This window comes from uncultured Maribacter sp. (genome assembly GCF_963977385.1).
GTDB lineage: Bacteria > Bacteroidota > Bacteroidia > Flavobacteriales > Flavobacteriaceae > Maribacter.
On sequence record NZ_CAXBOU010000027.1, the window covers coordinates 1 to 51,106 of the forward strand.

The following is a 51,106-nucleotide window of genomic DNA, read 5'->3' on the forward strand; positions in this document are numbered from 1 at the left end:
GTAAGTCATGCTCCGAATCGAAAGCAAATACTATCTATAGCTGAAAAACAATTAGCTATTAGAAATGCTCTGCGCTATTTTCCTACCGAATGGCATGAGAAACTAGCACCTGAATTCGCTGAAGAACTACAGGTTTTTGGGCGTATTTATATGTATCGTTTTCAACCCACGTACGAATTGTATGCTAGGCCAATATCTGATTATCCGGCTCATACTTCTCAAGCTGCTGCAATCATGCTTATGATTCAGAATAACTTAGATCCTGCAGTTGCACAACATCCTCAAGAACTAATTACATACGGTGGTAATGGAGCAGTTTTTCAAAATTGGGCTCAGTATCTGCTTACCATGCAATATCTATCGGAAATGACCGAAGAACAGACCTTGCATATGTATTCTGGTCACCCAATGGGCCTTTTTCCTTCATCAAAAGAAGCTCCTCGCGTGGTAGTTACAAACGGCATGATGATTCCGAACTATTCTAAACCAGATGATTGGGAGAAATACAATGCACTTGGTGTAACACAATATGGCCAAATGACAGCTGGTTCATTTATGTACATTGGGCCGCAAGGCATTGTTCACGGTACAGCCATAACAGTGATGAATGCATTTAGAAAAGTATTGAATAAAGATGAATATCCGGCTGGGAAGATTTTCCTAACCGCAGGTTTAGGCGGCATGAGCGGTGCACAACCAAAAGCAGGTAATATTGCAGGTTGTATTACCATTTGTGCAGAGGTTAATCCGCATGCAGCCAAAAAAAGGTTTGAGCAAGGTTGGGTAGATGAATTAATTCAAGATTTAGATTCACTGGTGATTCGTACAAAAGAAGCGAAAGGGAACAATGAAGTAATCTCTTTGGCATTTATTGGTAATGTTGTTGATGTGTGGGAGCGCTTTTATAAAGAAGATATTTATATTCATTTAGGTTCTGACCAGACATCTTTACATAATCCATGGGCAGGCGGATATTACCCTGTCGCACTTTCATTCGAGGATGCTAATGTAATGATGAATCAAGACCCGAAAGCTTTTAAAGCTAAAGTTCAAGAATCTTTACGTAGACATGCAGATGCCATTAACCTCCACACTAAAAAAGGAACTTATTTCTTCGATTATGGCAATGCCTTTCTTTTAGAAGCTTCGAGAGCTGGTGCCGATGTAATGGCAGAAAATAGTATTGATTTTAAATATCCTTCTTATGTACAAGATATTCTAGGACCAATGTGTTTTGATTATGGTTTCGGTCCGTTTAGATGGGTTTGTTCCTCTGGAAATTCTGAAGATTTACGAAAAACAGATGCTATTGCCCTAAGGGTATTAAAAGCAATAAAAGAAGAAGCTCCAGTAGAAATTCAACAACAGTTGCAGGATAATATTAAATGGATATCTGAAGCCGAACAAAATAAGTTGGTTGTAGGTTCTCAAGCCAGAATATTATATGCTGATGCGGAAGGAAGAGCAAAAATAGCTTTGGCCTTTAATGAGGCAATTGCTAATGGAGAGCTATCTGCCCCTATCATTTTGGGTAGAGACCACCATGACGTAAGTGGTACAGATTCTCCTTACCGTGAGACAAGCAATATTAATGACGGCAGCAAATTCACTGCCGACATGGCCATACACAATGTTATTGGCGATAGTTTTAGAGGTGCTACTTGGGTTTCCATCCATAATGGTGGTGGTGTTGGTTGGGGTGAAGTTACCAATGGTGGTTTCGGTATGGTGTTAGATGGTTCAAATGATGCAGAACGAAAGCTAAAAAACATGCTTTTCTACGACGTAAATAACGGGATATCACGCCGAAGCTGGGCCCGAAATAAAGAAGCAATGTTCGCTATTCAACGAGAAATGGAAAGAACTCCAGCTCTTAAAGTTACTTTTCCTAATTTAGTAGAAGACAAATATTTAGAGAATTTATTTTAATTAAATCTTGGCGTAAATTCCAAGCTTTAATAACTTACATTTTAACCCAAATTTGTTGATATTATATGTCAAATTACAAGCTTCCTAGAAAGGATAATTGGATTGGAAGGTCTTCTGACCAACAACTTTACTTGAATGAAAAAATTATTCTTTCGAGTATCAAATCACCATTTCAGTCTAACCAAAACAAGACTATTGCCCTATTAGGTTATAGTAGTGATGAAGGAGTACGCAGAAACCACGGCAGGGTTGGCTCATCATTAGGGCCTGATGCTATTCGAAAGCAATTGGGAAAAATGCCTAATCATCTTGCCAACAACAAGCGACTCATCGATTTTGGAAATCTAGAATGTACCGATGAAGATTTAGAAACACTACAAAGTGATTTATCAGTTGCAGTTAAATTCCTTTTAGAAAACAATGCAATTCCTATTATACTTGGTGGTAGTCACGATCTAGCTTATGGGCATTACAACGGCTTGTCTCAATATATACCAGAAGGCAAAACGATAGGAATCATTAATTTTGATGCCCATTTCGATTTAAGACCAAATACCAATGGTAATAACTCAGGAACACCTTTTTATCAAATAGCTATAGCGCATGAAGCAAAAAATGAATCTATAAAGTATATGGCCTTAGGTATTCGAAAAGATGCGAACACAAAAGACCTATTTGAATTTGCAGAGACCCATCACGCAAATTATTTACAGCAAAAATATTTTTGCATGACGTATTTAGAGCATGTAGAATTGCGACTCATGCAATTTATAGAAGATGTTGATTATCTCTACACTACTATTGATTTAGATGGTTTTTCTTCCGCTTATGCACCGGGCGTTAGCGCTTCATCGCCAATGGGTTTCTCACCAGACATTGTACTTAAAAGTCTTAAACTAATTCTTGAATCTGGTAAATTATTGGGGTTAGATGTGGTAGAACTGAATCCGAATTATGATGTAGATGACCAGACCGCTAAATTAGCAGCCTCTCTAGTTCATTATGTTATTCATAAAGTATAAGCGAAAACAAAAAAAGCCTCCCTTTATGGAAAGCCTTTCATTGGGTACTATCGGCATAAACCGATAAACACAATTGCCTCAAATATTCTTTGAGACACAACACAACGCCACAAAGATAATAAAGGTTTTTAAATAAATGTATAGCCTGTTAATTTCTTACAACAACTATTTTTCAACCAAATTTTATAAATCTTCATTATTATTAAAAAGTTGAAAAATCTGTTGTTTTTCACTTAGGTTAAATTGTTTGGAAGCAAACCAATCATGAATTTTAATTTTTTCATTTTCTATTTGGGCATTACGAATTGCTTTTAAAGAAACGATATGCCAATGCGAACCTTTATTACGTGAAACCGAATAGCCTACATCTTCCATGATATAAGATTGTTTTGGCCTATTAATAAGACGTACCCCATTTTTCAAAACAGCTAATGTTTCCGTTAAACGTACTACTTCAGAAAATGAGTACCTCGCAAAATCGTTGAAACCATTTTGCGCAACATTATAAAGTTTATCACCAATTTTAAGGTCATTCATAGCATAAAAAAGCTGCAAATTTAATGGGCTTAGGTTGGTAATGGAATTTTTAAGACGCTTAGTTATTCACAAAATGAAAAGAAGCAAGTAATAAGTAATGGATAATTTAAGCCATACCTTTCATGGTCAGTAAAGTAGTTACCCAAACAATTAAAGAAGATAAAAATATACCTATTGTATTAGCAACAAATGCTTTTTTTCTTTCAATCTTAAAAAGATAGCTAGCAATACTACCAGCATATACTCCAGTGCCAGGTACAGGTAGCATCACAAAAAATATAAGGCCGTAAAAACCGTATTTTCTTATTTTATCACCAGAACCTGTTTTAGCTCTTCTGGCGATATAAAGTGCACTTTTCTTGTAAAAATGCCATCGCAGCAATGATTTATTAACGGTATTCAAGAAGAACATCATTATAGGGAAAACTAAAACATTAGCTAAAAAACATACGCCAAGCACCAAATAAATATTCACACCATGTAAGAGACCATAGGGTATACCCACCTTGGCTTCCCCCAGTGGTGAGATGCTCCAAAGTGCTGCTATGATCAAATCTTTCAACAAATATCTATTTTAAAGGATTGCAAAATTACGTCCTTCTTGAAAAATTCTATGCCATTTAAATCATAAATAATGATGATTAACCAATTATCAAGATAAACAACTGTAATATTTTTAAACAACATTTTTTCGAGCAATTTCTTTTTCGATTTAATATGATAAAACTATCGTTGTAGCCAATAATAAATTGGTTATTTTTAAAAACTCACAACAACTACCAATATCATACCATATCATGAACAAAAACAATTCTAGAAGGTCGTTTATAAAACGTGCTTCACTTACCTCAGCTGCCTTAAGTACAAGTCCTTTTTTATTGGCGGCCTCAAATAATAAAAACCTAATTCTAAATCGAAACTATACTCAACAAGAGTTTAGTGCGAATGACCGAATAAACATTGCATTGATAGGGACGGGTATTCAGGGTATTTATGATACTCAGTCTGCCTTAAAAGTAGACGGAATAAATTTGGTTGCAGCATGTGATTTATACACCGGAAGACTTGAGCGAGCAAAAGAACTTTGGGGACAAGATATATTTGTAACCCGAGATTATAGAGAAATATTAAATCGTAAAGACATAGATGCCGTCATCATCGCAACACCAGATCATTGGCACCAAACCATAGTTGTTGCAGCACTAAATGCCGGTAAACATGTGTATTGTGAAAAACCTATGGTCCAAAATTTTAATGAGGGACAAGAAATTATAAAAGCTCAAAAAGACTCTGGAAAAATATGTCAAGTGGGTAGCCAAGGAATGTCTTCACTTGGTAATGAAAAAGCAAAACAACTTTATGAAGATGGCGCTATAGGTGATATCGTAATGTTAGACATGTATAATGACCGCTATTCTGCGGAAGGAGCATGGCAGTACCCTATTCCTACAGATGCAAATTCTAAGACCGTAGATTTCGATACTTTTTTAGGTAATGCTCCCAAAGTACCCTTTGAACCAAAACGTTTTTTTAGATGGAGAAACTATCAAGATTATGGTACAGGAGTTGCAGGAGATTTATTTGTTCATGCCTTTTCTACCCTAAATTATGTTATAAGTTCACATGGCCCCGACAGAGCTTTAGCTACAGGCGGACTCCGTTATTGGAAAGATGGAAGAGACGTGCCCGACGTTTCAATTACATTATATGATTATCCTAAAACAGAAACTCACGCACCATTTAATGCAGCTTTCCGTATTAATTTTATCGCTGGTAGTGGTGGTGGTGGTGGCTTTAAACTCATAGGCACAGAAGGTGAAATGGAAATTGGTCAAAACTCGGTAACACTAAACCGTTCAAAATTAGGTTTGACACCTGGTGGGTATTCCTTAATATCATTTACAGAGGAAATGCAACAAAAAATCAAAAACGAATATGCAGCTAAAAATTTAGAATCTAGAAGTTCTAGCCTATCAACTGGAACAACAACTTGGCAAGCGCCTCGTGATTACAAAGGTGCCCATTACGACCATTTCAATAATTTCTTTACAAGTATTAGAGGCAACGGCAAAGTAATACAGGATCCTAAATTTGGACTTAGGGCAGCAGGGGCAGCACTTTTAGCTAATGAAAGTTATTCAAGAGAACAACCAGTAAAATGGAACCCAACTGAGATGAAGTTAATGTAGTTTATTCTTCTTTCGCTTCGGCGAACTGAATGTGACGTTCTAAATTCTCCTCAATGGAGATAAAAGATTCTATACCACGTATACCAGTAATACTAAGAATTTTATCTTGATAGACTTGCTTGTAGTGAAAACTATCTCTAGCATGCATTTTTATAAAAATATCATATTTACCGGTTACGTGGTGTATTTTAACGACCTCTTCAATTTCATTTAACTTTTTCATGACCTTTTTGAAAAGGCTAATCTCTCCTAGAAATATACCTAAGAAAATAGTCATTTTCCACCCCATTTTAGCATAGTCTAAACTAAGGGTTGCTCCAGTAATCAAACCCATTTCCCGCATTTTTCGCATCCGCATGTGAACGGTTCCTGGAGAAATAATTAATTTCTTCGCAACATCTGTATAAGGAGTTTGAGCATGTTCCGCCAAAATATTTAATATATTAAAGTCTACGTGATCTAACTTATTCCTCATCTGTTACGATAACTTAAAATCTTATATCAATCGAAGAACAAACACCTATTGCGCTATTATAGGTATATTTCCTTTTTTAACAAATTTAATTCATAGTTATGTAATTTTTGATAATTATATAATAATAAAAACATCTGATATTGAGGTTTTACTTATAATTCATTAATCATTTTGAAGATTACACAAAAAGTATGTTCATACTATTTCAGGTAAAGCAATTGCTTGATATTTTATACACCGCACCTTAGCATCACAGCCTAGTTTATTCAAGACAAAAGGCCCCAAACCATAAACTCCGTTTATCAAAAAGTTTGGATAAACGGAGTAATGAAGCAAAAAAAGCATATTTCTAATAAGTCTCTTTCATCCAATCGTACGGTTTTCTATTCATCCAAAGACCTCTAGTGAAATCAGGAAAATCTTGAGGCTCTCCATTATTTGCAATAGAAACCTCAGAAAGCGGTGTAACAGCACTCCAAGCAGCAGCATCATAAGCATCTAGCGGCGGAGCGATATTTTGTTTCGCAGATTCTATAAACGAATTCATTACAAAGAAGTCCATACCACCATGACCAGCATCTAAAGCATATTCGCCATACTTTTTCCAAAGTGGATGGTCATATTTTTCTAACCATGGTTGAGCTTCGCCCCAAGTGTGAGGTTCTGATTGACCATCAACATAAATTCGATTTCCGTCCACTTCCCAAAGTCCGTTAGCACCTTGAACCCTAAACCCTAAAGAGTAAGGTCTTGGTAAATTACAATCGTGGGTAATAATAATAGTTTCGCCATTAGCCGTATTTATAGTAGACGTAATTACATCGCCCTGTTTAAATTTTACCTTGGCATTCGGATGTTGCTCACCACCTTCCTTTACAATGTAATTATGTAAGCCTATACCTTTTGAAGCATGGGAAGTCATGGATACAAAACGATTGCCTCTATTTATATCTGCCATAACAGCAATTGGCCCAAGACCGTGTGTTGGGTAAACATCTGCATTTCGTTTTACAGAATGTTCGGTTCGCCATTTAGATTCAGAAATACCTTTCTCACCAAATTCAACTCCTTTACCATAAGCCGTTTTTCCATCATTAAATTTCACATGTCTTAGATCATGTTGATAGCCACATCTAAAATGAACCAACTCCCCAAAAACATTTTGCTTCACCATATTAAGTACCGCCAAAATATCTCTACGGTAATTCACATTTTCTAAAATCATCATATGGGTACCACTACGCTCATGCATATTAACTAAATCCCAACATTCTTCTAATGTATTAGATGCAGACACCTCTACCCCAGCATATTTTCCTGCTTCCATAGCATCTACAGTCATACGGGTATGCCAAAGCCACGGTGTCGCAATTACCACTGCGTCAACATCTGCTAAGGCCAAAAGGTTCTTATAATCCATATCATTGGAACCGAACACTTTCGGAACTTTTCCTTTTGCCTCTGAGATATGTTTTTTAGCTATCGCTATTCGTTCTTCATCAACATCACAAATAGCAGTTATATTCACATCTTTTCGCAACAACAGGTTTTGTAAGTGATTAGTACCTCGTAGTCCGACACCAATCAATCCAACATTCAATTTATCTGCAGCGCTAAACCTATTTCGGGCAAAGCCTGGTACTGCAACTAATCCCATACTTGCAATTGATGCCTTCTTAATAAAATTTCTTCTTGAGCTCATATTAAAAAAATTTGTAAGCTTTGAAAATATAAAAACTACTTGACTAATATTAACTAATTATCAATTTTAATGGTGATACATCAAATTTGAAAGGTAATTTTTAATAGCATTTCATACTTTTGACATATAAATACAGAAATCATGACATTACTTTTAATGGCTGCCGGTAGCGGTAGTAGATATGGAAAACTAAAACAATTCGATGATTTAGGTCCTAACGGTGAATTTTTAATGGAATTTGCTATTTATGATGCCATTCAGAACAATTTCGAGCAGGTTGTAGTCATCACTAAAAAAGAAAATGTTTCTTTTTTAGAAGAGCACCTTTCATCTAGATTACCAAAAACTATAAAATTAAATGTTCTAGCACAAGAGCTTACTGATTTACCTGAAGGAGTAAGCTTTACTGGTGAGCGTAAAAAACCTTGGGGTACGGCGCATGCTGTTTGGACGGCAAGAAATGTAATCAATGGCCCATTCGTAGTTATTAATGCTGATGATTTTTATGGCCAATCTGCATACAAGAGAGCAGCCGATTTCATGAAATCAGACGATAATGCTTATGCACTTTTAGGATATACATTAAAAGATACCCTATCTGAACATGGCTCAGTTTCTAGAGGTGTTTGTGAAGTAAATGATGATAATTTAGTTTCTGTTCAAGAGCGACTTAAACTAGTTCAAAAAGAAGATAAAATTGTTGATGAGGATACGAATTTAGATTTCACAGGAGATGAGCAGGCTAGTATGAACTTTTGGGTTTGCAGACCTTCCATTTTTGATAAGATAGAATCTGAATTCCGATTGTTCTTGAAAGATGAAGATCGTATTGCGAACAGTGAACTTTATATCCCATTAATGATACAAGAGATGCTACAGGCAAACGAGATAGAAGTAAAATGTATACCTTCTGGTGGAGATTGGTTCGGTGTTACTTATGCAAGTGACAAGGAAAAAGCAATGAATAGCCTTAAGGAAAAATCTGACTCAGGAAAATATCCTGCTCCTATTTGGAACTAACCTTCTTGAAGTTATAATGAAAAACCCCGTTAGAACATATGTTCTAACGGGGTTTTCTTTGGTCTAAAATGGGGTAGACTAAAAAGAGTCCAATCTTTAGAGATTGGACTCTTTTACGAGAACACTATATGAAAATGAAAAAATTTTAATTCGTTTTTTATAACACAGTAAACTTACAAGGAAGGTTAAATATTAAAAACAAATTGATGTCAACCTCTTATATTTTGTTGTCAGATGGGCTATTTTTGTTGTGAACTCAAATCATAGCTATGAAAATTCGAATAAAAGGAGATTCCATTCGGTTTAGATTAACCCAAACTGAAGTAAAAGCACTTTCGAAAAATGGGAAGATATATGATAGCACTAATTTTGCAAATCAAAAATTTAATTACGGTGTTGTTCTAAATAAAACTATTAACCATCTAGGTATTCGTTTTGAAAACAATACCATCATATTAGAAATGCCAGAATTAAATGGTAAATCTTGGTACAAGAACGACATCATTACTTTTGACCATACGTTCAAAACATCGAATGAAAACGAATTATTCTTACTTCTAGAAAAAGATTTTACCTGCTTGGATAATACCAGTGAGGATCAGTCAGACAATTACCCAAATCCGAAATTAAGTTAAATTTTCACTTCCGCATTTTAAATGCCATTTTGAAAAAGTTACTTTTTAACAAAAACAAGTCAAAGATTTACCATTACAATTCCTAAGTTTAAGCTATGGAATCAAAATCGCAACGTAAAGTATCTTTTAGAGGTTCAGAAGATTTTCTTGATATTGAATTAAAAGAACCTGTTACACATGCAGCAGGTTATTTAGGTGTGCGTGAAGCATTAAAACATACTTTTAAGGAAATGGGCGTTCTTCGTTCGATGCGAACATTGTTGAGCATGAATCAGAAAGATGGCTTTGATTGCCCTAGTTGTGCATGGCCAGACCCAGAACATCCTTCCCCTGTTGCTGAATATTGCGAAAATGGAGCAAAAGCTTTAGGCGATGAAGCAACAACAAGCCATATTGGCGCAAATTTCTTTCAAAAAAATTCCGTTGAAGAATTATCTCTGTTAACCGATTTTGAACTCAATAAATTTGGGCGTTTAATAGAACCTATGGTTCTTAAGCCTGGTAGTATTCATTATGAGCCAATTTCTTGGCAAGGAGCTTTCGGCCTTATAACAGACGAACTTAAAAAGCTTAGCAATCCAGATGAGGCTATTTTCTATACTTCTGGAAGATCAAGTAACGAAGCTGCATTTTTATATGGCATGTTCGCGCGTGCTTTAGGAACAAACAATTTACCTGATTGCTCAAATATGTGCCATGAAAGCAGTGGTGTTGCACTTGGCGAAACGCTTGGTATCGGTAAAGGTTCTACGACATTAGAAGACCTTTACGAAGCTGAAGTAATACTTATTGCAGGGCAAAACCCTGGTACGAATCATCCTAGAATGTTATCTGCCCTTGAGAAATGCAAACAGAATGGCGGTAAGGTTATTAGTATAAATCCTCTCGAAGAATCAGGATTAGTAAATTTTAAAAATCCACAGCATATAAAAGGTTGGATTGGCGGTGGCGAAGACATGGCGGATATTCATCTACCTGTCAACATAAATCAAGATATCCCTCTAATCAAATTGATATTAAAGAAATTAGCGGCATTAGATCAAGAGCATAAAAATGTATTTGACCATGATTTCATTCAAAAATACACAAACGGGTATGATGCGCTTATTTCTGATTTAGACAGCCACACTTCTGAAGAACTCTTGCAAAAAACAGGCGTATCTGAAGATAAAATAAATGAAACCGTGGCGCTTTTAGCGAATAAGTCCAAAATTATCGTTTGTTGGGCTATGGGTCTTACCCAACATAAAAACGGAGTAGAAAATATTCGCGAATACGTAAATCTTTTACTACTTAAAGGTGCGATTGGAAAACCCAATGCAGGTACTTGCCCTGTTCGCGGACACAGTAATGTACAAGGCGACCGTAGTGTAGGCATACAGCATTTCGTTGATAAGGATATGAACGAGCGAATAAAAAAATACTTAGGTTTTACGCCACCAGGTCATGAGGGTGTAGATGTTGTTGGCTCTATGAAAGCTATGCATGATCGCAAGGCTAAAATTTTTATGTGTCTCGGCGGTAATTTTCTTATGGCCGCATCAGATACGGAATATACTGCGAAGGGCATTCAAAATTGTGACCTAACCGTGCAGATCAGTACCAAACTGAACCGAACACATTTGATCACTGGCAAAACTGCATTAATACTACCAACTATCGGCAGGTCTGAAAAAGACATGAAAGATGGTAAACCCCGTCATTTTACGGTAGAAAATAGCATGGGTAGAGTAAAAAAATCAAAAGGTATTTTAAAACCTGCGTCTGAATCCATCATGAGTGAGCCTGAAATTATTGCCAATCTCGGCCACGCTTACTTTGGTGAAAACCATTCTATGAATTGGAAATCTTTAGGTGATGATTATGAATTGATTAGAACTCAAATAGACCAAGTAGCAAAAGGTTTTAGTAAAACCAAAGAGCGTTCTGAAGGTGCAGGGTATTACTTACCCAATAATGTGCGTGATTTAGATTTTAGTATGCTACCAAATGGTAAGGCACAAATAACCATCAACAAATCACCGGTACATGAGCTAGCAAAAGATGAATACATGCTAATGACCATACGCTCACACGATCAATTCAATACCACCATTTATGGTTTAGATGATCGTTACCGAGGTGTATACAATGCAAGACGAGTTATTTTTATGAATATTGATGACATGAAAGCAGTCGGTCTAAAAAAATTAGATATTGTTGATATTACAAGCACCTATGATACTACCGTAAGGGTCGCACATAATTTCAAGATTGTACCATACAATATACCTTCAGGTAATTTGGCTTCTTACTTTCCTGAAACCAATGTTTTGGTACCCTACAATCACTTTGCCGAACGTAGTAAAACACCCATTAGCAAATCTATCAAAGTAAGGTTGGTAAAGAAATAGTTAATAAAAATAGACTTCACTGTACATAGTTTAACAAAATCATAACCCAAACATAAGTTACTAGTAACCCTTTTATAAATAGAAATAGTGAAACTTTACACTCATAAGTTTCAGACTATGAAATCTATTAAATTGGTCTTTTTCAATATTGCCTTTCATGCAAAATATTTCAAGCTTAAGGCCTCTTTACTTCTCTTTAAACTTAAGAAAAAGGAATCTGTAATTAACATATGAAGAAAAGACCAGTTGATATTGTGGTGATATCGGATGTTCACTTAGGAACGTATGGGTGCCATGCAAAAGAACTTTTAAAATATTTAAAATCTATAAAGCCAAAAGAGGTTATTTTAAATGGGGATATTGTAGATATATGGCAATTTAGCAAACGCTATTGGCCAAAATCACATATGAAAGTGGTGAAACTTTTACTTGAATGGGTTGCCAAAGGTATTCCCGTTCATTACATCACGGGTAACCACGACGAACTTCTGAGAAAATTTTCGGGCAATAGTATGGGGTCTCTTACTATTGTCAACAAAATGGTAATTCCTTTAAATGGTGAAAAAGCATGGATTTTTCATGGCGATGTATTTGATGTAACTATGCAACACTCTAAATGGGTAGCCAAGTTAGGAGCAAAAGGATACGATTTTCTAATCGTATTGAATAGAGGAATTAATTTTATCAGCAAAAAAATAGGCAAAGGCCCCATTTCGATGTCTAAAAAAATAAAAAACGGAGTAAAATCTGCCGTAAAGTTCATCAACGATTTCGAACAAATAGCGGCAGAAATAGCTATTGAAAATGGTTATGATTATGTGATATGCGGACATATTCATCAACCTGAAATTCGAAAAATAAAGACTGATAAGGGTGAAGTTACTTATTTAAATTCTGGGGATTGGATAGAGAATTTAACCGCTCTAGAATACCACAAGGGAAAATGGAAACTATATTCCTATTTAGAAGATAAAAAGGTAATTGACCATTTGGAAGACATTACAGAAGAAACCTTTGTGTTAGAAAAAGCCGAACTATTTCAAAGTCTTTTAGAGGAGTTCAGAATAAGTGGAATGACACAACAGAGCAAATGAAAGTTTTATATGCAATTCAAGGAACGGGTAACGGACATTTAAGTAGGGCTCGAGATGTTATACCAGCGCTTTTAAAACAAAATGTAACACTAGACTTATTAGTAAGTGGTATACAGGCAGACATTCAATTACCATATCCTGTAAAATACCAGTTAAAAGGTCTAAGCTTTATTTTCGGAAAAAAGGGAGGCGTAGATATGTGGAAAACCTATTATAGAGCAAATTCGTTACGCTTACAAAAGGAAGTCAAAAGTATACCCGTTGAAGAATACGATTTAATCATCAATGACTTTGAGCCTATTACGGCGTGGGCCTGTAAATTAAAACATAAACCGTGTTTCAGTTTTAGCCACCAAGCAGCAGTTCTTTCACCGAGAGCACCAAAGCCTAAGAAAAAGGACCCTCTAGGAAAATGGATTTTAAATAATTACGCACCAACAAGTCATCAATTTGGTCTTCATTTTAAATCGTATGAATCTGGCATATTTACACCAATAATAAGAAATGATATTCGGCTTGCTAAAATCTCCAAAGGAGACCATTATACGGTTTACCTACCGTCTTATAGTGATGAAAAATTATTTAAATTTCTATCTAAAGTGAAAGGTGTTCAATGGGAAGTATTCTCTAAACATAATAAAAAGGAGCATACGAAAGAGAACATTAATATAAAACCGATTACCAATGAAGCCTTTGTAAAAAGCATGGCCTCAAGTAAGGGAATATTATGTGGTGCCGGATTTGAAACTCCCGCAGAAAGCCTTTTCATGCAAAAAAAACTTTTGGTGATACCTATGAAAGGGCAATACGAACAACAGTGTAATGCTGCTGCCTTAGCACAAATGGGTGTTCCGGTCATAAAATCCTTAAAAAATAAGCATTTAGTTAAAGTTCAACATTGGTTAGACACCGACACCGTAGTTCCTGTAGACTTTCCGGATATCACCGATAAAATTGTATCCCAGCTTTTGAAAGAATCTCAAAAGAAATATTAAAAAAATTCTCCTATTCCATTGAAAAACCAAGAAGAACCCTTTTTGAACGCATCAGATTTTGGTAAAGATTTTACATGGGGAGTTTCAACTGCAGCTTATCAAATTGAGGGCGGTCATAATGCCCAAGGTAAAGGCCCATCCATATGGGACAATTTTACGACGAAACCAAGAGCGATTTACAACGGTGATAACGGCAATATCACTTGCGATTTTTTCAATAAGTATAAAGAGGATATTTTATTAATGAAATCAATGAACATTGATAATTTTAGATTTTCAATTTCTTGGTCACGAGTTTTACCCAATGGTGTTGGAGCTGTAAATAGTAAAGGACTCGATTTCTATAATGATGTAATCAATTTTTGCTTAGAACAAGAAATCACCCCGTGGGTTACCTTATATCATTGGGATTTACCACAGTCATTAGAAGAACGAGGAGGATGGACCAATAGAACTGTTGTCGAATGGTTTTCAGAATTCGTTACCGTTTGTGCTAACGCTTTTGGCGACCGTGTTAAAAATTGGATGGTTTTAAACGAACCCATGGTTTTTATAGGAGCTGGGTATTTCTTAGGGGTTCACGCACCAGGCAAGAAAGGCTTAAAGAATTTTTTACCTGCTGTACATCATTCCGTTCTATGCCAAGCCAAAGGTGGTAGATTATTACGCAAGCTGGTACCTCAAGCACATATAGGCACTACTTTTTCATGCTCACACATAACTCCTTTTAGAAAAAACAGAAGAGATAAGGCAACAGCCATAAAAGTTGATGCCTTATTGAACCGACTTTTCATAGAGCCCGCACTAGGCTTAGGATATCCAATAAAAGAAGCTCCTATCCTAAAAAAATTACGCCCATATATTCAGCCTAATGACATGGAAGATTGCAAATTCGATTTTGATTTTATAGGTATTCAGAACTACACCCGCGAAAAGGTTAAGTACAGCATATTTGTTCCTTACTTAAGAGCTAAAATTATTAGGGCAGGTAAACGGAACGTCAAAACTACGTTGATGGATTGGGAGGTTTATCCACCTAGCATATATCAAATGATTAAAAAGTACAGTGTATACCCTCAAATAAAAAAAATAATGATTACTGAAAATGGTGCTGCTTTTGAAGACCATGTGACGAATGAAAATATTGAAGACAACGACCGCCGTAACTTTCTACAACAATATTTAGGTCAAGTTTTAAAAGCAAAAAAAGAAGGATTAAATATTCACGGTTATTTCGTTTGGACATTTACCGACAATTTTGAGTGGGCAGAAGGTTATTATCCAAGATTCGGATTAGTTTATGTTGATTTTAAATCTTTAAAAAGAACCATAAAAGCATCTGGACAATGGTTTGCCAAATTTTTATCAAACTAAATAATTAGGCATAAAAAAGCCGATGTTCCCATCGGCTAAGCTTTATCAAAAAACATGCACACATCTTACCAGTGCAATTCAAAGGTAGATTGAGATTAATCAATACATGTTATCGCTATTAAAGCAAATTGTTATCTTATTGAAAAGCCGGCATACCCGTAATATCGGCACCCGTAATCAATAAATGTATATCGTGAGTACCTTCGTAAGTAATAACACTTTCTAAGTTCATCATATGCCTCATAATGCTATACTCGCCAGTTATACCCATAGCACCTAAAACCTGTCTTGCTTCCCTTGCTATTTTTATAGCCATTTCAACATTATTCCTTTTAGCCATTGAAATTTGTGCCGTAGTTGCTTTCCCTTCATTTTTCAATTGCCCTAAGCGAAATGCCAATAATTGAGCCTTGGTGATTTCGGTAATCATTTCAGCTAATTTCTTTTGTTGTAATTGTGTAGCAGCAATAGGTTTACCAAATTGAACTCGTTCTTTTGCATAACGTAAAGCAGTATCATAACAGTCCATGGCCGCACCGATGGCACCCCATGAAATTCCATATCTAGCAGAATCTAAACAACCTAATGGCGCTCCTAATCCAGATTTATTAGGTAATAAATTTTCTTTAGGGATTTTAACATTATCAAAAATCAATTCTCCGGTTGCCGATGCTCTCAACGACCATTTGTTATGCGTTTCAGGAGTTGTAAAACCCTCCATACCACGTTCAACAATAAGACCATGTATACGACCTTCTTCATTCTTTGCCCATACTACTGCAATATCACAGAAGGGTGAATTTGAAATCCATAATTTAGCACCGTTCAAAAGATAATGGTCACCCATATCTTTGTATTTGGTTTCCATACCGCTTGGGTTAGATCCATGGTTTGGCTCAGTTAAACCGAAAGAACCCATCCATTCGCCAGAAGCCAATTTTGGTAAATATTTTTTGCGTTGCTCTTCAGTACCGTAAGTAAATATTGGATACATAACTAGAGAAGATTGTACCGATGCCGTTGATCGCACCCCACTATCCCCTCTTTCAATTTCTTGCATGATAAGTCCGTAACTGATTTGGTCTAATCCAGCACCACCATATTCTTCAGGAATATATGGGCCAAAAGCTCCAATTTCTGCAAGACCACCAATTATTTGCTTTGGGAATTCTGCTTTTTGCGCGTATTCCTCAATTATTGGCGACACATCTCTTTTTACCCATTGCCGTGCTGCATCCCGTACTAATAGATGTTCTTCAGAAAATAAGTCATCTAAATTATAATAGTCTGGTGCTTCAAATAAATCAGGTCTCATAACATTGCTTTTATCAAAGATAATTAAAGAAATATAACATTAGATAAGCGTATAGTTACATTTTTAAATAAAAATCTTTTGTTAGATTTATGTAGTTAGTTGTATACTCATGTCGTTCTTTCTCAATGGTTAGACCCACCACTTCACATTGTTTTTCTTCCCTAATGAACTCCAACAACACTCGTTTCACTTCAGCAGTAGGGTTACCTTTCACATGCATGCAACTACTTAAAAATAACTGAAAGGATGCTGCCATTCGTATAAAATTATCCTTTTCTTTAAAAGGAATTATCGTAGAAAAGATTCCATTTTTTGACATTAATGCAGAAACCCCTTTTAAAAGTTCATCGAAAGGTAAAAATTCGTTTTGTCTCGCTTGATCTCTTTGTAAACTGCCTGAGGTTACGGTTTCAGAATAAAATGGCGGATTACAAACAATTAAATCATATGTATCTTCTATTTCTTCAATGAACTCATCTAATCCGGCATGATAGCAGTAAAGCCTATCTCCCCATAAAGAACCTTCAAAGTTTTCTACACATTGCTCATAAGCATTAGAATCAATCTCAATGGCATCAATGACTTCCGCATTGCTTCTTTGGGCCAACATTAGAGCAATGACGCCCGTACCTGAACCAATATCCAAAATAGTTTCGGGAGAATTACGTACAGTAGTCCAAGCACCTAACAAAACTCCGTCTGTACCTAATTTCATAGCACAACGGTCTTGACTGATTTCGAATTGTTTGAATTTAAATGGCTCACTCACAATAGCATCTATTTTGAATCGGTCAATAACTTATAGTCCTTACTCATTTAAATCATTCAAAATTCTAGCTTTTGCTTCGTTCAAATAGCTTCTACCGATAGTATATCGTATGCCGCCTATTTCAACACTATTACCCTCAACTACACTAACCTTATCGACCGCAATAGTATAAGACCTATGAATACGTATAAAATTATCGCCAGGCAGTTCATCAGTGAAACTACTTAAAGTTCTATGTATTATATATTTTGCTGTAGGTGTAATAATTCTGATATAATCTTTAAGACTTTCTATCACCATTATTTCACAAAGAAATATCTTCTGCAATTTCTTTTTATCGACCTTAACAAAAATAGAAGGCTTTTCATCTTTGTCGTTTGCCACTTTGTTAGCCCCTTGTTTTAGACCAATTACCCTATCTACAGATTTAAAAAATCTTGGTAGTGAAATTGGTTTTACCAAATAATCTATTGCTTCAAGTTCAAAACTTTTAAGTGCATGCTCTTCGTGAGCCGTAGTCATAATCACAAATGGCTTTTTGTGAATCGTGCTTAAAAACTCTAACCCATCAAGATAGGGCATGTTGATATCCAAAAACATAATATCGACTGTATTATCTCTTAAAAAAGCAGAAGCATCCATAGCATTAGAAAATGTTCCTTCTAACCGCAACTCTTTAACCCGAAGAATATAATTTTTAATCACATTAACAGCCAACGGTTCATCATCTACTACAATCACTTTCAACATCATAATACCTTAAGCTTTAAAATAACATTAAACATTTTATCCTTTTCGAAAATTAATAACTCATAATCGCTTTTAGCATACCCAAGGTCTAAACGTTTTTTTACATTAGAAAGTCCAATTCCGCCAGATTTTACAGGATATTCTAATTCTTTTTTGGCATTAGGAATGGAATTAGCGACCTTGAAATTCATAAAACCATCTTTGACTTGCAACTCAATATCAATTTTCATTTCACCAATATTTTTGCTTGCACCATGTTTAAAACAGTTTTCAACTATTGGAATTAACAACATTGGCGGAATTTTACAATTCTCAAGATTTCCGGATATTTTCATATCTACCTCAAGACTATCGTCAAATCTAATCCGCTCCAAATCTATGTAATTCCTAATACAATTCATCTCACTCGTTAAATCTTGTCTTTGTTTTTTAGTGGCGTATAGTAAATACCTCATAAGTTCTGATAATTTGAGGATTACTTCAGGAGCCTGATCCGACTTTTCTAAAGTCAAGGAATATATATTATTAAGGGTATTAAAGAAAAAATGAGGCGAGACCTGAGACCGTAAAAAACGTAATTCAGTTTTCAATTGCCTCTTTTCTAAATCATGAAGCTTACTACTTTCACGCAACCAATCGACCGTTAATTTTATAGCTGTAAAAAAGGAAATAACATACACTTCACCAATCATTGTCTGTACAGCATACCCAATGGTCAGTGTATCAATAATTTCTTGTGCCTCTGGCATTACATCTGTACTTACCAAATAATAGGTAAGATTATACTTTAGCAATAGCATCACGAATAAAGCCAAAAGTATGTAAACAGTATATTGAAAATATTTCTTAGTGTAAATAAATTTTGGCATCAAATAATACGCATTCAAATAGGCCAAAAACATATGAATAGGAAAACCTAATAAATTCGTTTTTAAAGAAAGTAAGAAATCATCGTGAATGAAACTCCAACGAAAAGTGTTGAATACAAAGTAAATTGACCAGAATAAAATATGATGCAAGGGTTTAATATCGCTATTGCCCAAAAATTCTGGCTTGCGTAAAAATTTCATTATCCTAATATTCATAGACAATAATTACTGCTTTTTTTATTACACAATTGACGTTGGGCATCAATCTGAAGTTGTTAGGCTAAAATTATTCACGGTTACAATAATTATGAAAATATTCAAGATTATTTTAGAAATGGAAGATAAAGCTATTTGTTGCTAAAAGTAATTAAAAACAACAATAGGCCTATATTCATATAAAAAATAGATTATTTTACAAGGCAGCAATTAAATTTAAAGAACTTGTAAAACAACATTACCAACCTAATCAACCATTTGTGGCATGGCCCAATTTCAAAACAAATCGCTAAAAACCAAAAAGACAGTTGCCGTGCTATTGTTTCTTTTGTATTTAGGAAGTATTTCTCTTATAGCTCAAAAAACGCCTCAAACTTATATTGCCAACAATATCATAGAAACGTTAATAATTGATGGTAAAATGGATGAATCATCTTGGCAAAATGCTAAATGGTCCAACAAATTTATAGATATTGAAGGTAGTAAAAGTGCAACCTATGAAACCAAGGTTAAAATGTTATGGGACGACACTAACCTTTACTTTTTTGCCGAAATCAAAGAACCCCATGTATGGGCCACATTAAAACAAAAGGATACTATAATCTTTTACAATAATGATTTTGAAATTTTCATTGACCCTGATGGCGATACTCACAATTACTATGAGCTTGAACTAAATGCTTTTAACACCATATGGGATTTATTTTTATCGAAACCATATAGAAACAATGGCTATATACTTGATGGTTGGGATTTTAAAGGAATAAAATCTGCCATCCAAGTTAATGGTACATTGAATAATGCTTCAGATATTGATGAAGGCTGGACCGTTGAAATTGCCATACCATGGTCTTTTACCACCGAACCCGGAGGAACAACAAAAGTTCCCGAAAACGAATTCTGGAGAATTAATTTCTCTAGAGTTAATTGGTCTTTTGATATCGAAAACGAAAAGTACAGTAGAAAAAAAGATGCATCCGGTAAGTTTATGCCCGAAAACAATTGGGTATGGTCACCTCAAGGTGTTATCAATATGCATGAGCCTGAACATTGGGGCTATGTCTATTTTGCTAAAAATTCAAAAACCAAACTACCTGACTTCACAATTCCTGAAGATGAGCACATTAAATGGTATCTATATGAATTATATAGAAATCTTAAGAATGAAGAAATAGGCGAAAAAGGATGGACCACAATAGATGGCCAACTTCAAAAAGAACCAATATCTATTTTGAATAAATCAATTTCACCTGTTTTAGAAAAAAATAATTTCGGATTTGACATTTGGGTCAAAAGCCCGTTTACAAATAAAAAATTGGTTCTACATAATGATGGAAAATTCGAAACTTACAATGATTAAACAAACTAACCTTTTAAAAATATTAGCTCTATTCATCTTTGTAATTACTACTTCATGTGATTTAAAGAAGGAAACAACAGAACCTAACACCACCGCAAGTACAGCTAAAATTAGCGAAGAAGCATTTAAATTATGGACTTGGATTACTGCCGAAAAAGATAGGACAGACAAATCTTTTGATGAAGAATTTGAAAAATATAGCAAGAATGGTATTCATGCCATTTTAATAAACACTTATGGCGACCCTGCTTTATTGACAAGGCTAGTACCTATTGCAAAAAAATATAATCTTGAGGTACATGCGTGGATGTTTACAATGAACAGACCAGGCGATAAAGTTGCCGAGCAGCACCCTGAATGGTATGCCGTAAGTAGAGATGGGAAATCTTGTTTTGATGAGCCACCATATGTCGGCTATTATAAATGGTTATGCCCAACCCGAAAAGAATCACGTGAGCATGTACTTAGTTTAATAGAAGGTTTGGCCAAAGTTGATGGTGTCACTAGTTTCCATTTAGATTATATTCGGTATTCAGACATTTATCTACCTATCGGACTATTACCAAAATATGATTTAAAACAAGAGGTCGAATTACCAAGATACGATTTCTGTTATTGTGATGTATGTACTTCTGAATTTGAAAAGGAACACCATAAAAACCCTAAAGATTTTAGTAATCCTGCCATTGATATGGAGTGGAAGAATTTCAGATTAAACAAAATAAAGTCCATTGTTGATGAAGCCTATAAAATTACCCATGATAATGGTAAATTATTAACAGCAGCTGTTTTTCCTTATCCAGAAATGGCAGACCATATGGTTCGCCAACGATGGGACAAATGGAATGTTGATGCAGTATTACCTATGATTTATAACAAATTCTACAATGAAGAAATAGATTGGATAGGTTATGCCACAAAACAGGGTGTGGAAGATTTAAAAGGTAAAAATACCGAACTACATACAGGTATATATGTTCCTGAAATGACTTCAGAACAACTAAAAGAAGCAATATACCAAGCCAAATCTAACGGGGCAAAAGGTGTTTCTTTCTTTGACGGACCCGCAATTACTGATGCTCAATGGCAGGTAATCCAAGAGTCACAAAACCACTAAATATTGTTTAATTCTTAAAAATTTGCTTTTTATTAACACGTTGTTAAGCTTTTCATAATAGTTATTAGTCGAATTTATTGAATTATCATTTTGAAATAGCGCATCTTAAGATCGTATTTTTAAAATACCTAACTAAACTCAAAATTCATAAACAAAAAATTCTTAAGTTTTTTGACCTTTGCTTTGCTACTATTTTTTCAAGGAGTAACAGGTCAGGATAAAAACGTATCAGGTGTTGTCACAGACGATACCGGATTGCCTTTGCCGGGTGTTAACGTTGTTGAAAAAGGCACATCGAACGGTACTTCTACCGATTTCGATGGTAACTATGTTATTAATGTTGATGCAAACTCAACTTTAGTTTTCTCCTCACTAGGTTATAAGACGATAGAAGTTGGCGTTAACGGCAGATCAACAGTAAGCATTTCAATAGCTGAAGATGCTAGCCAATTAGACGAAGTTGTCGTAACCGCATTAGGTATTCGTAAAGAAACCAAAGCATTAGGTTATTCTTTAACTGAAGTAGATGCCGAGGAAATCGCAACTATAAAAACACCAAATGCGATAAACTCGCTACAAGGTAAAATTGCTGGTGTGAACATCTCTCAGAATGCAACTGGCGCAGCCGGATCAAGTAGAGTTGTTATTAGAGGTTCTAGCTCTTTATCTGGTGAAAATCAACCGCTTTATGTAGTTGATGGTATTCCTATAAACAATGGTAATAATGGTTCTGCCGGTATGTGGGGTGGATCAGATGGTGGAGATGGTATTTCCAGTATAAACCCAGATGATATTCAATCTATTTCAGTTCTTAAAGGTGGTGCTGCTTCTGCATTATACGGTTCTCGTGCTGCAGGTGGTGTAATCATCGTAACGACTAAGACCGGTAAAGGACAAAAAGGCTTTGGAGTAGAAGTTAGTAGTTCAGTTACTTTTGATAAAGTAAATTCATCAATACAAGATTTCCAAACAGATTACGGACAAGGTTTATTAGGCGCTAGACCTAGTACTCAAGAAGGTGCGTTAGAAGCAGGGACTTCTTCATGGGGAGAACGTTTTGATGGTGCTAATTCTATACAATATGATGGTGTCTCAAGACCTTATTCTTATGCTGGTAATAATGTTGACAAATTTTACAGAACAGGATCAACGTTAATAAACTCAGTTGCTTTAACAAGCGCCTCAGATAATCTTACATATAGATTATCTGCATCAGATTTGAACAACCAAGATGTAATGCCAAATGCAGGTTTGAACAGAAAATCATTCTCGTTCAATAGCTCAGCTATCTTGGCTGAAAAACTGACTAGTACAATTAATGCTAAGTACATTATTGAAAAAGTTCAAAACAGACCAAGACTATCAGATGCACCAGGTAATGCTAACTTTACCGTTGCTTTATTACCCGGTAATTTTGATGTACTAACATTGCAACCTTCAACTAACCCTGATGGTTCTGAAAGACAATATTCAAACAACACCTTCTCTCAAAATCCTTATTTCGCAGCTTATAATTTTAGAAATGAAGACAATAGAAATAGAATAATAGCGTCTACAACATTAAGATATGATTTTACTGACTGGCTTTCTTTAACAGGTAGAATGGGTATTGACCATGACGTAATTAGAAGAACAAGCGTAGAGCCATTTGGAACAGCCTATAAACCATTAGGAAGTATCGAAGATCAAGAAAGAAGAACCAATCAAGTAGATGCTGATCTTATATTAGCAGCAGATAAGAACATAACCGATAAATTTGCCATTTCTGCCTTGGTAGGTGTCAACTCTAACCATCTTAAATCTGAAAACCTTTTTCTTGGTGGTGATGATTTTATTGTACCCGGCTTAGAAGATATAGGCAATACGGTAAGAATTAACAGAAGAAGAGAATATAGTGAACGTAAAATAGGTTCAGTGTATGGATCGTTAGAATTATCATATGATCGTTGGGCTTATGTTACTTTTACAGGTAGAAATGACTGGTTTTCTACACTTTCATTTCCTGGAAAAACATCACCAAATGATGACTTCTACCCATCTGTAAATACAAGTTTGGTATTGTCAGACGCATTGAATATGCCTTCTTTTATAAGTTTCTTAAAACTTAGAGGAGGTTATTCAGAAGTAGCAGGTGGTGCACAAGATCCTTATTCGTTAGCTTTAACTTATGAAATTTTCGGAAATCCGCTTAACGGACAACCAACAGGTAGAATAAGTGGCAGTACCGTTCCAAATGCAAATTTAGTAGCCTTCAGTAAAAGTGAAACTGAAATTGGTTTGGACCTAAGAATGTTTAACAATAGGTTATCTTTTGACGTTGCATATTATACTAATGAAACCACAAAAGACATCGTAGATGTTGCAACCTCATCGTATTCAGGATATAATGGAGCTAAAGCCAATCTTGGTAAAGTATCGAATAAGGGTATTGAATTTTTAGTAAGTGGGTCACCAATAAAAACATCAAATTTTAATTGGAATGTATCTTTAAATGGTGCTTACAACGAAGGTCTTGTTGAAGCTACGGATGAAGTTGGATCTGATGTTAATTTAGATGAACCAAGATCACAGAATGTGAGAATTACTCATATTGTTGGAGAAAGATACGGTACCATTGTAGGTGTTTCGTATGACAGAGATGACAACGGAGTTATCAAGTATGATATTGATGACCTAGGAGTACCAAGAGCTGTTGAAGGCGAACGTAAAATTTTAGGAGAAGGCGTTCCTCCACTTACGTTAGGTTTCTCAAATTCTTTTTCATATAAAAATTTCAATCTAAACTTTTTGATAGACGGCAAATTTGGAGGACAAGTGTTCTCTGGTACAAACACAACAGTTTATGGAAATGGCCTTCACAAGAATACTTTAGAAGGTAGAGAAACTGGGTTAACAGTTTCTGGAATTGATGCGGCAACCGATCAGCCGTTCACTACTACAGTCGCTCCTGAAAATTTACAAACTTATTGGGGAGAAATAAATGACATCGCAGAAGAATTTGTAGAAGATTCCGATTACATTAAGTTTAGACAACTAAGCTTAGGGTATTCCTTACCTGAAAAATTATTAGATAATGTTTTCTTAACCAATGTAAATGTTTCGTTTATCGCTTCAAATCTTTTTTATATTTCGAGAAGTATCGACAATATTGATCCAGAAAGCGCATATAACGTAGGAAACTCTCAAGGATTGGAATACTTTGGTGTGCCAACCTCAAGAAATTATGGTATGACTATCAACTTAAAGTTTTAATAAAAAGATATGAAAAAATTAATTTGTTTATTTATGATGGCGCTGGTAGTAGGCGCTTGTGATGACGGATTTGACGAATTGAACGTAAATCCAACAAAACCTTCTCAGATTGCGGCAGGCAACAAATTAACTGCTGTATTAAAGTTTGTTTCTAGCGAACGATATGACAATTGGAGAGCACAACTGATTTACCAATCTACGATGATGCAACATTTGTCAACTACGGCAGGGTATTGGAATGGTGATAAATATACTTGGAACAGGGGCTATGCATCTTCTTTATTAGATAGATATTATGAGAACGCCATTAAAAACGTTCAGGATTTAAAATTACAGCTAGATAATGAAGAGGCACCAGAAGAAATGATAGCAATTACAAGAATTGTCAGAGTTTTTGCCTTTTCAAGACTAACCGATCTTTATGGAGACATTCCTTATAACGAAGGTGGTAAAGCGGTAATCGAAGGTATTTACCTTCCAAAGTACGATTCACAGAGTGAAATTTATGCAGACATGCTTAAAGAACTAGAAGAATCAGCCGCTGCTCTATCTAGTGGAACTTCTGGTTTTGGCGCTGCTGATGTTATCTACCAAGGTGATCAAGCTAAATGGAAAAAATTAGCAAATTCTTTAATGCTTCGTTTAGGTCTACGATTAATCAAAGTTGATGCAGCTGCTTCTCAAGCATGGGTAACTAAAGCAATTGCAGGTGGTGTAATGACTTCGAACGAAGATATTTTTTATTTGCAACATGATTCTAATAATAGAAATGGATTATCTGAAGCTTTTGACGCTGACGGTAACCCAAGAATGAGCAAAACATTTATCGACTTCTTGAAAAATAATGATGACCCAAGATTAACTGTATTAGCATCACTACCAAGTGAAAAAATTATTTTTAAAGAGGATCTTCCTGACAATCCAGGAAAATACATTGAAGATTTCAGAGAAGATAGAACAGATGCTGAAAGATTAGACCCTGCAAATCAAAGAGGGTTAGTGAATGGAAATAGCAATGTAATGTTGGATAATCAAAATGTTGATTTAGATAATCTTTTTAGTAATTTAAATGATTATTCTGAACCAAATAGACCAATCGTAGCAGCTTTTGAAGCACCTATGTTTTTCCAAACATATGCAGAAGTTGAATTTATGTTAGCAGAAGCAAACGTTCGTTGGGGATTAGCTGGAGACGCCGCGACACATTACAACAATGGTGTTACCGCAGCAATGAAACAATTATCACTTTATGGTGAAGCAGCGGTTATAGCAGATGCTGATATTACTACTTATTTAGCTGAGAACCCTTATGATGCTGCTAATGCAATAGAGCAAATAAGCACACAATATTGGGCGGCTACATTTTTGAATGAGTATGAAACATTTTCTAACTGGAGAAGAACAGGTTTTCCTGTGTTAGTACCCGTTAATTTCCCAGGAAATGAAACAGGAGGAACAATTCCTAGAAGGCTTACCTACTCTCAAAATGAGGCAAGTGTAAACGCTGACAACTATGAAGCTGCATTAGCTGCACAAGGTCCAGATGTACTTACCACAAGAGTTTGGTGGGATGCACAATAACAATAATTAAGTTTGGTTTTTGAGTGAAACCTCTCATAATAGTTGAGTTAATTTTTATTGAGTTTGAAAAGGAGAGGAAACTCTCCTTTTTTTGTATAAAATAGTATCTTGTAATCATGAAAATGAGGCATATTTTTTACTGTTGTTCACTATTGTTATTTTGTTGTAGCCCTGCTCCTGACAAAGTAGAACTAAATGACAAGCTTTTCACTTTACTCAAACCAGAAGAAACTGGTATAGATTTCAATAATATAATCAAAGATGATAAGGACAAAAACATATTTGCCTATGCGAACTTCTACGGTGGTGCCGGTGTAGGCGTTGGTGATTTTAATAATGACGGTCTTCAAGATATTTTCTTTGCTGGCAATATGGTGTCAGATAAATTATACTTAAATCAAGGAAATTTAAATTTCATTGACAATACAGAAAAAGCAGGTATTAAAAACTACGATGGTTGGTCTACGGGTGTTACGGTTGCAGACATTAATAATGATGGTCACTTAGATATTTACGTTAGTAGAGAACTTTATGATGAGCATCCTGAATGGCGAAGAAATTTATTATATCTAAACAAAGGCGATGGCACTTTTGAAGAAAAAGCAGAAGAATTCCAAATTGCTAATACAGAAAGAACACGCCATGCTACTTTTTTAGATTATGATAAAGACGGTAAATTAGATTTATTCTTACTTACTCAGCCACCAAACCCGGGCAGTCTATCACAATACCATAATTCAGATAATTTACTTATCCCTGAATATTCATTAAAGCTCTACAAAAACAAGGGAGACTCCTTTGAAGATGTTACGGTAATGGCCGGCGTAAACAAAACGGGGTTCCCTAATGCGGTTTCCGCAAGTGATTTAAACAATGATGGATGGACAGATCTTTATGTTGCAAATGATTTCTACGCTCCTGACTTTTTATTTTTAAATAACCAGGACGGTACTTTTTCTAGCATGGAAAAAAGCGCCTTACAGCAAACATCATATTACAGTATGGGTGTAGATGTTGCTGATATCAACAATGACCAAAACCTAGATATTTTTGTACTTGACATGGTATCTGAAGACAACTTTCGTTTAAAGTCTAATATGAGCGGTATGAACATTGGCTCTTTTTGGAAGGTAGTTGAAGATGGTGGTGGGTATCAATACATGTACAACGCCTTGCAACTAAATAATGGCAACGGAACCTTTAGCAATATTGCCCAATTTTCTGGCATGGCCGCCACTGATTGGAGCTGGTCTAACCTAATAGCAGATTTTGATAATGACGGTCTTAAAGATACGTATGTCACCAACGGTCTTTTAAGAGATATTAGAAATACTGATGCTGATAAAAACGTAGCCAATTACATTAATACCACTAGAGAAAATTGGGTAAAAAACAACACCAACACTAAGAACATAAAGAGTATTTGGGATGTAGTTGACCTTGAAAAAGCGGTAAACATGCTTCCTTCACAACCATTAAAAAACTACGCTTACAAAAACAAAGGAAATCTTGAATTCGAAAATAGTTCAAATGAATGGGGATTAGATAACGAATCTTTCTCAAATGGATCTTCGTACGCCGATTTAGATAATGATGGAGATTTAGACCTCATCGTAAACAATATCAATAGCGAAGCTTTTATTTACAGAAATAATTCAGAGAAACATCAAGACAGAAATTATCTAAGAGTAAAACTTACTGACCCAGAACACAAACCTACTTTTGGTGCACGAGTTCAGGTATATTCCGACAAAAGAATACAAACTCTAGAATCTACGAATGTTCGGGGCATCTATTCTACCAGTGAATCGACCTTACATTTTGGTTTAAACGAGTTAACCAAAGTTGATAGCATCAGTATTTTATGGCCAAATGGAAATAAAACAATTCAAAAAAATATTGAAGCAAATCAATTATTAGAATTTTCTTCCAAAGACTCTGAAATACCTAATGGTAAAACCAAAGAGGCTACAAACTATCTTTTTGCAGACCGAACAAAATTGTTCCCTGCCAAATTTGAACATCAAGAAAACAGTTTTGACGATTTTGAAAAACAGATATTACTTCCTCATAAATTATCCCAATTCGGACCTGCTTTAGCTAGCGGCGATGTAAATAACGACGGTTTAGAAGATTTTTATATAGGTGGTGCGGCAAACCAATCCTCTACCCTATTCATTCAACAAAAAAATGGTGATTTCAAAAAAGGTCAACCAAATTTCTGGTTAAAAGAAGCTGGCTACGAAGATGTCGATGCCATATTTGTAGATATTAATAATGATGGATTTAAAGATTTATATGTTGTTAGTGGCGGCAATGAATATCCAAAGAACGATTTTCATTATACAGACAGGCTTTATCTAAATAATGGCGATGGAATCTTTAAAAAAGGAGCTATTCTTAATGCTAGTAGAATTAGTGGGTCTATAGTTAAAGCAGCCGATTATGATACCGACGGTGATATCGACCTATTCGTAGGCGGTAGGCATACACCTCATCAATACCCTAATCCATCATCGAGCATGTTGCTAATCAATGATAATGGACAATTATCAAATTCCACCGAATCAGTATCGCCTCAGTTATTAGATGTCGGTATGGTTACCGATGCTATTTGGAGCGACTATGATAATGATAAGGACTTAGATTTGATTATCGTAGGTGAATGGATGCCAATTACCATTTTCGCAAATACTGATGGTCATTTATCCAAAATAGAAATTGAGAATTTCAACACTTCGTATGGTTGGTGGTTTAGCATTGAACAAGGTGATTTTGACAATGATGGTGATATGGATTTTATCGCCGGTAATCTCGGCCTAAATTATAAGTATAAGACAAGTTCAGAAAAACCATTTGATGTTTATTATAATGATTTTGATGCGAACGGAAATGGTGATATCGTTTTAGGTTATTATAACAAGGAGAAACATTACCCCTTGCGTGGGTTCTCATGCTCATCGGAACAAATACCAGATTTAAAGAAAAAGATTGTAAAATATGATGCATTCGCTTCCATGGAATTAAAAGATGTCTACGGAGAAGAAAAACTGAAAAATTCGCTTCATTACCATACAGATACTTTTGCTTCTGTTTATGTAGAAAATTTAGGTGATGGAAAATTTAAAATCAAAGATTTACCTAATATGGCACAACTATCAAACCTAAACGATATGCTCGTAAGGGATTTTAACGGTGATGGAGCTCTTGATATCTTGGCAATCGGCAATCTATATGTGTCAGAAATAGAAACACCTAGAAACGACGCAGGAACAGGTGTGCTTCTCTTAGGTAATGGTAAGGGTGGCTTTAGTGCAAAACGTGGTTCTGAAATAGGATTTTATGCCGCCAAAGATGCCAAAAAGATTATTTCAATAGCTAATGGTCAAAAAGATTATGTACTAGTAGGGAATAACGATGATGTTCTTCAGTTTTTTGAAATACAGAAGAACTAACTTTAAATATTATAATTAGAAGGATCAATTAATCTTTAATTCCGGGAGCTCTATTTTCTAAACCTTCCATGCCTAATAAAGAGTCCCCTAGCCTTATACGCATATCATCTGCAAGTTTCTTGATGGTGGCAACTACTTTAGCATTGCTTGCAGCCACATTTTTTGTTTCACTAGGATCAGATTCTAAATCATACAATTCAATTTGCTTTAAATTAACCATTTTGTATTCTCCAGGTAATCCATCTTTTCCAGGTGCTTGACCATTCATAGTTCTGTAGGTGTGAGGAAAATACAACTTCCATTTTCCATATCGTACTCCAAACAATTCATTCACTCTATAATAAAAGAAATAAGCTTCTTGCGGACTTTCATCTGTTTTACCCGTCAATAAACTCCATGCGCTTTTACCATCAATTACCTCACCTGGAAGTTCAGAGTTTGTTACCTCTGCGAGGGATGGAAAAATATCTATAGCCATTAAAGGAGCATCTATGGTTACCCCTGCTTCAATCTCTTTCGGATATTTAATTATAAAAGGTTCTCGTTGGCCACCTTCCCACCCAGTACCTTTACCTTCTCTAAAAGGATATGCACTTCCTGAATGATTACCATATGCTAGCCATGGCCCATTATCTGATGTAAAAATTATAATTGTATTCTCAGTTAAACCATTTTGCTCTACGGATTTAATAATTTCACCAACCGACCAATCTAGCTCCATAATCACATCACCGTAAAGACCTCTATTCGACTTGCCTTTAAATTTATCGGATACATATAAAGGAACATGAGGCTGAGGATGCGGAACATATAGAAAAAACGGATTGTCTTTATTCCGTTCAATAAAATCAACACTGTGTTGGGTAATCAATGTTGTTAAGTTCGTCTGATCTGTAAGGTTATCGATTACTTTCTCATTCTCATACAATGGTAATGGTCCAAAATCAAATATTGGGCCTTGCTGAGGGTGCAATGGCCACATATCGTTCGAATACGGAATTCCAAAATATTCGTCAAAACCATGTTTAGTCGGCATAAACTCCGCCGCATCACCTAAGTGCCATTTACCAAATATCGCTGTTGCATAACCTTTATTCTTTAGAATTTCTGCAAGAGTAATCTCTTTAGGGTTAAGTCCCTTCTTACTATTTGGCATAAGAGCGTTATGTATACCTATGCGATTAGGATAACTACCCGTTAGAATAGCAGCTCGTGAAGCAGAACAAACCGCCTGAGCAGCATAAAAGTTCGTGAGCTTCGCCCCATCATTTGCCATTTGATCAAGATTGGGTGTGGAAATATCCTCTGCCCCAAATACCCCTACATCATTATACCCTTGGTCATCTGTGAAAATTAAAATGATATTTGGTGAAGAGTTTGATGTATTATTATTGTTTTGACAAATACCATTTTGCCAAACAAATAACCATAATAATATTACAAACTTAATTTTAGCAGTCATTTTACACAAATTTCATCAAATATGTCCATAATTAATGAATAATATAGGAATTCAGCTAGGTATATTTTCATAAATTCATTGACTTAATTCAATCAAAAGCATTAGAAATTAATGAGAACAAAAATTAAGATTTTAGCTTTATTAGGGTCGGCTTTAGCTTTATGCCTTTTAGAGGGCTGTAAGAATAAAGACAACAGCATTAAACCTGTTGATATGGTGATTGACTCTATGTCAGATTCACTACCCAAGTTGAGCCTACCAGATGACGCAGACCCAGAAAATGAAGATTGGGTAGGAATTGACCTTGAGCCAAAATCTCCTGTACTTCCACTTTATCCAGAACAAGAAGCAGCAAAGTTTTTACTTCCTAAAGGATATCATATTGAACCTATACTAACAGAACCCCAAATTGAACAGCCAGGCGCTATTTCTTTTGATGGAAATGGTAGAATGTATGTATTGGAATTAAGAACTTATATGTTATCTGCAGATTCTGATGGCACCTTAGATCCAAAAAGCCGAATCTCTAGATGGGAGGATAAAGACAATGATGGCATCTATGAAACAGGAACCGTATTTGTTGATAGTTTAATTTTTCCACGGTTTGTATTACCATACGGTAAGGATTGTATTTTAACTATGGAATCGGATACTGACAATGTGTATAAATATACAGATACCACTGGTGATGGTAAAGCAGATAAAAAGGAGTTTTTTACCAATAAATATGGTAGGTCTGGCAATGTTGAGCATCAGCAAGCATTTATGTATTATGGAATGGATAATTGGCTATACAGCACGGTAAATGCCTTTCGAGTTAAAGAAACACCAAATGGCGTAATACGCGAAAAAACGGGTTATAACAGAGCGCAATGGGGCGTAACTCATGATGATGATGGTAAATTATGGTTTCAAGGAGGTGCTAGCGGCGTACCATCACATTTTCAATTTCCCATTCATTATGGTAATTACACGATAGAGAATGAACTGGCCGATGGTTTTGAAATTCCTTATGGTGCTGCCATAAAAATTGCTGATTTACAGGAAGGAATGGATAGAGTAAGACAACCAGACGGTTCAACAAATCGAGTTACAGGCTCTGCAGGTAACGATATTTACCGTGGTGATCGTTTACCATCTGAATTATATGGTCAATATTTCTATGGTGAACCTGTTGCGAGAATCGTAAGGCAAATTAACCCGATAGTTACTGAAGGTTTAACCACCTTACACAATGCCTATCAAGAAGAACAATCGGAATTTCTTCGTTCTACAGACCCATTATTTAGACCTGTAGACATGACCACCGCTCCCGATGGCACTTTGTATATTACTGATATGTATCACGGTATTATTCAAGAAGGGCAATGGGCACAAAAAGGAACCTATCTGAGAACCAAAATAGAACAATACCAATTGGATAAGGTGATTGGACTAGGTAGAATATGGCGTATTACCCATGACAGTAAAGAACGTGACAAGACCAAACCTAAAATGTTCGATAAAACTCCGGATGAATTGATAACGTATTTGGAACATCCGAATGGTTGGTGGCGAGACAAGGCCCAACAATTAATTGTTCTTTCACGTGACCAAAGTACGGTACCAGAGCTACGAAAGGTAGCATTATCGAAAAAAAATCAATTTGCTAGAACCCATGCCATTTGGTGTCTAGAAGGACTTGGAGCACTACAAACAGACCTATTGACAACACTTTTTAAAGATCCTAATCCTAAGATAAGAATACAAGCAATCCGTGCCAGCGAAACGTTGTATAAATCTGGGAATAAAAGTCTAGCAACATCCTATTTGAAATTATTGGAGGATGAAAATATCGATGTAGCTCTACAAGCCATGTTAACCGTTAAGTTTCTTGACATACCAGATTATCAAAAAGCACTTTCCAAGATTGTAAAAACCAATCAAGCAAAAGGAATACAAACGGTGGGCACTCAAATATTAACTCCGATAAAAGAAGAGACTCGTTGGAATCGAAATGAAGTTCTTTTAAGTGAGGTACAGCAAGAAAGTTTGGAAAAAGGCAAAGTGATATTCAATGAACTTTGTGTACAATGCCACGGTAACGATGGCACAGGAACTCCATTAGGAAATGGAACCGTAATGGCCCCACCTTTATCTGGATCCATACGGGTACAAGAACATCCAGAATATATCATTAAAACCATTCTTCATGGTCTAGAAGGACCCTTAGATGGCAAAACGTATGCTGCTGGTATTATGGTTGGAAATAAAGAACAATCTGATGATTGGGTTGCTGCAATTGCCTCATACATTAGAAATAATCTATCTAACGAAGCTTCAATGGTATCAAGCGAATATGTAGCCGAAGTAAGAGCAAAAACCCTTGACCAACAAGGTACATACAGGTATTATGAGTTAATACAATCCGTACCTTCTTCATTACCATTGCAACCTGACTGGAAGGTTACGGCAAGTCATACAGCGCCTAATCGAATTGGAGGAACCGCTTCGCCAAAAAGCGCATTTAATTTTGAGGGATGGACTACCGGTGAAAATCAAAAGGAAGGAATGTGGTTTCAAATTGAATTTCCAAATGCTTTAGCGCTTACAGGTTTACAATTCAACTCCCCTCCAATTTCAAGAGGTTGGAGAGAGGGATCACCACCGCCATTACAAACGTTTGCAAATTCTTATGAAATATCGACTTCAAAGGATGGAGAAAATTGGACTATACTAGATAAAGGTGAAGGAACAGATCAAGATTTTAAATTAGATTTTAATCCAGTTTTAACAAAATTCCTGAAATTCAAATTGACTTCTACAGTAGAAGATGAGAATGAAATTCCATGGCGTATAAGACAGTTAAAATTATATGCTCTAAACACTCAAAAAGAACTATCTAAATAATCGTATTTCAATTTTACATAGCACAAAACCTATCATCATGAAATCAAATAAATCAATTCAACAACGAAGGTCTTTTCTAAAAAACTCTACGGCTCTTATTGCTGGCACAACCTTATTAGGCCCTTCGGTTTTTGGAGCACCTAATTTTCTGAGTTTTACACCACAACCTAATTCTAAGATTAAGGGCGTTCAATTGGGTGTTATTACTTACTCTTTTAGAACTATGCCAGACCAAAGCGCTGAAGCTACATTACAATATATTCTAGATACTGGGATAAATGCAGTAGAACTTATGGGAGACCCTGCCGAACAATATGCAGGAAAACCAGAAAGTTCGGTAGACAAAAGAACTTTTAATGGCCTAATGAGACGCAATAGGAATAATGAATTAAATGATGAAGAGGAAAAGGAATTTATAGAAATGCAATCGAAATTAGAGGCATATAATAAAACCGTTGCAGCTTGGCGTGCTACAGTCTCGATGGACAAGTTTATAGCGCTTCGTAAAATGTATAATGATGCTGGTGTAAACATTTATGCTTTCAAGCCAAGTGCCTTTGGAAAAGACAATACTGACGAAGAAATTAATTGGGGCATGAAAGCAGCAAAAGCTTTAGGTGCTAGTCACGTAACATTAGAACACCCTAGTGATGACACACACACGTTGAAATTGGGTCAAATGGCAGAAAAACATGATGTTTTTGTAGCTTACCATGGTCATGAACAACAAACTCCCACCTTTTGGGATACAGCCTTAAAACAATCTAGCCATAATGCTTTAAACCTAGATTTAGGCCATTTTGTAGCTGCAGGAAACGAAGCCCCTTTAGAAATTGTAAAAGAAAAACACAGCTACATCAAGAGTATGCACTTAAAAGATAGACAAACTCCTGAACATGATAAAGGCAATGTTTTATGGGGAACCGGTGACACGCCAATTGTTGAAGTTCTGCAATTAATGCGTGATAATAAATATAAATTTCCAGCAACAATTGAATTAGAATATGATATTCCACAAGGGTCTGATGCGGTTCAAGAAGTTAAGAAATGTCTAGCTTATGCTAAGAATGCTTTAGAAAGTTAATTAAGCACAACCTCATCAATAAAAATCCAGCTTTTACCACCCGGATTGGTATGCCAATCTGGGTTTTTTAGTGGACTTTGTATTTGTAATTTCACATACTTAGCATCGGTAGGTGTAAACTCCATATCGAAAAAAGTTAGCTTAACTTCTGCATTGGGGCTTTCAACACCCATTTTCTTTCTTCCAATTTCTTTAAAAGTAACACCATCGTCAGAAGATGAAATAACAAAGGCAGTTGGGTAAAAAATCCAACTAGCAGGTGCCGATAATGCCCCTACCGAAACTTTCGAAATAGTATTCTGTTCTTTGAGTTCTATTATAGCATTTAAGTGCTTACCCTCGAAACCTAGCCAATTACCATCAACAAAATTGATAGAACCCCGTTTTTGATCTATTAAAGTTTTACCTTTTTGACCTTTATATTTTTCGTTTGGCGTTGTAAGTAATTTTACATCTGTATATGCTATATTATTTTTAATAAAGGTTCGTTCAGTTACAAAACTAGGCTCCCAATCTTTCTTAACTGCAATAGCTTTCACACTAGCGGTATTATCTAATATAATAGTAGCCTCATATTTTGTAGAAGATGAAGTTGGCACAGAGCCATCAAGCGTGTAATAGATATCAGTCCCTTCAAAAAGACTTTCAATTGTAAGCTCTAGGCTGTCACTAAAAAAGCTGGCATCACTTAAAATAGTTGGTGGATCTAGTACTGTCGCTTCAAATAAATCTGCCCCTAATTGTTGAATTGTAAGATTAGGTAGATTCTGTTGCAATTGAGCTAAACCGTCATCGGTTACATCTGTTTTCCAGAGGTAAATATTTTGCAACTTTTTATTCCTTTTTAATTCATGTATTAATTTATCGGTAACCGAAGTTTCATAAAGATTTAATGACTCTAACAGTTCAAAATCAACAAGGTCTTTACCAATAGCATCTGTCACTCTAGTGTTCTGTAGTTTTAGTTTCAAAAGATTTTTAAATGGCCTAATGTAATACATTAACTCATCATTGAAATTGCTAAAACCAAGGTCTATCTCGACAATATTTGGAGCATATTCCTCCAATTCTTCCAATTGGTCTTTTGTGATGGAATCTATACCCGCCAAATTCACTGCCAACAATTGGTTTTTTCCAGAAAGTGTCTGTATAGGTATCCCAGCATTTCTCATACCTTGTAGCCAATCTTTAGGAACCTCTTTTGCTTCTTTTGACAAGACTGCTATTGCAGATGTATCTTGCTCTAACGAAGTTAGCACTGCAGCCATTCTTTCTTCAGTAGATAATTCCATCACCCTACAATCAAAACAATGGTTATTTTCCATCCACCATTCTAATAAGGCTTTTTCATTATCTGTCAATTGAACTTTTCCTTTCGGTGGCATATGGTCCTCATTTTCTATAGGTAAATGCACACGCTCAAGAAATAGCGAACCAGTACTTCCACTTAGAGTGTCCAATAGTCTGCCATTGTCCCCTCCTTTAATCATTTCATTGGGAGAACTCATAACCAAGCCACCTTTCGCCTTGCTTGTATTATGACAACTCATACATTTATCATCTAAAATAGGTTGAATGATTTGAGCATATACTTGAGCCTCTTGCACATTTATAATGACAATCTCTTCCTTTTCTTCTACGAACAGATAATCTTCGCCGTGGGTCATGTTTCCGCCGAAATGACCTGTAAGACTAATTAAACCTAGTACAACAAAAAACAAAGGAATATATGTTTTGTTCACCCCATTTCGCTTACTTCTTTTTACCAAATACAGAAGTATGGTTGTAATGGTAAACGCAACAGCCATCCATCTATGTAGAAAAAGAGCATCTGCATCGTAGCCACTTTCCTCACCTAACAACCAGCCCGTACCTAAAGACAGCAAAGCTGTAGCACCAGCAACTAATAGTGTAAACTCAATAACTTCATCAAATGATTTCTTAGCTATAAATCTGCCGTACACTTCGAGCAAAAACGCCAACATAATAATACCGATGGGTAAATGCACGAAAAGTGGGTGAAAATGACCTATTTGTATTCCTAATTGAATCATTCTATTGAATTATAATTTCGTCTATAAAGAACCATGGTGAAGTACCTTTTCCTTGATGCCATTCTGGTATTTCATCTAGAGGATAGACTACAACAGTAAATTCACTATATGTGCCTTTTGTAATAGGAACTCTTAAAAATGTAGCACCACTTGAAGTTTCTATCGCACTATTTGGGTACGACATTACGCCAACTTTTTCGCCTTTATTAAACACTTCAATTTTGGCGGGAGCAAAAATCCAGTTAGACTGATTCGTAAGTACGCTAAGTACTAGGATTGACACCTCCATATTTGAGTTCAATTTTATAGCTGCTGAAATGGCATCAGTTTGAAAACCCATCCACTGTTTATCTCCACCAAATTGCTCAGCACCTTTAACTAAATCACCCAAACCTGTAGTACCTAGACCAGGATAATTCTCACTTGCATCTGGCGTAAGTGTTATCTCCTGTATCGTTTTCTCGGTAGAAGTTTTTACAACCTCTACCTGAACCACATCACTTTCTAAATAATCAGGATGATAAACTTTCGCTTTTATTACTGCACTTTCCGTTAATTCAAATGGCGCGGTATATATTTTAGAATTTTGATTAACTGCACCGCCATTCAATGAATATTTTATAACAGCATTCGGAAAGTCAAAACTAATTCGCACAGTCGTTATGGAGTCAAAAAATACAGAAGACACATTTAATTGCGGAGCTGATAATGAAAAAATTTCCGTAGACGCATTAATAGAATTCTGAGAAATACATGCTTGACATAACATGGCTAATACCAAAAGTGAATAGATAGTGCGCATGGCTATATTCTATTTAGCTTTATTGGATAGGTCTTTCCTGAATTCCATTGTGCAACGTACAAATTCTCATCATCATCAACACAAACATCATGAGGGTGGGTAAAAATTTTGATAGCTTGATACATTGGTCTCAGTCCGGCTGTTTCATATAATGGAGCACAACCACCTGGTGCTGAAATCAATTTATTGTGTTTATCCAAAATTGAAATAAAGCCAGTGCCATCTGACCCATCACCAGACCATATAGTTGCCAAGTAAACGTTATCCCCTTTAATTACAGGCCTACATATGAATGCCCCAGGTAAATCTATACTTTCTGTAAATTCACCATCCATGGTAAAACGTTTTAGTTTATTCTGTTTTCTAGCCGTGATTAAAAGCTCAGGATTTTTACCATTTCTTGTATCAATACAAATACCATGAGCATTCTGAAATAGATGATTTTCGTCGCCTTTACCTCCAAAAGTTTGTAATAATTTTCCTCGGGCATTGTACCGCATGATATATTGTGCACCATAACCATCAGCAACATATACATCTCCATTCTCGGCAATAGCTGTCTCGGTCGGTATATATTGTTCTTTTGAACTATACTTCCCGGATTCTTTCGGATAAGAAAAAACTTGAACTACTTTACCGTCAATAGTCGTCTTTATAACCTCATGACGGGTGTTGTCTGAAATATAGAGAAAGTCCTCCCCATTTTCAACGTTCAAGGTTAATCCGTGAGCCCCAGGATAATCTGTACCCCAAGTTTCTAACAATTTACCAGACCGGTCATAAACAATCACATTGTTTTTAGTATGATTCGTCAAGAGCAAAATCCGACCTTTAGAATCTTGCACCATCTCATGACAATCATTCACTGGGTAGTAATTCGGGTTCAACGCGCCCCAATTTAAATCAATTTTATACTGGTGACTACCATGCCCAATAATAGCATCTTTATAACGCAACAGGTTTGCACTTACCGAAGAATACGTCAATATCCCAGCAGAGGCAGCAGCAGTATTTATAATAAATTTTCTTCTCTCCATTATGCCAAAATATCATTGATTACTTTACCTTCTACATCGGTTAGCCTAAATCGTCTACCCTGATATTTATAGGTAAATTTTTCATGGTCGATACCAAGTTGATGTAACATTGTTGCCTGAAAATCATGTACATGCACAGGATTCTCAACAACATTATAGCCAAATTCATCTGTTTCGCCATAAACCATTCCTGGTTTTATACCACCACCGGCCATCCACATGGTAAAACATCTTGGGTGATGATCTCTACCATAGGTAGTATCTGTAAGTAACCCTTGCGAATAATTAGTTCTACCAAATTCACCTCCCCATATCACCAAGGTATCTTCTAACAACCCACGTTGTTTTAAATCTGCTACCAAAGCTGCAGAAGCTTGATCTACGTCTTTCGCTTGTTTTTGAATAGCGCCAGGTAGGTTATCATGCTGGTCCCATCCCATATGGTACAATTGTATAAAACGAACATCTTTTTCGGCTAATCTTCTAGCTAACAAACAGTTTGCTGCAAAAGTACCTGGAATTTTAGCATCTGAGCCATACATTTTATAGATGTAATCTGGCTCACCCTCAGTATTCATTACATCAGGAACCGAGGTTTGCATTCTGTATGCCATTTCATACTGTGCAATTCTACTCTGTATTTCAGGGTCACCCGATTCTTGATAATGTTGATCATTAAGCTCGGCCAATTTATCTAGCATAGACCTTTTCACATCTGCAGTAGTACCTTTTGGATCATTCAAATACAACACTGGATCTTTGGCAGCTCTAAACTGAACACCTTGATGAAGAGAATGCAAAAAGCCATTACCCCATAATCGCGTATATAGTGGTTGCCCGTTTGGCCTACCCGAACCTCTAGAAAGTAAAACCGTAAAAACTGGCAAATTCTCATTCTCACTACCCAAACCATAACTTAACCAAGAGCCAATGCTTGGTCTACCTGGCTGTTGTGATCCTGTTTGAAAAAAGGTAACTGCAGGATCATGATTTATTGCTTCTGTATACATAGATTTTATGATACAAATATCATCTACCATCTTAGCGGTATAGGGTAACAAATCACTTATATATGTGCCGTTTTTACCATGTCGTTGAAAACCAAAATTAGACCCTACTAAAGGAAATCTATCTTGACCCGATGTCATACCCGTTAATCGTTGTCCGTTTCGTATAGACTCTGGTAAATCTTCTCCCCTACGTTGATTCAATAATGGTTTATAATCGAATAATTCAAGTTGAGAAGGACCTCCACTTTGAAAAAGATAAATAACCCGTTTCACCTTAGATGGATGGTGCAAAGAATCTAAAACACCCTTTACTCCGCCAGCTCCACTATCGGCTGTATATAAACCATTAGACCCTTTTCTGAATAAACTGTTCCCGATTAAAGACGCTAATCCTATACCGCCAACACCCATTGCCGCTTTTCCCAAAAAAGACCTTCTGTTCAATATTAGCGATCGCTCTTCAACTATTTTCTTTTCGCTCATAATCAGCCTCTATTTATAGTTTCATCTAAATTCAAAATCGTGTGCGCGGTTAAAGTCATTGCAACCAACTTCTCTTTATTCATATATGAAGGCACAATACTTCTTCCGATACTTAAGTACTCACTTGCTGAAATATCTCCTTTTTCTACTTTTTCCAACATCTCCCCATAATAGGCAACCAATGATTTAATCTCAACTTCATTAGGCAATCTAGAAGTAGCCTTATAGAATAATTTCCTTATCTGTTCATTTTCCGAATTCGGATTAGCAATCATCTCACCCATTGCCGCTGCCCGTGCTGCCTCAACCATTTGTGGATCATTAAGCAACACTAGGGCTTGTAATGGAGTATTTGTTTCTTGTCGTTTTACCGAACAATAATCTCTAGAACTACTGTCGAATGTCATCATACTTGGCGGGGGCACGGTACGTTTCCAAAACGTATACAAACTCTTTCTATACACATCGTTTCCTTCACTTAGTGTATATGAAGCTGTACTTCCACCTCCACCACCAGTGGTTTCTTCCCAAATTCCATCAGGTTGATATGGCTTAACACTTGGTCCGCCTAAATCTCTATTCAACAATCCACTAAAGGCCAATGCTTGATCACGTATCGCTTCAGACGATAAACGCAAACGAGAGACACGTGCCAAATATTTGTTCTCTGGATCCTGCTCCAATTTCTCTTTAGTAGTCTTCGTATCTTGTTGATAGGTTGCAGACATCGCAATATATTTCAACATTTTTCTGGTATCCCAACCTTCAGTACGGTATTTAATAGCTAAAAAATCTAATAATTCAGGATGTGTAGGCAATGAACCTTGATTGCCAAAATCAAATGATGTTGCTACAATTCCATTCCCGAACATCCGCTGCCATAACCTATTTACGGCTACTCTTGCGGTTAGTGGATGCTCATCTTCAAAAAGCCATTTTGCCAGCCCTAATCTATTCTTAGAGTAACCCTCAAAAGGAAGTATAGATTCTGGTGTATCAGGAAATACCTCTGCGCCATATTGGTCATAAATTCCTCTATCTAAAATATAGGAAGACCTAGGCTTTTCCATTTCTTTCATAACCATTACCGGTACTTCTTTCAACTCACTTTTTTGCAAATTGATAAAACCTAAAACATCATCTACCTCTTTAGAAGTAACCGTTATGTATGGGGTGGGTAATTCTGATGCATTGGCCAACAAACCTTGCTCAGGTATCGTATTGAAAAAGCTATAAAATTGAAAATGTTCTTTCTGACTTATAGGATCATATTTGTGATCATGACAACGTGCGCACTCTAAGGTTAGACCTAAAAATGCAGTACCTAATGTTGTGGTTCTATCTTCCACATACTCCACCCGATACTCTTCAGGAATTACGCCACCTTCCGCAGTTATTTTATGGTTTCTATTAAACCCAGTCGCTAAAATCTGTTCTAAATTGGCATTTGGCAATAAATCACCTGCCAACTGATATGTCACAAATTGATCATAAGGCATATTCTCCTTAAAAGCATGTATAACCCAATCTCTCCAAGGCCACATCGTACGCTCAAAATCATCTTGATAACCGTGCGTATCTGCATATCTAGCAATATCCATCCATTCTGCAGTCATATTTTCTGCATAGTCGACCGACACGAGCAATGAATCTATAATTTCTTCAAACTTCTCTTTTGATGGATTTGCGGCAAATTTTTCTACCTGTTCTAAAGTTGGAGGCAAGCCCGTAAGATCAAACGTAATTCTTCTCAGTAGCTTTTCATTACTTACAGGATTACTAGGACTCAGATTTTTCTCTTTAAACTTATCTAAAATAAAGGCATCAATCTCGTTATTCCCCCAAATACTATCACCTTCATGCATAGGAATCTCTGGCTGAACCGGTGGTATAAATGCCCAATGTGTTTTATACTCGGCACCTTGTGCTATCCATTTTTGTAATATCGCCTTTTCATAATCTTCAAGAACCAAATTAGATTCTGGCGGAGGCATTAACAGATTAACATCCTCTGCATAAATTCTATTTACCAATTCACTCTTAGAAACATCACCAGGTATAATGGCAAAGTGATCTTTGAGTTCGCCTAACACTTTATACGCTTCTTCAGGAGAATGAAGAGAAAAACCTCCCTCAACAGCATTCTTATCAGGACCATGACACTTAAAGCAACGATCCGACAAAATTGGTTTTACATGAAACGTGAAATCTATTTTTTCAGGAACTTGATTAATGCTATTCCCTTCTGCTAAAGCAATTGTTTTTTCAGATTTAGAGGTACAACTCACTAAAGCAACACAACAGAAAGCTGCTACAATAAATATAACGGAGAACTTCTTAAAATTACTTGTCATGGGTTGCATTTTACAATACAATACTGAACTTACGAACTTTACCATATAGTAATAGTTAAAATTCGACCAATAACGATGTAAGACCTCTAAATAATACTACTAATCACGAAAATAAATGTGAAAATTTTAGCATTTTCATATTTAACAACAGATATATCGATAAAACTATAAATAAATAAGGAATTAAGTCTTGATTATTAAGACAGGTATAGGTCGACCAAACCTTCAGGGGTAGTAACATGTATCGCCTTATTCTTACGATCTACTTTAGTAATAATATCATCGTTTACAGGAATAAGTAATTGCTTGTCCTCTTTCAAAACCTCGAACAAAGCTTGAGCAGTAGAATCGTTAATACTTTGAATGATTCCAATATCACCGTGAACCTCGTCTATAACGGTAAATCCAATAACCTCATGAAAGTAGAATTTATCACCTGTAAGTTTTGGCAATTGGGTTAATGGTAAATAAAGGCCGCATTTCATTATTCGGTCAGCATCTGATTCTGACTTTACTTCTTCAAAATCTATACGAAGTAGATTAGATTTATGAAGGCGACATCTTTTAATAAAAAATGGAACCAGATTGTTTCCTAAAGAAACGAATATTGATTCCATGTTTTCGTATATCTCGGGATCATCGGTATCTAGTTTTACTAGCACCTCACCTTTGAAACTATATTTTGAAACGATATTACCTAGGTAGAAACAATCTTCCTTTCGCATCGCTTCTTATAAATTATGCTTTATCTTCTTCAGCAGCCGGAGCTTCTGGAGTTTCAACAGCTTGTTCTGGTTCACCTGCAGCTTCAACAGCTTCAACTTCTTCTTCAGCACTTTCTCCTTCTGGAGTTTCAGGAAGTAATGCAGCAGCAGCATCTGTAGCACGCTTATCATTTACTTCTTTTTCCGCTTTTAATGCAGCAGCTCTAGCATCAGCTTTCACTTTATCTAAACCACCAACTTTATCTGCAATTGCTTGTCCTTTTTCAGAAACCCAAGTATTGAATTTTTCTTCAGCTTGCTCTTCTGTTAAAGCTCCTTTACGAACACCTCCTAATAAGTGATGCTTTAAAAGTACACCTCTGTAAGAAAGAATAGCTTTTGCTGTATCTGTAGGTTGTGCACCGTTTTGCAACCATTTTACTGAACTATCAATATCAAGTTCTATTGTTGCAGGGTTTGTATTAGGATTGTAGATTCCTAATTTCTCTAAGAATTTACCATCTCTTTTAGCTCTTGCATCTGCAGCAACTATCCAATAGAATGGCTTTCCTTTTTTACCGTGTCTTTGTAATCTAATTTTTACTGGCATATCACATTAATTTGTAGGGTGCCCGACCCTTGATTATTAATTCTAGTTTTTTTAACTCATTCGCCGTCAGTGAGCATAGCTAATCTGAAAGCGGCTGCAAATATACTTGATTTTAATTAATACACAATCACGAATTACAGTTATTTAAATGATCGATAAAAGAATTAATTAAATCGGACATATAAACCCACAAATTACAGCAAAATTCCACATGTACACATGCTTCTAAGTTATAGTTTCATCTTAAGAACAGGTCAGATTAAAAGAGTTAAATCCATTGATTTATAAAACCGTTATATTGTAGGTTAATTATTTTAGTTAATAACTCCTAGCAACTACACTTTTTCAAACAAGTACTTTTTAGTAATTTTATAGGCACTTTTTAGACCAATTAACGGGTCGCTTTGAACACTCAGAAAATTCGCTATGTACCTCATCTTTGATACCGAAACTACCGGTCTTCCTAAAAATTGGAATGCCCCTATAACCGATACCGATAACTGGCCACGTTGTATACAAATTGCTTGGCAGTTGCATGATGACATGGGTAATTGTATCGAGCATGAAGATTATTTGGTGAAGCCAGACGGATTTACGATTCCGTTCGATGCTGAACAAATTCATGGTATTTCTACTGAATTAGCCGAGCAAAAAGGTTTTCCGTTATCAGAAGTTTTGGAAAAGTTCAATATTGCGATGTCCAAAACCAAATTTATTGTTGGACAGAATGTCAAGTTTGACCTCAATATTATGGGTGCTGAATTTCACCGATTGAGTGTTGAAAATCCATTGCAAGAACTTCCTGTTTTAGATACATGTACAGAACACACAGCGAAACTATGTCAGATACCTGGTGGTCGTGGAGGAAAATTTAAGCTTCCGACATTAACTGAACTTCATCAATTTTTATTTGGCAAGCCTTTCGGGGAGGCACATAATGCCACAGCCGATGTTGAAGCAACTACGCGTTGTTTCTTAGAACTTATCCGTAAGCATCAATATACGGCCGAACAATTAGATGTACAGCCAGATTATTTTAAGAATTTCTCAGAAGCCAATCCACAAGAGATTGAGCTTATTGGTCTAAAACACATTAATCTTAAGAAGGCATCGAAAAAAATTGCCGATGCTCTTTGGAAAAAAGATACTGATGGAGTCTCACAAGAAGAAATTCAAGAGAACCTTGCCACACTCGAAACAGCGAGTTTTGCCCATTTACATAACCACACCCAATTTTCAATTTTACAGTCTACCATAAGTGTACCCGATTTAGTTGCCGCCGCAGCAAAAGCAAAAATGCCAGCGGTTGCTATGACAGATCATGCAAATATGATGGGCGCCTTTCACTTTGTAAACGGAGTTCTCAACCATAACAAAGGTGTAGTATCAAGAAATGAAGAAAATAAAAAACGATACGAAGCCACTCAAAATAGCACACTTGAAGAAGGTGAAGAACCTTTAACTGAATTACCGGAACCTGAATTGGAGATCACCCCAATTATTGGTTGTGAATTTCAGGTTTGCGAAGACCACACCAATAAATCGCAAAAAGATAACGGTTACCAAATCGTGATGCTGGCCAAAACCAAAAAAGGCTATCTGAACTTGGCAAAAATGTCTTCCATTGCCTTTGTGTCCGGAAAATACTACGTACCGCGTATTGACAAAAAAGTTGTAGAGCAGTACAAAGAAGATATTATGGTATTAACGGGTAACCTCTATGGCGAAGTACCTGGTAAAGTATTGAACGTTGGGGAACACCAAGCCGAAGAGGCTTTGATTTGGTGGAAGGAAACCTTTGGTGATGATTTGTACATAGAAATCATGCGCCACGGCCAAGAAGATGAAGACCGTGTAAATCAAGTGCTTATTCAGTTTGCCAAGAAGCATAATGTAAAACTAGTCGCCACCAATAACACCTACTACGCAGAGAAGAAAAATGCCCATGCGCATGATATTCTTTTATGTGTTAAAGATGGTGAAAAACAAGCTACACCCATAGGCCGTGGACGTGGATATCGTTACGGGTTGCCAAATCAGGAATACTACTTCAAGTCTTCGGACCAAATGAAGGAACTTTTCAAGGACATTCCAGAGGCAATCATCAATATTCAAGAAATTGTAGACAAGGTTGAAACTTTTACACTAGCTCGTGATGTATTATTACCTGCTTTTGATATTCCAGAGGAATTTCTATTTGAAGAAGATAAATTAGATAATGGTAAACGTGGCGAAAACAAATTTTTACGCCACATAACCTACGAAGGTGCCAAAAAAAGATATGGCGAAATAACACCCGAAATTGATGAGCGACTAGACTTTGAGCTTAAAGTAATTGAGAAAACCGGTTACCCTGGTTATTTCTTGATTGTGGAAGATTTCATAAGGGCCGCAAGAGCAATGGATGTTTCCGTAGGTCCTGGTCGTGGATCTGCAGCAGGTTCTGCCGTTGCTTACTGTTTATGGATTACGAATTTAGATCCAATTAAGTACGATTTACTTTTTGAGCGTTTCTTGAATCCTGACCGTGTATCTATGCCCGATATTGATATTGACTTTGATGATGAAGGGCGTGGTCGTGTGATGGATTATGTGATCAATAAATACGGATCTAACCAAGTTGCACAGATTATCACCTATGGTACCATGGCTGCCAAATCTGCAATTCGAGATACGGCTCGTGCTTTAGATCTGCCTTTGCAAGATTCTGATCGCATGGCGAAGTTGATACCTGACATGTCTAAGCTAAAAAAGATTATTGGGGTTGATGAAAAGATCTTAAAGTCGAAATTTAGGGCAGAAGATTTAGTGAAGATAAATGAACTTTTGGCGATTTCTGAGGGTGATGGTCTTGAAGCAGAAACATTGAATCAAGCTTATATTCTTGAAGGCTCCGTTCGTAACGTAGGTATTCATGCATGTGGAGTAATTATTACGCCAGATGATATTACCAAATTCGTTCCTGTGGCACTCGCCAAGGATTCTGAGATGTATTGCACCCAATTCGACAACTCGGTAGTGGAAGATGCCGGTTTATTAAAAATGGATTTCCTGGGATTAAAAACATTAACCCTTATTAAGGATACCGTTAAAATCGTAAAAGCCAAGCATGGTGTTGAATTAGACCCAGAGAATTTTCCGTTAGATGACATAAAAACATACGAACTCTTTCAACGAGGAGAAACTGTTGGCGTGTTCCAATATGAATCTCCTGGGATGCAGAAACACATGCGTGCGTTAAAGCCTACGGTTTTTGCGGATCTTATTGCCATGAATGCATTGTACCGTCCTGGTCCAATGGAATACATACCAAGTTTCATTGCTCGTAAACATGGTACCGAAGAAATTGTTTATGATCTTGACGCCTGTGAAGAATATTTAGCAGAAACCTACGGAATTACAGTATATCAAGAGCAAGTGATGCTCCTCTCGCAAAAATTGGCCGACTTTACAAAAGGTGAAGCCGATGTTTTGCGTAAGGCAATGGGTAAAAAGCAAAAGTATGTACTAGATAAAATGAAGCCTAAGTTTATAGAACAAGCTTCAGTAAAAGGGCATGCTGCAGATAAATTAGAGAAGATTTGGAAAGATTGGGAAGCATTTGCAGCCTATGCCTTTAACAAATCCCACTCCACCTGCTATGCTTGGATTGCTTACCAAACCGCATATTGTAAAGCCCACTACCCTGCCGAATATATGGCAGCCGTTCTATCCAATAACATGAACGACATTAAGCAGGTAACCTTCTTTATGGAAGAATGTAAGCGTATGGGCTTAGACGTACTCGGCCCAGATGTTAATGAATCGTACTACAAATTTGCAGTAAACGATGCCGGTGCAGTTCGTTTTGGAATGGGCGCAGTTAAAGGTGTTGGTCGTTCTGCAGTAGAAACTATCGTAGAAAAACGAAAAGAAGATGGTGGTTTCAAATCCGTATTCGATTTCGCAAAACGTATCGACCTACGCGCAGCAAATAAAAAGGCATTCGAAAATTTAGCAGTCGCCGGCGGATTCGATTCCTTTGGAACATCACATAGAGCGCAATATTTTCATGATGAAGGCGACGGAATAACATTTCTCGAGAAAGTAATAAAATATGGCGCCAAGTTTCAGGAAAGTGAAAACTCTAGTCAAGTAAGTCTATTTGGCGATGCCAGTGAAGTTCAAATACCAGAACCTGTGGTACCACCATGTGAAGAATGGGGTACGATGGAAAAACTTCGAAGAGAGAAAGAAGTCGTCGGTATTTACATCTCTGGTCACCCATTAGATGATTTCAAAACCGAAGTAAAGGCATTTTGTAATGCCAACATAGCTTGTGTGCATGATTTACCAACCTACGTTAATAGAGAACTAACCTTTGCGGCAGTAATCACAGATGTACAGCATAGAGTATCCAAAAACGGCAAAGGCTGGGCGGCTTTCACCATGGAGGATTATACGGACTCTTATGAATTCAGAATTTTCGGTGAAGAGTATTTAAAATTCAGGCATTTCCTAATGATCAATTCATTTGCTTATGTGAAACTTTTTGTTCGTGATGGATGGATGAATAAAGATACCGGCAAAAAAGGTGACCCAAGAATGCAGTTTAATAGTTTTATGCTATTACAAGAAGTGATGGAAACCTACGCCCGAAAATTGACTATAAAATTAAATATTGCAGAGCTCAACGAGAAAAAAGTACACGCACTAAAAGATACATTTGAGAATCATAAAGGAGAACATTCTATTCAGTTTATCGTTTACGAAATGGAAGAAAAGATAAAAGTAAACTTGAATAGCAGAAGACAAAAGGTACAGATTTCAAGTGAATTATTACAACTTTTAGAGCAACAAGACGTTCATTTTAAACTGAATTAATAGGAATTAAATAAGTAACTGAATTTTTACCATAACCTTGTTCAATTTTGGCTTTCAACGATTTACGAAAGAAACGGAAGTTATCATAACAATAATTTAGCAATGAGTTGGCAGAAACTAACTATATAAATTGATAAATTAGCTTGATACCTTAATAGGCAAAACGAATTGTAAGCCCGTAAGGAAACAGAAGAATAATTGACTAAATTTGCATAATCAATAAAAGTAAATTAAGATGGCATTAGAAATAACAGATGCTACTTTTGACGAGGTAGTTTTAAAAAGCGATAAACCAGTAGTAGTAGATTTTTGGGCAGCATGGTGTGGTCCTTGTCGAATGGTTGGTCCTATTATTGACGAAGTTAGTACTGAATATGATGGTAAAGCTGTTGTAGGTAAGGTTGACGTTGATGCAAATCAAGAATTCGCTGCAAAGTACGGTGTACGTAATATACCAACCGTATTGGTATTTAAGGATGGTGAAATTGTAAGTAGACAAGTAGGTGTTTCACCTAAAAAAGTTTACACAGACGCTATTGATGCTGCTTTATAAGCAATACACAAATTATTTTTTATAAATAAAAAGAGCTGGCAGATGTCAGCTCTTTTTATTTGACTTAATTTTAAATTTCCACTACTTATATAGTTAAGTTGTCTTTACTATCTTTAATCTCGTGAACTTACAATCAGAATTAAATAAATCATCGTTATTCTCTAATCTAGAACTACTTGCCAATCAAGTAGTAGAAGGGTTTATTAGTGGTATACACAGAAGTCCCTTTCATGGCTTTTCTGCAGAATTCGCAGAGCATAAAATTTATAATAATGGGGAAAGCACCAAGCATATCGATTGGAAACTATATGCAAAGACCGATAAGCTATATACAAAACGCTACGAGGAAGAAACCAACCTAAGATGTCACATGATTTTAGATAATTCTGCATCTATGTATTACCCCGAGGTTGAAAATCTAAGTATTGACTCATTAAATAAAATCGGATTTAGCGTTCTAGCTATAGCAGCTTTGATGAACGTGCTTAAAAGGCAGCGCGATGCCGTTGGTTTAAGTATTTATTCAGATAGTTATAATTACTATGCCCCAGAAAAGGGAAGCGAGCGTCATTTTCAAATGTTATTATCGCAATTAAGCGAAATTGGCAAAACAAAGAATCCCCCAAAAGAAACCAAGACCTATACCTATTTGCATCAAATTGCAGAGAATATAAAAAGAAGAAGTCTCATATTTTTGTTCACGGACATGTTTCAAACAGAAAAAGATGATGCAGAATTGTTCGAAGCACTACGCCATTTGAAATATAATAAGCATGATGTGGTACTTTTTCACCCTATGGACAAGCAACATGAATTATTTTTCAATTTTGAAAATACTCCAAAACGATTTGTTGATGTTGAAACAGGTGAACATTTAGACCTTTATGCCGACAATATTAAGGACGCTTACCGTGAACAAATAAGCACCTATATCGCTGATATTAAGATGAAATGCGCTCAATATAAAATCAAATATGTGGATATTGATATACAAAGTGATTTCTCTACAGTTCTTAACACGTTCTTAGTAGAGCGAAATAAATTTCTTTAGACTAAAAAAATTTAAAGAAAATGTTTGTGCAATACAATAAACAACATATATTTGCACTCGCTAAACGCCACGGTCTGGTAGTTCAGTTGGTTAGAATACCT

The 51,106-nt window shown here is 36.1% G+C and carries 35 protein-coding genes; 19 read left to right on the forward strand and 16 right to left on the reverse strand.

All coding sequences use genetic code 11. From position 1 onward, the window contains the following. Positions 1 to 1,929: urocanate hydratase (locus tag AAC084_RS20120; RefSeq protein ID WP_339842087.1), on the forward strand; the 1,929-nt coding region annotated here is incomplete at its 5' end. A 65-nt stretch (positions 1,930 to 1,994) separates the two neighbouring features. Next, complete coding sequence (gene hutG, locus AAC084_RS20125) at positions 1,995 to 2,951, forward strand: formimidoylglutamase (RefSeq protein ID WP_339842088.1); 957 nt, start codon at positions 1,995 to 1,997, stop codon at positions 2,949 to 2,951. Between the two features lie 183 nt (positions 2,952 to 3,134). On the opposite strand, the gene AAC084_RS20130 is transcribed toward hutG, so the two are convergent. Both AAC084_RS20130 and AAC084_RS20135 read right to left on the reverse strand, forming a co-directional pair. After that, positions 3,135 to 3,488: a pyruvate kinase gene (locus AAC084_RS20130; protein ID WP_339842089.1), complete on the reverse strand. Its 354-nt coding sequence runs from the start codon at positions 3,486 to 3,488 to the stop codon at positions 3,135 to 3,137. Positions 3,489 to 3,594: 106 nt separating this feature from the next. Further along, positions 3,595 to 4,053 carry a small multi-drug export protein gene (locus AAC084_RS20135; RefSeq protein WP_339842090.1) on the reverse strand — a complete coding sequence of 153 codons (459 nt, stop codon included), beginning with the start codon at positions 4,051 to 4,053 and terminating at the stop codon, positions 3,595 to 3,597. 232 nt (positions 4,054 to 4,285) lie between these two features. Between AAC084_RS20135 and AAC084_RS20140 the strand changes: the two genes are divergently transcribed. Next, on the forward strand, positions 4,286 to 5,677 hold the full coding sequence (locus AAC084_RS20140; protein WP_339842091.1) for a Gfo/Idh/MocA family oxidoreductase: 1,392 nt from the start codon (positions 4,286 to 4,288) through the stop codon (positions 5,675 to 5,677). A 1-nt stretch (position 5,678) separates the two neighbouring features. Here the strand turns inward: AAC084_RS20140 and AAC084_RS20145 are convergent, their stop codons facing one another. Together AAC084_RS20145 and AAC084_RS20150 are read right to left on the reverse strand one after the other, a co-directional pair. Continuing rightward, positions 5,679 to 6,152, reverse strand: a complete 474-nt coding sequence (locus AAC084_RS20145; protein ID WP_339842092.1) for an Lrp/AsnC ligand binding domain-containing protein — start codon at positions 6,150 to 6,152, stop codon at positions 5,679 to 5,681. Between the two features lie 349 nt (positions 6,153 to 6,501). Further along, positions 6,502 to 7,854 (reverse strand): Gfo/Idh/MocA family oxidoreductase, encoded by a 1,353-nt coding sequence (locus AAC084_RS20150; protein ID WP_339842093.1) that lies wholly within the window; start codon positions 7,852 to 7,854, stop codon positions 6,502 to 6,504. A gap of 141 nt (positions 7,855 to 7,995) precedes the next feature. Here AAC084_RS20150 and AAC084_RS20155 point away from each other — a divergent pair, with 141 nt between their 5' ends. From AAC084_RS20155 to AAC084_RS20180, 6 genes are all read left to right on the forward strand, one after another. Beyond that, positions 7,996 to 8,874 (forward strand): sugar phosphate nucleotidyltransferase, encoded by an 879-nt coding sequence (locus AAC084_RS20155; RefSeq protein WP_339842094.1) that lies wholly within the window; start codon positions 7,996 to 7,998, stop codon positions 8,872 to 8,874. 269 nt (positions 8,875 to 9,143) lie between these two features. Further along, positions 9,144 to 9,509, forward strand: coding sequence for a hypothetical protein (locus AAC084_RS20160; protein ID WP_339842095.1), 366 nt, complete (start codon positions 9,144 to 9,146; stop codon positions 9,507 to 9,509). Positions 9,510 to 9,604: 95 nt separating this feature from the next. Next, positions 9,605 to 11,902 (forward strand): FdhF/YdeP family oxidoreductase, encoded by a 2,298-nt coding sequence (locus AAC084_RS20165; RefSeq protein WP_339842096.1) that lies wholly within the window; start codon positions 9,605 to 9,607, stop codon positions 11,900 to 11,902. Positions 11,903 to 12,132: 230 nt separating this feature from the next. Next, positions 12,133 to 12,996, forward strand: coding sequence for a UDP-2,3-diacylglucosamine diphosphatase (locus AAC084_RS20170; RefSeq protein WP_339842097.1), 864 nt, complete (start codon positions 12,133 to 12,135; stop codon positions 12,994 to 12,996). Then, positions 12,993 to 13,991 (forward strand): glycosyltransferase family protein, encoded by a 999-nt coding sequence (locus AAC084_RS20175; RefSeq protein ID WP_339842098.1) that lies wholly within the window; start codon positions 12,993 to 12,995, stop codon positions 13,989 to 13,991. The genes AAC084_RS20170 and AAC084_RS20175 overlap by 4 nt, the downstream gene beginning before the upstream one ends. 18 nt (positions 13,992 to 14,009) lie before the next feature. Then, positions 14,010 to 15,365 carry a GH1 family beta-glucosidase gene (locus AAC084_RS20180; protein WP_339842099.1) on the forward strand — a complete coding sequence of 452 codons (1,356 nt, stop codon included), beginning with the start codon at positions 14,010 to 14,012 and terminating at the stop codon, positions 15,363 to 15,365. A gap of 136 nt (positions 15,366 to 15,501) precedes the next feature. Here the strand turns inward: AAC084_RS20180 and AAC084_RS20185 are convergent, their stop codons facing one another. The 4 genes from AAC084_RS20185 to AAC084_RS20200 are packed head-to-tail and all read right to left on the reverse strand — an operon-like array spanning position 15,502 to position 19,269. Further along, complete coding sequence (locus tag AAC084_RS20185) at positions 15,502 to 16,680, reverse strand: acyl-CoA dehydrogenase family protein (protein ID WP_339842100.1); 1,179 nt, start codon at positions 16,678 to 16,680, stop codon at positions 15,502 to 15,504. Positions 16,681 to 16,735: 55 nt separating this feature from the next. Then, entirely contained in the window at positions 16,736 to 17,449 is a 714-nt protein-coding gene (locus AAC084_RS20190; RefSeq protein ID WP_339842101.1) for a methyltransferase, read from the reverse strand. Positions 17,450 to 17,488: 39 nt separating this feature from the next. Next, entirely contained in the window at positions 17,489 to 18,202 is a 714-nt protein-coding gene (locus tag AAC084_RS20195) for a LytTR family DNA-binding domain-containing protein (protein WP_339842102.1), read from the reverse strand. Then, the gene (locus AAC084_RS20200; RefSeq protein ID WP_339842103.1) at positions 18,199 to 19,269 is read right to left on the reverse strand and encodes a histidine kinase; all 1,071 of its coding nucleotides are present in this window, start codon (positions 19,267 to 19,269) and stop codon (positions 18,199 to 18,201) included. The genes AAC084_RS20195 and AAC084_RS20200 overlap by 4 nt, the downstream gene beginning before the upstream one ends. A gap of 280 nt (positions 19,270 to 19,549) precedes the next feature. Between AAC084_RS20200 and AAC084_RS20205 the strand changes: the two genes are divergently transcribed. From AAC084_RS20205 to AAC084_RS20225, 5 genes are all read left to right on the forward strand, one after another. Next, positions 19,550 to 20,644: a carbohydrate-binding family 9-like protein gene (locus AAC084_RS20205; RefSeq protein ID WP_339842104.1), complete on the forward strand. Its 1,095-nt coding sequence runs from the start codon at positions 19,550 to 19,552 to the stop codon at positions 20,642 to 20,644. Further along, a complete protein-coding gene (locus tag AAC084_RS20210) occupies positions 20,637 to 21,761 on the forward strand; it encodes a family 10 glycosylhydrolase (protein ID WP_339842105.1) in 1,125 nt (374 codons plus the stop codon). The genes AAC084_RS20205 and AAC084_RS20210 overlap by 8 nt, the downstream gene beginning before the upstream one ends. 183 nt (positions 21,762 to 21,944) lie before the next feature. Next, positions 21,945 to 25,013: a SusC/RagA family TonB-linked outer membrane protein gene (locus AAC084_RS20215; protein ID WP_339842106.1), complete on the forward strand. Its 3,069-nt coding sequence runs from the start codon at positions 21,945 to 21,947 to the stop codon at positions 25,011 to 25,013. Between the two features lie 9 nt (positions 25,014 to 25,022). Then, positions 25,023 to 26,594, forward strand: coding sequence for a SusD/RagB family nutrient-binding outer membrane lipoprotein (locus AAC084_RS20220; RefSeq protein WP_339842107.1), 1,572 nt, complete (start codon positions 25,023 to 25,025; stop codon positions 26,592 to 26,594). Between the two features lie 122 nt (positions 26,595 to 26,716). Next, positions 26,717 to 30,049: a VCBS repeat-containing protein gene (locus tag AAC084_RS20225; RefSeq protein ID WP_339842108.1), complete on the forward strand. Its 3,333-nt coding sequence runs from the start codon at positions 26,717 to 26,719 to the stop codon at positions 30,047 to 30,049. Positions 30,050 to 30,077: 28 nt separating this feature from the next. Here AAC084_RS20225 and AAC084_RS20230 read toward each other — a convergent pair whose 3' ends face one another. Continuing rightward, entirely contained in the window at positions 30,078 to 31,511 is a 1,434-nt protein-coding gene (locus AAC084_RS20230; protein ID WP_339842109.1) for a sulfatase, read from the reverse strand. 111 nt (positions 31,512 to 31,622) lie between these two features. On the opposite strand from AAC084_RS20230, the gene AAC084_RS20235 reads away from it, so the two are divergent. Both AAC084_RS20235 and AAC084_RS20240 read left to right on the forward strand, forming a co-directional pair. Continuing rightward, positions 31,623 to 34,400, forward strand: a complete 2,778-nt coding sequence (locus AAC084_RS20235) for a c-type cytochrome (protein WP_339842110.1) — start codon at positions 31,623 to 31,625, stop codon at positions 34,398 to 34,400. Between the two features lie 37 nt (positions 34,401 to 34,437). Beyond that, positions 34,438 to 35,484: a TIM barrel protein gene (locus tag AAC084_RS20240; RefSeq protein WP_339842111.1), complete on the forward strand. Its 1,047-nt coding sequence runs from the start codon at positions 34,438 to 34,440 to the stop codon at positions 35,482 to 35,484. Here AAC084_RS20240 and AAC084_RS20245 read toward each other — a convergent pair. The 7 genes from AAC084_RS20245 to AAC084_RS20275 form a co-directional block, all read right to left on the reverse strand. After that, entirely contained in the window at positions 35,481 to 37,538 is a 2,058-nt protein-coding gene (locus AAC084_RS20245) for an FN3 associated domain-containing protein (RefSeq protein ID WP_339842112.1), read from the reverse strand. The two genes, AAC084_RS20240 and AAC084_RS20245, sit on opposite strands and share 4 nt — an antisense overlap. Position 37,539: 1 nt before the next feature. Further along, a complete protein-coding gene (locus AAC084_RS20250) occupies positions 37,540 to 38,340 on the reverse strand; it encodes a chitobiase/beta-hexosaminidase C-terminal domain-containing protein (RefSeq protein WP_339842113.1) in 801 nt (266 codons plus the stop codon). A 2-nt stretch (positions 38,341 to 38,342) separates the two neighbouring features. Beyond that, complete coding sequence (locus tag AAC084_RS20255) at positions 38,343 to 39,377, reverse strand: 6-bladed beta-propeller (protein WP_339842114.1); 1,035 nt, start codon at positions 39,375 to 39,377, stop codon at positions 38,343 to 38,345. Beyond that, on the reverse strand, positions 39,377 to 40,870 hold the full coding sequence (locus AAC084_RS20260; RefSeq protein WP_339842115.1) for a DUF1501 domain-containing protein: 1,494 nt from the start codon (positions 40,868 to 40,870) through the stop codon (positions 39,377 to 39,379). The genes AAC084_RS20255 and AAC084_RS20260 overlap by 1 nt, the downstream gene beginning before the upstream one ends. A 2-nt stretch (positions 40,871 to 40,872) precedes the next feature. Continuing rightward, positions 40,873 to 43,224: a PSD1 and planctomycete cytochrome C domain-containing protein gene (locus tag AAC084_RS20265; RefSeq protein WP_339842116.1), complete on the reverse strand. Its 2,352-nt coding sequence runs from the start codon at positions 43,222 to 43,224 to the stop codon at positions 40,873 to 40,875. Between the two features lie 197 nt (positions 43,225 to 43,421). Beyond that, positions 43,422 to 43,949, reverse strand: coding sequence for a ribosome maturation factor RimM (rimM, locus tag AAC084_RS20270; protein ID WP_339842117.1), 528 nt, complete (start codon positions 43,947 to 43,949; stop codon positions 43,422 to 43,424). A 13-nt stretch (positions 43,950 to 43,962) separates the two neighbouring features. After that, positions 43,963 to 44,538, reverse strand: a complete 576-nt coding sequence (locus AAC084_RS20275; RefSeq protein ID WP_339842118.1) for a 30S ribosomal protein S16 — start codon at positions 44,536 to 44,538, stop codon at positions 43,963 to 43,965. 426 nt (positions 44,539 to 44,964) lie between these two features. On the opposite strand from AAC084_RS20275, the gene dnaE reads away from it, so the two are divergent. From dnaE to AAC084_RS20290, 3 genes are all read left to right on the forward strand, one after another. Further along, entirely contained in the window at positions 44,965 to 49,401 is a 4,437-nt protein-coding gene (dnaE, locus tag AAC084_RS20280) for a DNA polymerase III subunit alpha (RefSeq protein WP_339842119.1), read from the forward strand. Between the two features lie 235 nt (positions 49,402 to 49,636). Continuing rightward, the gene (gene trxA, locus AAC084_RS20285) at positions 49,637 to 49,954 is read left to right on the forward strand and encodes a thioredoxin (protein ID WP_027065108.1); all 318 of its coding nucleotides are present in this window, start codon (positions 49,637 to 49,639) and stop codon (positions 49,952 to 49,954) included. A gap of 121 nt (positions 49,955 to 50,075) precedes the next feature. Then, the gene (locus AAC084_RS20290; protein WP_339842120.1) at positions 50,076 to 51,005 is read left to right on the forward strand and encodes a DUF58 domain-containing protein; all 930 of its coding nucleotides are present in this window, start codon (positions 50,076 to 50,078) and stop codon (positions 51,003 to 51,005) included. Positions 51,006 to 51,106: the final 101 nt, after the last annotated feature.

Coding starts and splice junctions, on each gene's coding strand:
- hutG (WP_339842088.1), top strand. CDS start 1,995: ATGTCAAATTACAAGCTTCCTAGAAAGGATAATTGGATTGGAAGGTCT.
- AAC084_RS20130 (WP_339842089.1), bottom strand. CDS start 3,488: ATGAATGACCTTAAAATTGGTGATAAACTTTATAATGTTGCGCAAAAT.
- AAC084_RS20140 (WP_339842091.1), top strand. CDS start 4,286: ATGAACAAAAACAATTCTAGAAGGTCGTTTATAAAACGTGCTTCACTT.
- AAC084_RS20145 (WP_339842092.1), bottom strand. CDS start 6,152: ATGAGGAATAAGTTAGATCACGTAGACTTTAATATATTAAATATTTTG.
- AAC084_RS20150 (WP_339842093.1), bottom strand. CDS start 7,854: ATGAGCTCAAGAAGAAATTTTATTAAGAAGGCATCAATTGCAAGTATG.
- AAC084_RS20155 (WP_339842094.1), top strand. CDS start 7,996: ATGACATTACTTTTAATGGCTGCCGGTAGCGGTAGTAGATATGGAAAA.
- AAC084_RS20160 (WP_339842095.1), top strand. CDS start 9,144: ATGAAAATTCGAATAAAAGGAGATTCCATTCGGTTTAGATTAACCCAA.
- AAC084_RS20165 (WP_339842096.1), top strand. CDS start 9,605: ATGGAATCAAAATCGCAACGTAAAGTATCTTTTAGAGGTTCAGAAGAT.
- AAC084_RS20170 (WP_339842097.1), top strand. CDS start 12,133: ATGAAGAAAAGACCAGTTGATATTGTGGTGATATCGGATGTTCACTTA.
- AAC084_RS20175 (WP_339842098.1), top strand. CDS start 12,993: ATGAAAGTTTTATATGCAATTCAAGGAACGGGTAACGGACATTTAAGT.
- AAC084_RS20185 (WP_339842100.1), bottom strand. CDS start 16,680: ATGAGACCTGATTTATTTGAAGCACCAGACTATTATAATTTAGATGAC.
- AAC084_RS20195 (WP_339842102.1), bottom strand. CDS start 18,202: ATGATGTTGAAAGTGATTGTAGTAGATGATGAACCGTTGGCTGTTAAT.
- AAC084_RS20200 (WP_339842103.1), bottom strand. CDS start 19,269: ATGAAATTTTTACGCAAGCCAGAATTTTTGGGCAATAGCGATATTAAA.
- AAC084_RS20205 (WP_339842104.1), top strand. CDS start 19,550: ATGGCCCAATTTCAAAACAAATCGCTAAAAACCAAAAAGACAGTTGCC.
- AAC084_RS20210 (WP_339842105.1), top strand. CDS start 20,637: ATGATTAAACAAACTAACCTTTTAAAAATATTAGCTCTATTCATCTTT.
- AAC084_RS20220 (WP_339842107.1), top strand. CDS start 25,023: ATGAAAAAATTAATTTGTTTATTTATGATGGCGCTGGTAGTAGGCGCT.
- AAC084_RS20225 (WP_339842108.1), top strand. CDS start 26,717: ATGAGGCATATTTTTTACTGTTGTTCACTATTGTTATTTTGTTGTAGC.
- AAC084_RS20230 (WP_339842109.1), bottom strand. CDS start 31,511: ATGACTGCTAAAATTAAGTTTGTAATATTATTATGGTTATTTGTTTGG.
- AAC084_RS20235 (WP_339842110.1), top strand. CDS start 31,623: ATGAGAACAAAAATTAAGATTTTAGCTTTATTAGGGTCGGCTTTAGCT.
- AAC084_RS20240 (WP_339842111.1), top strand. CDS start 34,438: ATGAAATCAAATAAATCAATTCAACAACGAAGGTCTTTTCTAAAAAAC.
- AAC084_RS20245 (WP_339842112.1), bottom strand. CDS start 37,538: ATGATTCAATTAGGAATACAAATAGGTCATTTTCACCCACTTTTCGTG.
- AAC084_RS20250 (WP_339842113.1), bottom strand. CDS start 38,340: ATGCGCACTATCTATTCACTTTTGGTATTAGCCATGTTATGTCAAGCA.
- AAC084_RS20255 (WP_339842114.1), bottom strand. CDS start 39,377: ATGGAGAGAAGAAAATTTATTATAAATACTGCTGCTGCCTCTGCTGGG.
- AAC084_RS20260 (WP_339842115.1), bottom strand. CDS start 40,870: ATGAGCGAAAAGAAAATAGTTGAAGAGCGATCGCTAATATTGAACAGA.
- AAC084_RS20265 (WP_339842116.1), bottom strand. CDS start 43,224: ATGACAAGTAATTTTAAGAAGTTCTCCGTTATATTTATTGTAGCAGCT.
- rimM (WP_339842117.1), bottom strand. CDS start 43,949: ATGCGAAAGGAAGATTGTTTCTACCTAGGTAATATCGTTTCAAAATAT.
- AAC084_RS20275 (WP_339842118.1), bottom strand. CDS start 44,538: ATGCCAGTAAAAATTAGATTACAAAGACACGGTAAAAAAGGAAAGCCA.
- dnaE (WP_339842119.1), top strand. CDS start 44,965: ATGTACCTCATCTTTGATACCGAAACTACCGGTCTTCCTAAAAATTGG.
- trxA (WP_027065108.1), top strand. CDS start 49,637: ATGGCATTAGAAATAACAGATGCTACTTTTGACGAGGTAGTTTTAAAA.